Origin of the sequence: Flagellimonas sp. (genome assembly GCF_965233845.1) — a bacterium.
GTDB lineage: Bacteria > Bacteroidota > Bacteroidia > Flavobacteriales > Flavobacteriaceae > Flagellimonas.
The window spans coordinates 2,253,261-2,310,302 of the sequence record NZ_OZ247584.1; the positions used below are offsets into that span (position 1 = coordinate 2,253,261).

Here is a 57,042-nt window from a genome sequence, read left to right on the forward strand (position 1 = left end):
GGCATTCCCAATGCGTACAGGTTTTCCTGAAGGGTGTGTTTTAGCTTGGGGATGGCCTTGTTTCTGGCCTCTGTGATTTTTGCCGCCCAAGTGTCCGCTTTCTTTGCTACCAGCTGTAGTTCTTGTTCTTTTTCCAAGATATTGGACTCAATATTTTCTACAGCATCCACTTTCGCGCTTAAATCCTTCTTGATGGCAAGTAGTTCTGCAACAGAATTTACCTGATGCTTTTTTTGAAGGTCATATAATAGCTGAAGCTGACCGTTTACGGCCTCCAAACGCTCAGGATTGGCCTCTACCCCGTCCTTCAATACTTCCAATTCTCCTGCCACATCGTCCATTTCAATAAAAATGGATTGCACCCGTTCATTTAGCTTGGTATAGGTATCACCAAAATCCGCTAAATGTTGAAAGCTGCGTTTTAAATCGGCCATTCTCCCCAATAACCCCAATTGCTCGTCATTAAGCAGTTGATGTCCTTGGGACAATTGCTCCATAATTTGCTCCACATTGTTCAACTGCTCATATTCCATCTCCAATGCCTCTTGGATTCCTTCTTTAAGCGATGCGGCTTCCAATTCTTTCAACAAAAAACTGTTATAATCGTGTTCTTTATTGGAGTTGGCTTGAAATTTCTGGAGTTCCCTTAATTCCTTGGATACCTTTCTATACATCTCCAAGTGGGTTCTATAGTTATGCAGGTTATCCTGGTTTCCTGCTAGGGCGTCCACTACCTTAAGTTGAAAATCATTTTCGGTCAAGCGTAGGGTTTGATGCTGTGAATGAACATCCACCAAACGTTCCCCCAATCCTTTAAGGATATCCAAAGTAACTGGCGAATCATTTACAAAGGCGCGGGATTTTCCGCTGGGTAAAATTTCTCGGCGTAAAATGGTATCGTGTTCGTAATCCAAGTCATGGGACCGGAAAAAATCTTCCAAGCTGTATTTGGATATGTCAAACTCAGCTTCAATAATACACTTTTGCGCTTGGTTTTTTAAGGAGGTTAAATCCGCCCGCTTTCCCAAAACCAAAGAAAGTCCACCCAATAAGATGGATTTTCCAGCTCCAGTCTCGCCTGTAATGGTAGTAAATCCAGCTGCGAACTGCACGTTCACATCATCAATCAATGCATAGTTCTGAATGGAAAGATTTGTTAGCAACTTAGCGGATTTTCCCCGTAAAGATATAGCTCTTTGGAGAAATGGACTAGTAATTTATTTCGTTCCAGGTATTGGAATAAAATGGTGCCACCCGATTCAAGGTTTCCTTGAGTTTTACAATGTCCACCTTGGGGCCATCGGAGAAGATATTTCTAATTTCCTCGGACTTGGCATCAAAAAAAGTTTGGATCAAAAAAGCATTGGGTCGGCGTTTGATCAAAGTCTCAAACAAACGCATGCTTCCAGCAATTACCTGTTTGCCAGTGCTATTGTTGTCACCCAAAATATCCATCCCCTTTCTATGGTAGTTGTACATGGCAATCCGATACTCCCTAAAGGAGTTGCTCATTAAATTGTCCACCAATTCAAATCTGGAACGTTCCCCAGTTTCTTGGTTCCAGCCTGAAAAATTGGAACCCTGTGCCTGGGTGACAATATTCTGCGCCTTACGGAACATTTCATCACCTCCTTCCAAAGAAAAGGTATCCGCATCCAGGCCTAAAATCACATACACATAATAGGTGATAACGCCTACCAAGTTGGAATCAAAGACATTCTCGTTGTATACCAAAGGCTGAAATTCCTGGTATTGGAAGTTGAAAGCATCATCCTTATAATTGAAGATGGGACTTTCATAGGAGGTGTTGAACACAGGGCGGGAAGATTGAATCTGGATGTTGGCTTCAAACCGGTCCGATTCATACTGCGAGACCGTAATGAACATCCTGGCATTGACGCGTTCATTCTCCCGATACACACGATTGGTCCACTTGTTTTTGTTCACAAAATCGTTGAGCGAACGTTCCAACGTCCTAAATATCTGCTGGTTGGTCTGACTCACCTGGTCAGAGTTGACCGTTACCGTACAATTCAGTTCTTGCGCAAACGAGATTTGTGCAATGAAAAACAAAAAAACGAGTATAATGATCCTATGCATGGATTCTGGAGATAATTTCTTCCCAAATGTCCGAAGCAACTTCGGACTTTGTCTTCAATCCAAACGTTTTAATCCCGGAATTCTTATCGATAAAGGTAATTTTGTTGGTGCCACCTCCAAAACCAGCGCCATCGTCCTTAAGCGAGTTCAATACAATAGCGTCCAAATTTTTGCGCATCAACTTGCCTTTGGCATTTTCAAGCTCGTTTTCCGTTTCCAGGGCAAAGCCCACCAAAAACTGTTTGTCCTTGCGCTCGCCAAGTGATAAAAGGATGTCTGGGTTTCGTTCCAATTCAATTTGAAGGTCTCCATCCTTCTTTTTCATTTTTTCTTGTGCCACATGTTTGGGTCTGTAGTCCGCCACAGCTGCTGCTGCAATGGCTACATCCACATCCCCAAAATGTTTATGACAGGTATCGTACATTTCCTGGGCCGAAGTAATTCGAATCAACTGAATGGAATCATGATCCGCTGTCAAGCTGGTAGGGCCAGCCACCAAAATAACTTTTGCTCCCAAATTAGCTGCCTTTTTAGCCAATTCAAAACCCATGGTTCCCGAGGAACGATTACCCAAAAATCGAACAGGATCCAAGGGTTCATGAGTAGGGCCAGCCGTGATCAAAACTTTCTTGCCATTGAGGGGCAAGTCCTGTGATAATTCGTTTTGGATAAACGCAAGAATATTTTCCGGCTCTGCCATGCGTCCTTCCCCATGCAGTCCACTGGCTAATTCTCCAGATTCGGCTGGAATCATTTTGTTTCCGAAGGAAGTCAGTTTCTCCAAAGAGGTTGCCGTAGACGGGTGTTTGTACATGTCTAAATCCATGGCAGGTGCAAAAAAGACCGGACACTTGGCTGAAAGATAGGTCGCCAACAACAGGTTGTCACAAATGCCCTGGGACATTTTGGACAGTGTATTGGCGGTGGCCGGGGCAATAATCATAAAATCTGCCCACAGGCCCAGTTCCACATGATTGTTCCATGATAAACTTCCGTCCTCCTCGTTCACAAAATCCAACAGCACCGGATTTTTGGACAAGGTGGACAAAGTAAGGGGAGAAACAAAAGAGCCGGCACTCTTGGTCATTACAACTTTGACCTTGGCACCAGCTTTTATCAGTAACCTAACAAGAAATGTGGTCTTGTATGCGGCAATTCCCCCGGTAACGCCCAAAAGAATATTTTTACCGCTAAGCATTTCTTAGGCGTCTTTCTCTGTGTTTCTGTAGTAGATTTTGTCTTCCAACCACTCCATTACTGCCAAAGCATGGGGCTTTGGAAGCTTTTCGTAAAACTTGGAAACTTCTATCTGCTCCTTGTTTTCAAAAACTTCTTCCAAGCTATCGCTGTAGGTGGCGAATTCTTCCAACTTTTCCAACAATTCCTTCTTTATTTCAGAATTGATTTGGATGGCTCGCTTGGACGCAATGGAAATGGCTTCATAAATGTTGTCCGTTTTCTCATCAAATTCGTTCCTGTTGTGGGTCACGGTAGAAACGGGAGCTTTGGTGTTTTTCAAATCTTGCATTTACGGATAGTTTAAAATGTTATTTGGAGCTAGTGTATACACTCAACTCTTTCTGTATTTTTTCGGACAGATCGTCCGCTTTCTTTTTAAATTGGGTCTCAGGAAAATACCTGAACAAATTGTTATACGCAGACAATGCATCTTCCAGACGTTCCTGCTTTTTGTTCTCTGTACTGTTAACCGCCAAATTGGTAGCCGCCTCTATTCTATAATAGAGTGCTTCTTCCCTATAAATGGAACCAGGGTTATCGGAAATAAAATTATCCAGGGCAGTAATGGCCGAAATCAAGATGGGGTAGTTGAATTTCCCCAACTTGTTGAACTGCTTGGCTATCTCTATTTGCTTTCTTTCCTTTTTGGAGGTCAACTCCTTGGCCATGGCATTCGCCTCTTCAAAAAATTCCGATTCTGGATAGGTGTTGATAAAGGTCTGTAGTTTGGCCAAGGCCTTGTCAGTATCCGTTTGATCCAACGAATAGGCTGGAGACAATTCATAATAACTCTTTGCCCCTAAAAAGGAAGCTTCCTGAATCTTATCACTTCTCGGATATGATTTTATAAATCGCTCAAACTGGTATCCAGATAGGTAATAATCCTTGGTTTTGAAATAGGAGTCCGCAAAAAAGAACATTACCCGCTCTCCTTGTGGTTTGCCAACATAACGGGGCGCAATCTGCTCAAACAATCTTTTTGCCCTTTTATAATCTCCTTCGTCATAGTATTTCTGGGCCAAATCATATTTAGCCTTTACATCCTCATTTTTAAGCACTTTCTGGTACTCACTACAGGATGAAAACAAAATTGCGGCAAAGAGTAAAGGAAGAATCGACCTCATTTTCAAAAACATTTTGCAAAATTAGTGATAATCAATGGATTTAAAAAATAGAAATCCACTTCCAAAAATAAGTGTCCGAGCAGCTTCCTGCTAAGGTTTTGGCTAAGTTTTAACGCAGCTTATGCATGCACCTTGTTGTGCGACTTCAGATAGGTGGCAATTTTGTTTTTTAAGCCCAGGGAAGCCTCAACCAATGGCAAACGCACAACAGCAGAACAAAGCCCCAGAGACTCAAATATACTCTTGATTCCAGCTGGATTGCCTTCTTCAAAAATAAGCTGCATGGCGGGCAAAAGAGCATGGTGCAATTCATAGGCCTCATCTGATTTACCTTGCAGCCCTTGTTCAATCATTTTAGAGAAACCTGCCGGTAACCCTTGGCCCAAAACAGAAATTACTCCAGAGCCTCCGGCCAAAACAGTGGGCAAAGCTGTGAAATCGTCCCCGGAAATAACCAAAAAGTCGTCTGGTTTTTCCTTTATGATCTGATCGATCTGAACCATATCACCACAGGCTTCCTTGATGGCCACAATATTTGGAACATCCTTTGCCAACCTTACCGTGGTTTCCGGTAACATATTGCTCCCTGTCCTTGCAGGCACATTGTACATTACTATGGGTATTGGAGATGCTTCACCAATGGCCTTAAAATGCTGGTAAATCCCTTCTTGGGTTGGCCTATTGTAGTAGGGTGATACAGATAATATGGCCGTGAATTCCGAAAGATCCAAAGTTCTGAGGTCCTCTACAACTGCAGCGGTGTTGTTTCCGCCAACGCCCAAAACCAATGGCAACCTTCCTGCATTGGCACGAACGACCACATCAGCGACCAACTGCTTTTCAGATTTGGACAATGTAGCCGATTCCGCCGTGGTTCCCAAGGCCACCAAATAGTCAATACCTCCCTGAATACAATGCTCAACGATGCGTTCCAAGGCAGCGGCATCCACTGAAAAATCTTCTTTGAACGGGGTAACCAACGCGACTCCCGTGCCCAATAATTGCTCCATTACAATTCTTTTAAAACCTTTAAATATTTCTTTAATTCACTTTTGAACAAGTCAAAATCGTTTAAGGACGTATTTAAAATCAAATCGTTGATCTTGGGGTCTAAGGTTCCAAATCCAACCTTGAGTCGGGCTTGGGTTTTCACGGAGAGGAGTTTCATCATTAAATTATCCTCTTGGTAGTAATTGAGCAAAAGATCGTATTCCCTGCCCAAAAACTCCAGCACATACCCATTTTCAATTTCGCCTTTCCAACCTAGATCCTTATCGGAAAAAATTTGAATGGCATAGGGTGAGTTTTTATCGTACTCCCTTTTATAACCTATAATCTTAATGGCATTCGGTCTAAGCTCGTACTCGTCTATCAACTCATAAAACACCTCCGCATTTCCAAAATTGTCCACATCCACAATGCAGCCAATACTACTTATGCCTTTGCTCCGCTCCACAATGGTAGCAGGCTTCTGCATTTCATCCTGCAGGTATTTTTGTCCCGATTTAACTTTAAATTTATCCTGGAGCCCTTTTAAAAACATTATTTTTATGCATTTTTACAAAGGTAATTAATCTACCTTGACTCCTTAAAACAAAGATACGCCAGTGAGTGTTTTAAAAATCAAACAAATTGTTTTATTCTTAACAATTTGTATTTTGGTTTCCTGTGATCAGGGAAAACCACAGCTCTCAAAAATTGATGGAAAACAAGTACCCATAGATAGCATTCTTGCTCCTGTAGATTCCATTGCATCTTTTGTAACCCCTTACAGAACTAGAATCAATGAGGTTTTGGACAGTACCTTGGCCTTTGCTCCTGAAGACATTAACTTGGATGATGGTCCCCGAAATACCTCCATGGGCAATTTTATGGCGGATGTACTTTTGGAGGAGACCGCTCCCCTATTCCAAAAACAAACGGGAAAAGAATTGGACTTTGTCATCATGAACCGTGGCGGTATCCGTTCTATAATTTCGGCAGGGAACGTAAGCGCCAGACATGCTTTTGAAGTCATGCCCTTTGAGAATTATATCTCCGTAGTGGAACTGGATGGCACAGCTATGCGAAAACTGATCAGCTTTTTGATCAATTCTTCCCGAATACATGCCATTGCGGGTATGCAAATTATTTTGGATAAAACAGGGCATTTGGAATCCGTGAACATTAACGGAAGCCCTTTTGACGAAAACAAAAACTACCATGTGGCCACCTCGGACTATTTGGTGCAAGGCGGCCCCAGTATTGGTTTTTTCAGTGATATGGTTTCTGTGCACGATACGGGTTATTTGGTTAGAAACGCCATTATTGACCATTTGAAAAAGATAGATACCGTTACCGCCCAAGTGGATGACCGATTTATTCAATTAAACTAGATGAAAAGACGAGATTTTCTAAGTCAGACGGCAGCTGCCTCCACCTTGGTTGGACTAGGAGGGTTTGGCCTTAATTCCTGTTCGGCGTTGGGCAGAAAACACATCACCATTTTGCACACCAATGATGTGCACAGCCATATTGACCCTTTTCCCAGTACCGATAGCCGGTATGCCAATTTGGGGGGCGTCGCCCGTAGGGCCACTTTGGTGGAACAAATCCGAAATGAAAATGCCAATACGCTCCTTTTTGATGCTGGCGATATCTTCCAGGGCACCCCTTACTTTAATTTCTATGGAGGAGAGCTGGAATTTAAGTTGATGAGCAAGCTCAAATACGATGCCGCCACCATTGGCAACCACGATTTTGACAATGGAGTGGATGGGCTGCTAGCGCAGATCCCGAACGGTACATTTGATCTGCTCTCTGCCAACTACGATTTTTCCAATACGGTATTGGACGGTTTTGTGAAGCCCAACAACATATACCAACTGGATGGTATTAAAATTGGAGTCTACGGTCTGGGCATAGCATTGGACGGACTGGTAACCAAACGCTTGTACAAGGAAACGGTTTATTTAGATCCTTATGAAATTGCTATTGACCAGGAACGGAAGCTTAAAGAAGAGGAAAACTGCGATTTGATCATCTGCCTTTCCCATTTGGGATACGATTATGAAAATCCCCAACGACCCTCCGACATTAGGCTTGCACAAAACACCCGCCACACTAATTTGATCATTGGCGGGCATACCCATACTTTTTTAGATAAACCAGAGATACGTACCAATTTAAACGGAGATTCCGTTTTGGTAAACCAAGTAGGGGCTTACGGGCTTAATTTGGGCCGTGTTGATTTCTATTTTGATTCCGATAAGAATGTTTCTGGGAATGGGGTGAGTATCTCTGTTTAATATCCATCTAGCTTTTTGTCAGTTCGAGTGCCCCGAATGAAATTCGGGATGTATCGAGAACAACACACCCCTGCCCCTCTCCAGAGGGGAACATGGTGCTCCCTTCTTGAGAAGGGAAGGGTTTCAGTATGCTGAAATCAGGGATGTGTCAAAAATTAGGGTTTTGTTCTTCTTAGCATATCTTACTTTCTTGTTTACCCAACCACTAGATACAACCTTGCGGTAGCAAGGTACCGTTTTCGTCAGTTCGAGTGTCCCGAATAAAATTCGGGGCGTATCGAGAACAACACACCCCCGCCCCTCTCCAGAGGGGAACATGGTGCTCCCTTCTTGAGAAGGGAAGGGTTTCAGTATGCTGAAATCAGGGATGTGTCAAAAATTAGGGTTTTGTTCTTCTTCGCTTATCTTCCTTTTCTTGTTACCCAACCACTAGATATAACCTATGTGGTAGTAAGAGGTCAAAACAAAAACACCGGGAATGGGTACCCCCTATATATTTTGCGGCTAACTCCTTAATCTATTCCAAACACGAAGAGTCATCGTTAAATTGCCATTCTTTGTTGTCTATCAAAAAGTTCCTCGCTACAGTGCCCTCATCACAGTGAACCCTTCCGTTTGCTCCAAGCCAGATATTGCTAGGCACGGTGGCCAAGTCAGCCCATCCTATCAACGTTGCATTGTAGTTATCCGAATCCATTCCACAATTGTTTAACATATCATATAAATTTGTGGCGCTGGTAATGTCCCAATTTCCAAGGCTTTGATCAAAAGCGTGGGCGTCCCCAAACATAGCTGCCATGTTCTTAACTTTAAGTACTTCCCATTCACTAATATCACCATTAAATGAAGTAGCCCATCTGAACATAAAATACATTGTGGTTACTTCGCTCACATTCCAATTACTTATATCCCCATTAAATGAGGTAGCTCCAAAGAACATATTCCCCATGTTGGTAATGCCACTTACATCCCAATTGCTTAAATCCCCGTTGAAGGAAGAACATCCATAGAACATGGCCCAAAGGCTGGTTACTTGGGAGAGATCAGGAGCGTCCGTTGCATTGTATTCCATATTGGTGCAACCTTCAAACGCATTCTCAAAACTTTTCCATTGAATGTCTCCCCATTGTTGAATGCTCGTTAGCTTGGTTTGAGCGAAATGGTTATCCATTATTATTTTTGGAAAGGACTCTGCCCTAATTTTTACGGTGTAGGTGTCTGCTATATCATAATAGTGAAATGGCGACGTGTTTACATCAAACTCCTCAATGGTACCATCACCCCAATCTACAATATAACTATAGGTTCCGTTCCCGTCCGTTCCAAATCCAATGTTCTCGTCATTCAAAGTAGTTTTCCAAGTAGTAATAAAGGAACGAGTATCATTCACATTAATGGTAATTGTGGCATCAACGGTGTTTTCTTCATCTGAAACGCTTATAATGATTTCATGGGAATCATTTTCCCAGGCGTCCAATCCTGCTCCATCGGCAAGACTCAAAGTGCCATCTTCGGCAATCTCAAAAAGATCATCGCTGTTAGTTATAATTGCATAGGTAAGGGTTTCACTATCCTCATCGGTGGCGATCACGGTAGCTATTGAAAAATCATCAGCTACATCCTCATCAACGGAGAACTCTTGATCTTCCATAACCGGAGGTTCGTTTACGGTAGATTCCCCCTCAGTAACGATAATGGTAACCGTGATGCTGTCCGTGGCTTCACTGTCAGAGACGGTCAAGGTTACACTATATGGGCTGTCATCGGCGTCCAGTGACTGGCCATCTGCCAAGCTCAACTGACCGCTCTCTGCATCTATCTCAAAAACACTGCTGTTGGTTGAATAGACAAGCACATCCTCCTCGTCCGCATCCGTGGCGGTGTAGGTGCCAATGACATAGGTGTCGGAAATGGCCTCCGAGACGGTAACGCTTTGGTTATCCCCATAATCTGGGGCGTTGTTTTCATTTGGGGTTGGGGTGGGATCATCGTCCTTACCGCAGCTAAGTACACAAAGGCCAAAAAGAGCCATAAAAATTAGGTTCCGCAATTTCATTTTTTGGGTTTTTATAGTTTACCCAACAAACTTGAAGAATCAATATCTTTTAATTAGGTATCAATTGACGGAGACCCATTTTCAATTGACGGATGGGGGTTTTGGGTTGATGGATTTTTCCATGATTTGCGAAAAGGGAAGAACAACACACCCCCGCCCCTCCCGAGAGGGGAACAATGTGCTCCCTTCTTGAGAAGGGAAGGGTTTCTGTATGCTGAAATAAGGGATGTGTCAAAAATTTGGGCTTTGTTCTTCTTCACATTTCTTCTTTTCTTGTTTACCCCAACCGGACATATAGATTTCTATTTTGATTCCGACAAGAATGTTTCTGGGAATGGGGCAAGCATCTCGGTTTAAGATACCATTTATGTCAGTTCGAGTGTCCCGAATAAAATTCGGGATGTATCGAGAACAACACACCCCTGCCCCTCTCTAGAGGGGTACAATGTGCTCCCTTCTTGAGAAGGGAAGATTTCAGTAAGCTGAAATCAGGGATGTGTTAGAAATTAGGGCTTTGTTCTGCTTCGCTTATCTTCCTTTTCTTGACTCCGAGACCACTAGATACAACCTAGCGGTAGCAAGGGGAAAATCTTCAATCGTAACCTGCGATTTCGTCAGTTCGAGTGTCCCGAATGAAATTCGGGATGTATCGAGAACAACACACCCCTGCCCCGCTCCAAAGGGGAACAATGTGCTCCCTTCTTGAGAAGGGAACGGTTTCAGCATGCTGAAATCAGGGATGAGTCAAAAATTTGGGCTTTGTTCTTCTTCGCTTATCTTCCTTTTCTTGATTCCGAGACCACTAGATACAATCTAGCGGTAGCATGGGATCACTAGATGGATACTCGAATTGACGGTTTTGTCTTAAAAGTCTAGTGAGTAGCATGTTCCACCAGCTCCTGCAGCTCTTCCTCCAAACTATGTTTAGGGAATGGTCTGCCAGCTTGTCGGTACCAATAGCCCGCATTCCATTCGTCCCCTTCCTTGCGGTGCAGATAGGCGTGAATCCAACTGCCCATAGCTGTATGCAAATCTTGGGCTATGTCATGAGAGGCTTCCCAATCCCCCTTGGCATCGTACCAAAGTGACTGCAGGGGTAAAGACCAACCCTTGGGTGGGTTAGTCCCAACTAAAGTTTGCAAAAAATCGTGATAATCCATATCCGCTATGCCAATTTGGACATAAACTCCTGCTCGGAAATGATGGGCACTCCCAAGTTCTCTGCCTTGGTCTTTTTGCTGGGCCCCATATTGGCGCCAGCCACCAAAAAACTGGTTTTGGAAGAAATGGAAGATGCTACTTTCCCCCCATTGTCCTCAATCAGTTTTTTAAGCTCGGGTCGACCAATGGACTCAAACACTCCTGAAACCACAAAGGTCTGTCCTTTTAATTTTTCGGATTGATTTTCGAGTTGCTCTTCGGATAGTGAGAATTGTAATCCGTAGGATTTTAGTCGGTCCACAATTCCTACATTATCGGGATTTCCAAAGAACTGAACCACACTTTCGGCTATGCGTCCACCAATTTCATCCACAGCTATAAGCTCTTCTTCAGAAGCAGCTATCAAAGCATCAATATTTTTATAGGCCTTGGCCAATTTTTTGGCCACGGTCTCCCCAACATATCTGATTCCCAAGGCAAACAATACTCTTTCAAATGGAATACTTTTGGAAGCCCCTACCCCATTCACCAAGTTTTCCGCAGATTTTTCGGCCATACGCTCCAGCGGCATTATTTGTTCCTTGGTCAAGACATATAGGTCGGCATAATTGGCTATCAAGCCCTCCTTAAAGAGGAGTTCCACAGTCTCACCCCCCAAACCTTCAATATCCATGGCCTTGCGGGAAATAAAATGCTGGATTCTTCCTGTAATTTGCGGAGGACAACCTGTATCATTGGGACAAAAATGTTGTGCTTCCCCTTCCTTGCGGATCAAGGGAGTATTGCACTCCGGACAATTTTGAATATACTGGGTTGGAACCAAACCTGCAGGCCGTTGGGCTAGGTCTACCGCAATAATTTTCGGAATGATCTCCCCTCCCTTTTCCACAAATACGGTATCCCCTTCGCGAATGTCCAATTTTTCTATCTGATCTGCATTGTGCAAGGATGCCCTCTTTACCGTGGTTCCGGCCAACAAGACAGGTTTCAGATTGGCCACAGGGGTTATGGCACCTGTGCGGCCCACCTGATAGGTGATTTTATGGAGTACGGTAGATACCTGTTCCGCCTTGAACTTATAGGCCATGGCCCAACGCGGAGCTTTGGCGGTATAGCCCAATTCATCTTGATGACGCAGATTATTTACTTTGATGACCACCCCGTCTGTTTCGTAGGGTAAATCATGCCGTTTTTCATCCCAGTGCTCCACAAACTGCATCACCTCATCCGTGGTTTTGCACAATTTGGCAACCGTAGGTACCTTAAACCCCCATTCCCGGGCTTTTTCAAGCACTTCAAATTGGGTTGTTATGTCCAGATTGTTCCCAACAATACTATACAACAAACACTCCAGCGGACGCTGGGCCACCAAAGCGCTGTCCTGAAGTTTAAGGCTTCCCGAGGCTGTATTTCTAGGATTCATATAGGGCTCTTCCCCTGCTGCTATGCGTTCCTTATTCATCTCGGCGAAACCCTCAAGGGTAAGGATAATCTCCCCGCGGATGTCAAATTTGGGAGGATAGTCTCCTTTAAGCTGCAAGGGAACGGATTTGATGGTCTTGATATTGGTGGTGACATCATCACCCTGAAATCCATCACCCCGGGTAACTGCCCGTACCAATCGTCCCTCTTCATAAGTCAGGCTGATGGAGGCTCCGTCATATTTTAATTCACAAGTGAACTCCACGTCCACATCCCCCAAAATGCGTTGGATGCGTTTTTCCCAATCTTCCAAATCTTCCTTGGAATAGGAATTGTCCAGGGAATACATGCGATGTTCATGCTGAATAGTCTCAAAATTCTTGGTAACCTCCCCTCCTACCCTGAGCGTTGGGGATGTAGGGTCATGGAACTCTGGATGGGCCTCTTCCAGTTTTTGAAGCTCCTTGAGTTTAATGTCAAACTCGTAATCTGAAATCGTGGGTTTGTCCAACACATAATAATTGTAGTTGTGCCCACGGAGTTCTTGCCTAAGTGCCGTTATTTTTTCTTGGATGCTCATTTACGTTTGTTCTTTTTCGATCCATTTGGGAGTAATCAATGGTGTATAGTTCCTCATTTGCTCCAGAAGTCTTTCCGCACTGGAATCCACCAACAACATCTCCCTGTTTTCCTGTTTTAAAAACCCTTGGGTGACCATGGTGTCCAAAAATTGCAGCATGGAATCAAAAAAACCATCACAATTTAGCAACCCTATAGGTTTTTGGTGCAATCCCAACTGTCCCCAAGTAATGATTTCAAAAAGTTCTTCCAAGGTACCATATCCTCCTGGGAGTGCCATAAACCCATCAGCAAGTTCGTGCATTCTCAATTTTCTTTGGTGCATGGTTTCCACCACGATCAATTCCGAAATACTGGGATGAAACACCTCCTTGCGCTTTAGAAAATCTGGTATTACCCCGATTACTTTACCATTTTTGCCCAAAGCCCCGTCAGCTACCTGCCCCATCAGCCCAACTTTAGCGCCACCATAGACCAATTGGATTTGTTGCGAAGCCAAAACTTCTCCCAACCCGAAGGCAGCTTCAACCATCCTAGGGTCATTACCCTCACTACTTCCACAAAAAACCGCAACACTATCCATGTTAATTTAGTTGGCCTTTAAGCATTCTGTCATTTCCAAAAATGTCCTTTCGGAGTTCAATTTCCAAAAAATTATGCGCTTCTAAAAGGGCTTGGGTCTCCTTGCCCAAATATTGGTTGATTTCAAAATAGAGCTTTCCCTTTTTGCCCAGATGCGAAATAGCAAATTGCGTAATGGTCTTATAAAAAAGCAAAGGGTCTTCATCCTGTACAAACAAGGCCACATGTGGTTCGTACTTTTTCACATTATTCTTTATTTCTACTTTTTCCAACTCCCTTACATAGGGCGGATTGGATACAATCACATCAAATTCAAGTTCAAGTTTAAAATCAGGGTTAAGGATATCTTGATGAACGAAAGTAACATCAACGCCATTCAATTTAGCGTTTTCCTTGGCTACCCCAATTGCTTTTTCAGACACATCCAAAGCATAAACATTAGCATCAGGAAACTTTTTGGCCAATGCAATGGCAATACATCCGCTTCCGGTACCGATGTCCAATATCCTTAGGTCTCGACTGCGCTCGACCTGACAATCCGATATTACCCACTCCACCAACTCTTCGGTCTCCGGTCTGGGAATTAATACATGTTCATTGGCTTTGAAATCCAAATCCATGAAATGGGCAGTTCCCAAAATATACTGCAAGGGTTCCTCCAATCTCAGTTTACTTAAGGCCTCAAACAATGGCGTTTCCTCCTCTTTGGTCAACACCAAATCGGGTTGAAGAACCAAAGTAAATCGTTCCAAGTGCAAATAATGCTCTATGCATAGATGAAAAAAGGAGTCCACTTCCTCAGCAGCATATATTGGATCCAATTCTTTATGGAAAATGTCTTTGATTTCTTTCAGCAGCACCCTATATTTCTTTAAGCATCCATACCGGACAGGAGTAATGGCCCGTATTGCCCATTGGGGCATCAATATATTGGAACCCGTTCTTTTGATAGAGTTTCTGGGCGGCTTTCATGTAGGGCATGGTTTCCAAATAGCAGGCTTCAAAACCAAATTCCTTTGCCTTTGCCAAGCAAGCGTCAATCATCCTGGCGCCCAAGCCTTTACCCCTAGCTTCTTCCAGAAAGTACATTTTCTGCAGCTCGCAAACATTGCCATCAAAGTTTTCCAATTGGGCCACTCCGGCGCATCCAATAATGCGGCCTCCCTCTTCAGCAACAAAATAGGTGGCCTGTGGAACGTCATAAGCTCCATACATATCATCCAATGCCTTATCGGCATAGGCGGTACCCACTTTGGGCACTCCCAAATCCACCAAAACTTGGCGAACTACGCTTGCCACTGCGGCATTGTCCTTTGGTTGGATTTCGCGAATTATGACCTCGCCCATATTGTGTTTTATTATTCTATTTTTGTCCGGTGAATATACACGAAAAATACCTGTTGCGATGCATGGAATTGGGCAAAAAAGGTCTAGGAACCACTGCCCCCAATCCTATGGTAGGAAGTGTACTTGTTTACAACCACAAAATCATTGGGGAAGGTTACACGAGTCCTTATGGTGGCCCACATGCGGAAGTCAATGCCATTAATGCTGTCCGGGACAAGGAACTACTAAAGCAATCCACAATTTATGTTACTTTGGAACCCTGCTCGCACTTTGGAAAAACCCCGCCCTGTGCTGATTTAATTATTGAATCGGAAATACCAAAGGTGGTCATTGGTTTACAAGACCCCCATGACAAAGTTGCGGGCAAAGGAATTAAAAAAATGCGGGATGCAGGATGTGAAGTAACTGTTGGGGTTTTGGAAGCTGAATGCAGGGAACATCACAAACGGTTTTTGACCTATCAGGAGAAAAAAAGACCCTATATCATTTTAAAATGGGCCGAAACTGAGGATAGGTTTATTGCGCCAGATAAAGTCAAGAGAAAAACCAATCCCGAACCCGTTTGGATCAGCAATACCTACTCCAAACAGTTGGTCCATCAATGGAGAAGTGAAGAACAGGCCATTTTGGTAGGTACGCAAACCGTTTTGGAAGACAATCCGAAACTAAATGTGCGGACATGGGAAGGCAAAAATCCGATTCGGGTAATCTTGGACAAATCTTTGAAGATCCCGTCACATTTTCACGTGTTGGACCAAAGCGTGCAAACCTTATTGTTGACAGCCGAGCAGGACAGCTCCAGATACCTGGGCGGAATTACCTATGAGCTACTGGATTTCACCAAACCTGTGGCAAATCAAATTTGTACTCTGCTACATAAACATTCCATTTCAAGCTTACTGGTTGAAGGAGGAACAAGAACGCTTCAAACCTTCATTGATGAGGGGCTTTGGGATGAGGCCCGGATTTTTAAAGGTGCCTCCAGATTTGATTCTGGAACTTTGGCGCCTGTCATATCCGGGAAACTTGTCCACTCAGAAAAAATGATTTCCGACACCCTTTCAATACTACAGCATGATTAAAAACATTATTCTAGATTTTGGAGACATTTTTATCGATTTGGATAAACCCGCCACGGCAAGGGCCATGGCAAAATATGGTTATAAGGAACTTACTCCGGATTTGGAAAACCTATTCAACTCCTATGAAAAAGGAGAGATGGATTCCCCCTCCTTTCTGAAGCATGTGGCTTCCCATTTCCCTACCGCCCCTGAAGACTACGTTATTAATGCATGGAACTCCATCTTAAAGGATTTTCCGGATAGCCGACTGGATTTTGTAGAAAACCTGGCCAAGCAAAACCAATATCGTTTGTTTCTTTTGAGCAATACCAACGACCTGCACATCGAGTTTGTAAGAGAACGGCTGGGAAAGGAAAAGTTTGATCGGTTTGAAGCCGCTTTTGAAGTTTTCTATCTCTCCTATGAAATGGGCATGCGCAAACCGGATGCGGAAATTTTCGAATTTGTGCTGCAAGCGAATAATCTTATCCCAGAGGAAACGCTGTTCGTGGATGATACCAAGGAAAATACAGATACTGCGGCCTCTTTGGGTATCCAGGTTTGGAATTTGCAAGTAGGCTCAGAAGATATCACCCAACTAAAACAACACCTTTAATGTTAGATCTACTGTTTAGCATTCTTTGTACTACTACCATATTTATAGTATTCAAATTATTCGATACACATAAGGTACAGACTCCCTATGCCATTGTAGTCAATTATGTGGTGGCTTGTACTGTAGGTCTCTTTCTTTACGATGGAACAATCAAGGTTTCTGCCATAACGCAATCGTCCTGGTTTGTGGGAGCAATGGGTATGGGCGTCTTTTTTATCCTCATTTTTAATCTGATGGCGAGGGCATCCCAGGTAGCAGGGGTCACAGTGGCATCCGTAGCCACTAAAATGTCCTTGGTCATTCCCGTTGTTATTGGAATGATTCTATACAATGAAAAGCTCTCCCTTTTACAAGGCCTTGGAATCTTATTGGCACTTGCTGCGGTTTATTTTACCTCTATTAAGGAAAACTCGCTGGTAATTTCCAAGAAAGCCTTGGTCCTGCCCCTGTTGGTTTTCTTAGGGTCTGGAATCATAGATGCCAGCATGAAATATTTTGAGGAACGACATTTGGATTCTAAGGAGGTCGCCATTTTTTCAGCCATGGTCTTTGGATTTGCCGCACTTTCTGGCTTTATCTTTATTGGGTATAGAGCTACAAAAGAGAAGATCAGTGTCAATTTCAGAAATGTATTGGGCGGAATCGTACTCGGCGTACCCAATTATTTTTCCATTTTCTTTTTGCTTAGAGCGTTACAGAACGAGAATTTTAGCTCCGCCGCCATTTTTACCATTAACAATGTGGCTGTGGTCATGCTCTGCACCTTGCTCGGCATTTTAATGTTCCAGGAACGATTGACTAGCAAAAACTGGGGTGGTATAGCCTTGGCCGTTCTAAGTATTGTTTTAGTAGCCCTGTTCTGATGGAAGTGGACAGTTACAGAACCCTAGAGAACCCTACACCTGAAATACTATATAAGGATAGGAAAAGTAAATTCTTTGGATATGCCTTTCCGATTTCCACAGAAGAAGAAGTCAAACCCATTGTGGAAGCTTTGAGAAAAAAGTATCCTACGGCCAACCATGTATGTTATGCTTGGCAACTTGGCGCCAGTCAGGTTGCCTACAGGGCCAATGATGACGGAGAGCCCAACAACTCGGCCGGAATGCCCATTTATGGGCAAATTCAATCTTTTGGGGTCACTAATGTGCTGGTTGCTATAGTCCGAATTTTTGGGGGAACCAAACTGGGGGTTGGCGGCCTAATTCAGGCCTATCGTACTGCAGCACAAATGACTCTTGAAAATGCAACGATTATTGAAAAGATTGTGAAACAGCATTTCCAGCTAAGGTTCGACTACCCGCAAATGGATGTGGTCATGAGAACTATAAAACAACGAAATCTGGAAATCATTTCCCAAAAAATGGAAATGGATTGCGCCTTGGTGGTTGCCGTCCGAAAAAAAGAAGCTGAGGATGTTCTTGGAACCTTTCAGCAACTGCATCAAATCAAAGTTGAAATACTGGATTAGGCTTTCAATTTTTCCATAATGAAGTCTGGACATTTTATGGGCCTGTTTTTGCTTTGATCCATGAACGCCAATACCGTGCTGGCCTCGGCCAGCAACTCGCGTTTTTCATTGTATATGGCGTATTCAAATTCAATTCGGACCATGGGCAGTTGCTTTAGCCGGGTTTCCACGGTAAGCATATCATCATAGAGTGCAGATTTTTTATAGTTAATCTGTAGGGAAATTACAGGAAGGATGAGTCCATTTTCCTCCATGGCCCTATAAGAGACGCCCATGGCCCTCAACCACTCTATTCTGCCCATCTCCAAATAGGGAACATAGCTTGCATGGTGAACAATACCCATCTGGTCCGTTTCTGCATAACGAACGCGAAAAGAAAATGAATTTATCCGCATATTTTAACTGAAAAATTATATATTTAGAGGCTCGGTTTACATTAAGGAAACATGCGAAAAAAAAACAAATTATTCAATGGCAAAATCATTTTTTTTTTCAAAGTTTTGTTCACATATTTGTCGCATCCAACGAGCATCCTGAAACCCTTTGATGCTTTGACCTAGAGCTTTAAAGCTAACCATTAAACTAAGGAAAAACTTTTATGAGTGTTACTGCAAATTCCGTGTGGAACAATTGTTTGGCTTTTATCCAGGATAATATCCAACCGCAGGCATTCAAAACATGGTTTGAACCTATTAAGCCTATCAAGTTAACAGATAGTGCCCTGAGCATTCAAGTTCCCAGTAAATTTTTCTATGAGTGGTTGGAAGAGCATTATGTAAAGCTTTTGAAAGTTGCCTTGACCAAGGAACTCGGAAACAATGCCAAACTTATCTACATTATTAAAATGGAAAATAAGTACGGTAACAAGGAACCGTTTACCGAGCAAATACCAAGCTCAAACCGAACTGCTGTGGGACCTCAGGAATTGGATGTGCCCATTACCTCCAAAAGTCCCGAGCTGAAGAATCCATTTGTGATTCCCGGTATTCGAAATATCAAGATTGAGTCGCAACTCAATCCCAATTACAATTTTGAAAATTTTCTGGAAGGAGATTCCAATCGCTTGGCCCGATCAGCGGGTATGGCGGTGGCCAACAAACCTGGTGGAACTTCCTTTAACCCCCTATTGGTTTTTGGTGGGGTTGGATTGGGAAAGACCCACTTGGCGCATGCCATTGGAGTTGAGATCAAGGATAAATATCCAGAAAAGACCGTACTCTATATTTCCGCTGAAAAGTTTACACAACAGTATATTGAATCCGTAAAAAAGAACACCCGAAACGATTTCATCCATTTTTATCAGCTAATAGATGTGCTGATTATTGATGACGTACAGTTCCTTTCTGGAAAATCCGGTACACAGGATGTGTTCTTCCATATTTTCAATCACCTGCACCAAAATGGCAAGCAGGTCATCTTAACATCGGACAAGGCTCCTGTAGACATGCAGGACATTGAACAGCGTTTGTTATCCCGATTCAAGTGGGGACTTTCTGCCGAACTGCAAAGTCCGGATTACGAGACCCGGGTATCCATTCTAAAGAACAAGCTGTACAGGGACGGGGTTGAAATGCCGGAGGATATCATAGATCATGTGGCCAAGAACATCAAAACCAACATTCGGGAATTGGAAGGAGCCATTATTTCGTTGATTGCACAGTCCTCCTTCAACAAACGGGAAGTGACTTTAGAGTTGGCCCAACAAGTAGTTGAGAAGTTTGTCAAGAACACCAAGCGGGAAGTTTCCATCGATTACATCCAAAAAGTGGTGTCAGATTATTTTGAAATGGATGTGGCCACCCTTCAATCCAAAACCAGGAAGCGCCATATTGTACAAGCCAGGCAATTGGCCATGTTCTTTGCCAAAAAGTTTACCAAGGCCTCATTGGCCAGCATTGGCTCCCAAATAGGAAAGCGAGATCATGCCACCGTGTTACATGCGTGCAAGACAGTAGATAATCTGGCCGAAACCGATAAGCAGTTCAGAAAGTATATTGAAGATCTGAACAAGAAATTTTCCTAATCCTTTTAATTTAATGAAAACTAAGGTTTTGATGGTCTGCTTGGGCAACATTTGCAGGTCACCATTGGCCGAAGGTGTATTGCGTTCCAAAATTGACGAAGGTGCAATATTTGTCGACTCTGCCGGGACCGCCGGATATCATGTGGGCAATGCCCCCGACAAGCGATCCATAGCTGTGGCACTAAAGCACGGAATTGATATCAGTCATCAAAAGTGTCGCAAATTTTCTGCAAATGATTTTCAGGAGTTCGATGTAATTTATGTCATGGATTTAAGTAATTTTTCCAACGTTTTACGACTTGCCAATAGCAGGGAAGATGAAAAGAAAGTAAAGTTGCTCTTGGACGAAGTGGATTTAGGTTTCAATGAAGTACCTGATCCATACTATGGTGGCCCTGATGGATTTGAAAACGTATATCAAATGGTTGATATGGCTTGTGAGGTCATCGCCCAAAAATTAAGTTGATCGGATGGAAGAAAGCAAACCTGGTCTGGTTTTAGGTAAAGTCTATTTGATTCCCACCACCTTGGGAGACAATGCCCCTTTGGAGGTTCTGCCCATTTCCATCAAACGCACCATCGAAAATATTAACCACTATGTGGTAGAAAATGAAAAGACGGCCAGGCACTTTATTAAGAAAGTAAGTCCTAGCAAACCGCAACCTAGTTTGCATATAGAAACACTGAATAAATACACGGATCCTGCTGTAATTCCATCGTATTTGGACCCCTGTATCAGTGGTCACAACATTGGAATTTTGTCCGAGGCGGGTTGCCCTGGTATTGCCGATCCAGGCGCTTCGGTAATCAAAGTGGCCCATGAAAGACGCATTCAGGTGGTTCCTTTGGTGGGGCCTTCTTCCATTTTAATGGCCATGATGAGCAGTGGAATGAACGGCCAGAACTTTGCCTTTAATGGATATTTGCCCATTGATGCCCCTGAAAGGAAATCCAAACTAAAACAATTGGAACGCTTGTCCAGGGATAGCGGGCAATCGCAAATCTTTATGGAGACTCCGTACCGAAACAGCAAATTGCTGCTGGAGCTTACCAAAACCCTGCAAAAGCAAACCAGACTCTGTATAGCTACAGACATTACATTGCCCACCGAATTTATACAGACCAAAAGCGTCCATGAATGGAGTGAAATGAAAATAGACCTGAACAAACGACCCACTATCTTTATTATTCAGGCATAAAAAAAGCCCAAGGACAAACCTTGGGCCATATTACTTACTTAAAAAACTTAACTAAATTTTCGCATTTCTTTTTTGCTCAATGGAACAGATGTCAAATCCTGAGAATTTTCTCATGTAATACGAAATGTTACTTCCATAAGCATCTGCAACATCGTTCTTTCCATAGGATCTCAGGTATTTTTTTACATTTCCGGCTCCAGCCAAATGGGCTGCTGCCAAAATACCGGATTCGGTGATAACCGTACCTCGGATTCGTTTCCCGTTGTACAGTTTTATGTACCGTCTAAGTATCCATTTGTTCCTCGCAACATTTGTTTCAAAAACCTTTTCTTGCAATTGCGGGTCGTTCAGAAAACTTATGGAATCATAGACACCCAATAATTTAAGCGTCCCCACTCCAAACTGGTATTTTCCAAGATACCCCAAGGTATTGATAACGTCATATCTTCCTTGCGACTCCTTAAATGCCAAGGCTTCTTTAAAACCATTATAGGCATTCCCTAAAAAAGGTGGGGTCACTAGGTCGTCTTCCTGGATTTCCAAAGGCTCCTCGAGCACTACGGTCTCCACATTGATTCTTGTTTTCAACGAATCCGGAATCTTGTAGTCCACTTTTTTAGTAGTGGTATACGAGACAAAACTCGTTAAAATCACAACCATGGCAAGATGCAGTATAAAACCAATCCATCTTTTCATAATTCACATATTTAATGATTCAAAGCACATTTGCTATGAAATTAAATTTGGCCGGCAAATATAGGGGGAGACTTTATTTTAACAATAATAAAGCTCATAAGAATTTCTTAATTGTGGCCCAAATAACGTTAAAAGGCTGAAAATTAACGGTAAGCGGTACTATCTACGGACATTTTGCTGATTTAGCCAACGGATGTATTGCACCTTATTTCGGTTGTGTTGCGCAAGGGTTTCGGCAAACATATGATAGCCAAAATTGGATACATCAGCCACAAAATAGAGATAATCGTGTTTTTCAGGGTTCAAAACGGCTTCTATGGAAGTTATGTCCGGCATGGTGATCGGACCCGGGGGAACTCCAGCGTTTTTATAGGTGTTATAAGGAGAATCAATCTCCAAATCCCGATACAGGACTCTTTTTATAATGGTATCGTAATTCCCTGTCTCTTTTTTGATGGCAAAAATCACGGTTGGATCCGCTTGGAGCAAAATGCCCTTTTTAATTCGATTCAGGTAAACACCAGCTACTCTTGGACGCTCATCAGATTTTACGGTCTCTTTCTGTACTATAGCTGCCAAGGAAATGGCCTGGGTAGCTGTTAGATTTTGCTTTTTGGCCTTCTCCAATCGTTCTTCCGTCCAAAACCTTTTATATTCCTTATACATTCTATCCCGAAAACCATCACCACTGGTATTCCAAAAGAATTCATAGGTGTTGGGCAGGTACATGGCCAATTTGGTATCTTCATTAAAACCTGCTTCTCCCAAAAACTGGGCGTCATTAAATGCTTTCAACAAGGACAAGCTATCAGCTTCTATCTGTTCAGCAACCCTTCCAGCCAAAGCCTCCACAGATTCTTGATTATTAAATGATACTCTTACGGGAATGTTTTGGCTTCTAAGGGTATTGATCATGTCATTATTGCTCATCCCCTTTTTAATGACATATTTTCCTCCTTTGACGTTGGAAGAATACCCTTTTCGGTCTGCAACTGCCTCAAAACTGGACCAATCCTTCAACAAAGGTTCCAAACTTTTTCTAACATCCGATAAATTGGCATCAGAAGCAATGTATACGAAAGCCTCCTCATTGTTAAATTGGGTATTGGGACTGAAAATGGCACTATAAATTTGGTACGCAAAAAAACCACAAACAATCAGACCTAGGATGGCCGCGGCCCAGAGCACTCTTTTAAGATGCATTATTATTGATTTTTTGGAACATTAGTTCGTTCTTGAACCCTTTGTTGGTTCTTATCCACTCTTTTTTAACCCCAATTTGGTCAAATCCCAACTTCTGGAACAAATGGATACTAGGTTTGTTTTCCTCTAAAATATTGGCATAAAGCTGGTGAAGGTCCAGCGTGGTAAAAGCGTAATTGCAGAGGATTTCGATTGCTTCCGCACCCCAACCCTTATTCCGATCCCCAGGTTTGGCAATTACAATTCCCATTCCCGCTCGCTTGTTCTTGGGGTCAAAATCAAATAAATCAATCAAGCCTACACATTGGTCATCCGGTGTGCAGATGCATAAGCGCAATTGTTTTACCTCAAAAATGTCCCTATGGGCATTGTCCAGATATAGTCGGAGCACTTTTTTGGAATAGGGTTTCAGCGTACCACTGATTTCCCAGATGGAGGTGTCATTTTCCAGTTGGTACAGGAAATCCAAATCTTTGGGCTCCAAAGCTCTTAGATAAATATGTTTGCCGTCCAACTTCACCATGATACTTTGCCATTAAATACCATTTGGGCAGGTCCCTGGAGGTAGATGTCTGTATACGAACCATTTTGCTGGTCAAAACTTATGGTCAAATCTCCACCTGGTGTCTTGATATGCACTTCGTTGGATTCAGTTTTCCCAGTTTTGTGCATGGCAATGGCCACAGCAGTAACACCAGTACCACAGGAAAGTGTCTCGTCCTCCACCCCTCTCTCATACGTCCGAACCCCAAAGGTGTTCGCATCGGCTTGTTCCACAAAGTTGATATTGCTCCCAGCCTTGCCATAGAGTCCGTACCTCAGCTTGGCCCCTTCTTTGGTTACATTGAATTTTTCGAGCTCATGAACCAGTTGCACATGGTGGGGTGAACCGGTATCCAAAAAGCTATAGGCATCCTTTTGGCGAACTTCTTCCACATCGTGCATTTTTAAGGTGACTATATCTCCTTTTATGGTCGCCGTATGAAGTCCATCAATGGCCTTGAAGGTGGTCTGTTCCTCAATTATCCCTAGAAACTTGGCAAAAGCAACGGCACATCTACCTCCATTCCCGCACATGCTTTGACTCCCATCCGAGTTATAATAATTCATATAAAAATCGGACACATCGTCAGTTTCAAGCAAAATAAGGCCATCCGCACCCACACCAAATCTACGGTCGCACAATTGCGAAATGATTTTGGTATTATTTTTGGGAAAAATATCCTGGCGATTGTCAATTACAACAAAATCGTTCCCGGTTCCTTGGTATTTGTAAAAATCCAGTTGCATACTTCTCTGCAAAGGAACAAATATAGGGTATTCTTTAAGGATTTTTTTGTAGTTAAAAACGAGTTAAACCGACAAAGCCATTATAGGATTCATTTAATTTTGTTGAAGCTGAATGTTAAATTTTTACTGAATTATGAAAAGAATAGCCGGTTTATTCCTAGTAAGCCTCTTTGCAGGGGCCATTACCTTGGGAGCATACAAATTATTTTTTGAAGAAGACAATTATAAATGGGTGCAGGCAGATCAAAATGCGCCAATACTAAGTACCAGTACCCTATCCACCTCGGCCAAAGGTGCCGGTATTAATGAAGTGGATTTCACCGTAGCCGCAGAAAAGACGGTCAATGCCGTGGTACACGTGAAAAATTTGAGCACCCATAAAGGTTCCAATAGTTTATCTGATTTCTTTTACGGATTTGAGCGCCAACAGACCCCGCAAATAGGAACAGGTTCTGGAGTTATTATTTCCCCGGATGGTTTTATCGTTACCAATAATCATGTAATTGCCAATGCCAGTCAATTGGAAGTGACATTAAACAATAAGAAAACTTATGAAGCCGAGGTTATTGGTGCCGATTCCAATACCGATATTGCTTTGTTGAAGATTGATGTAGATCGCCCGCTGCCCTACTTGGCCTTCGGGGACTCGGACAATTCCCGTGTTGGGGAATGGGTGCTTGCCGTAGGTAATCCATTTAGTCTAACCTCTACAGTTACTGCAGGTATCGTCAGTGCCAAGGCCCGTTCCTTAGGAAGAAACCAGAGTTTTATTCAAACAGATGCCGCGGTAAATCCAGGAAATAGCGGAGGTGCCTTGGTAAACACCAATGGTGACCTTATTGGCATTAATACTGCTATTACCTCTCAAACAGGATCTTATGTGGGCTATGCCTTTGCCGTTCCAAGTAATATTGCAAAGAAAGTGGTAGAGGATATTATGGAGTTTGGAAATGTACAACGCGGTCTATTGGGAATTTCCGCGGCCAATGTAAACTCGCAAGCTGCAATTGAATTAGGCTTGGATGAAATTGAAGGGGTATATATCTCCCAAGTTTCTGAGGATTCCGGTGCCGAAGAAGCTGGTTTGCAAGAAGGTGATATCATTAAACAAGTTGACAATATTCTGGTTCGTAAATTCTCTGAACTAACCGGATATTTATCTTCTAAGAGACCCGGGGACACCGTTGATGTTGTAGTGGACAGGGATGGCAATAAATTGACCAAGAAGGTGACCTTGAAAAAGCAGCAAACCATCATTTTGCCAACAACTGGGTTTATGGTCAAGAATCTTTCCGATGAAGACAAAAAGACCTTTGGGGTCAAAAAAGGTGTCAAGATTATTGATGTGCCGGAAGGCTATGGAAGGTATGATTTGAAAAATAAGGTAATCATTGCAGTGGATGACAATGAGATCACCAACATAGATGATGCGCGTGAGCATTTTGGGGAAATCTCAAGATATGGGCGAACAAGCTTCACTATGATCAACGAAAAAGGAGAAAAAGAGCGATTAATTTTACAATAATCGCAATTCTTTGAAGACTTGAAAAAGCACCCTTTAAGGGTGCTTTTTTATTGTCAAAACCTTTTACGAAAACGTTTGAAATATATAATTTAGCCGCAAACTTAAAACTCTAGCAACTAAATCCTATGGGAGATATCAAGTCTTACGAAAAAGAGCTCGCATTTCAAGCCGATCGTAGAAAAGCTACCACCGAATTCATCAAGATCATCAGTGATCTTTGGTACGACAAGGCCATTGAAGTGGTGCTTTTCAAAAATCAAATCATAGACAAAAATGTGAGCGACATCATCAACCTGCACGAGTATGCAGGTGAATTTGTCCAAAAGCCCATTTCCATTTTTGATTCCGTGGAAATTCTTCGGGCCATTAACGATATCAACCTTCCCCCAGCCAAACTGGATATTGGAAAACTGACCTATGAATACCATTCCGAAGATAATACACACCTCAATGTAAAGGCCTTTGTACTGGAGAAACTCAAGGATGCGCAGGCTTCCAAGGAAATCAAGCCCAAAGATGTGGTACTTTATGGGTTTGGCCGCATTGGTAGATTGGTCGCAAGAGAGCTTATGGCAAAAACCGGAAGAGGTAGCCAATTAAGATTAAGAGCTGTTGTAGTACGAGGTGAATTGTCACACGAAATTTTGGAAAAACGTGCGGCCCTGTTGAAAACAGACTCTGTGCATGGACAATTTATGGGAACCGTGGATGTGGATGCAGTGAATGAGGCCCTGATTGTAAACGGAACCACGGTCAAGTTTATCAGTGCAGACAAACCAGAATCCATTGACTACACCAAACACGGAATCTTCAATGCATTGATCATAGACAATACAGGAGCTTTTAGGGATAAGGAAGCACTTTCCAGACATTTGGAAGCCAAAGGAGCCAGCCGAGTATTACTTACTGCCCCAGGAAAAGAGGTTCCGAACATTGTACATGGAGTGAACCATTCCGAGTTTAATCCTGAAAAAACCAAAATTTACTCTGCAGCATCCTGTACCACCAACGCCATCACTCCGGTCCTAAAGGTCATAGAGGATTCCCTCGGCATTAAAAAAGGACATTTGGAGACCATACACGCCTACACCAATGACCAGAACTTGGTGGATAATATGCACAAAAAGTATCGTAGGGGTCGTGCTGCCGCCCTAAACATGGTCATAACAGAAACCGGAGCTGGTGCTGCTGTTGCCAAAGCCTTACCTTCCTTAAAAGGCAAACTGACTTCCAACGCCATTCGTGTACCGGTACCCAATGGCTCCTTGGCCATTCTTCATCTCGAAGTCAAGAATAAGACCTCCAAGGAAAGCTTGAACACCATTTTGAAAAAGTACGCACTGGAAGGAGATTTGGTGGAACAGATCAAATATTCCCTGAGCAATGAACTGGTATCTTCTGATATTGTTGGTGCCTCTGCCCCATCCATCTATGATAGTCAGGCCACCCTGGTATCCGCAGATGGAAAAAGTGTGGTATTATATATATGGTATGATAACGAGTACGGATACTCCCATCAGGTGATCAGATTGGCAAAGTACATTGCCAAAGTTAGACGCTATACCTATTATTAAACATTTTTGGGGTTGGTAGGTGCTCCCATGGGCAATTTTCTTTTGAATTTTAGTTTATTGGTGTAATTTCGCCCTACCCTTAATCTATAATTAAAGAACATTGACCATGAGAAGATTACGATATTTATTCGCCCTAGCTTTACTAACCCCTTTATTGACCTTATCTGCGCAACAAAGCGATCAGAATGAAGAAGATCAATCCTTGGTGGGCCAATTCCAACGATTGGAGAAAAAATCCGGTAACTATAGGGCCAATGGTATTCGATATGAGGTAATTCGGCTTGTGGATTTGAATCGAATCAAAGAAAACATATTTGATTCCATAAACACCGCCAACAAGTCCATCAAAGACCTCTCTGCTACCATTACCAATAACAAATCGGAAATAGAAGACCTCAATGCTAGGCTGCAAGAAACTTCGAACAGTCTAAAAACGGTCACTTCAGAGAAAGATAGCATGTCCTTTTTTGGAGCACAGGTTAGCAAAGGCACATACAAACTTATTCTTTGGGGAATTATAGTTGGCTTGCTCCTTTTCTTGCTCCTGTTTATCTATAGGTTCAGGAATAGCAATGTTCTAACCAGTCAGGCCAAGGAGGCACTGGCCGATCTTGAAAAGGAATTTGAGGAACACAGACGTCGCGCATTGGAACGCGAGCAGAAAATTAGCCGACAACTTCAGGACGAACTGAACAAAAACAAAAAGTAACAAAGTCCACTTTTAAGGTTCTAAGGAATGATCAAACAAGCTACAGCCTTGGATGTTGACCTTATCGCTCCCCTATTTGATGCCTACCGCGTTTTTTATGGACAGGAATCGGATGTAGAGGCAGCAAAGAATTTTCTTTTGGAACGATTTAGAAAAGGGGAAAACGTTATTTTCCTTGCCTTGGAAAATGAAATCCCAGTGGGTTTTACCCAATTGTACGCTACCTTTTCTTCCGTTTCCATGCAGCAGTTTTACATTTTGAACGATTTGTTTGTAGCTCCGGAAGTAAGAAAAAAGGGCATAGGCGAACAACTCTTGAACCATGCCAAGGAATTTTGCCAGTTGAAAAATGGCAAAGGACTCGCTTTGGAAACAGCCACAGATAATCCAGCCCAAAAACTATATGAACGACTGGGTTGGGAAAAGGATGAGGGGTATCTGCATTACTTTTGGAAAAACCCACAATAGGGTATCCACAATACTTCTTTATTTTTGTGCCCATGCAGATAGATATTATAACGGTCTTACCGGAGTTAATGCAGAGTCCATTCAACGCCTCTATCCTTAATAGGGCCAAGGAAAAAGGCTTGGTGGAAGTTCATTTCCATAATCTTCGGGATTATACTACGGGAAATTACAAGCAGGTGGATGACTACCAATTTGGGGGTGGCGCTGGAATGGTACTCATGATTGAGCCGATTGACAAGTGTATCTCCCAACTCAAAGCCAAAAGGGAATACGATGAAGTCATTTATATGACACCCGATGGGGGTACTTTAAATCAGGGAATTGCCAATGAACTTTCCCTAAAACAAAACTTGATTATTTTATGCGGACATTATAAAGGTGTGGATCAGCGGGTCAGGGATATGTTTGTTACCCGTGAAATCTCCATAGGTGACTATGTATTGTCTGGAGGAGAATTGGCCGCTGCGGTACTTTGCGATGCCGTGATACGATTATTGCCCGGGGTACTGAATGATGAAACCTCTGCCTTGACCGATACCTTCCAAGATAATTTACTGGCACCCCCTGTGTATACCAGACCTTCCAACTATAAAGGACAAGAAGTTCCAGAAATATTGCTAAGCGGGGATTTTCCCAAGATAGAAAAATGGAGGGAGGAGCAAGCTTTGGAACGCACGACAAAAAAACGACCTGATTTATTGAAATAGTATGGACGATTCTTATACACTTTTTTTCGCTTTGGGCTCCATATTGGGTACCCTTGCCCAATTGGCCGTAATTGTAGGGTGCATTGTTCTGGTGACCAAACAAAAAAACGCTGGTACCTTGCTCATGCTTGTTGGAAGTATACTAACCTTGGTTTTTAACATCCTCAATTTCTCTGGAACCCTTTTTGCAGGGCATAGGGGTGCGGATTCCATTTTGTCCTGGACAAAGGTATTTGCCGTTATTGGGCCACTCCCCTACATCCTATTTGGTATTGGCCTGCTGGTTTATGCGATCGGGCATGTCCGAAAATCGGCGTAAGACGGGAATCAGTTGTAAAAAGCAAAAAAGCCCTTGTCAATTCTAAATATTGCATTACTTTTGCAATCGCAAAATCAACCTCTGACGAGACTCGTGAAAGTTGATCTTGTAAAACATTAAAAAAGCATATCATGGAATCCTTAATAAAATTTGTTGAAGACGAATTTGTTCCAAAAAAAGACTTTCCAAAATTTTCATCTGGTGACACCATTACGGTATACTACGAAATTAAGGAAGGCGAAAAAACACGTACCCAGTTCTTTAAAGGAGTAGTGATCCAAAGAAGGGGATCAGGAGCTACTGAGACCTTTACTATCAGAAAAATGTCAGGAACCGTGGGTGTGGAAAGAATTTTCCCAATCAACATGCCAGCACTTCAACGCATTGAGGTGAACAAAAAAGGTAAGGTTCGTAGATCTAGAATCTTCTATTTTAGAGGGCTTACCGGTAAAAAGGCACGCATCAAGGAAGTTCGGGGATAAACCCACTTTCCTTAGTAAAACATCAAGCACCCAATTTGGGTGCTTTTTTTATGAACAATTGTTAATAACCATAGTTCATACATTGTTGATTTTTAATCGCTTACAAAATTTGGATATCTGACAGTTTATTCTAATTTAGTCAAACAAATACGAAGGAGAGCAATCGAGCTCGTGTTTGATTTTAAAGTTGACGTTCTTTAAAAACTGATGTTTCCCTTTGAATTGGTAACACTACTGATCACTAAAGGAATTTCGAAGGAGGTAACGCCTCGGTGGAACCTAAATAGAAATGAGAAATCCTATGTGCGGGCGAGAGAGCAATTTTTCGTTTTGATAGGATTTAGGAAACCATTAGGACACTTTACAAGATGTTGTTTAGTTGCAAAATTAAAGGCATAGTGTTGAGTAAACGTCAAGGGAGCAACGGATGCAATCAATGGTTGCAATTTTGCGGCAACGCAGAACAAAATCTTTTAGCTCCTTTCAGAAAGCCATATCAATGTTTCGACATAGATATGGCTTTTGTTTTTACAATCCCTCCAAAATCACACTTTTCGTCAAATCGCTTAGTATACCAACAGCCATAAATTGTATATTTGCACCGCTCAAATAAAAACACCTAGATGGCTAAGATTTTTTATACGAAGACTGATGAAGCTCCAGCCTTGGCAACACAGTCATTTTTACCCATTGTAAAAGCCTTTACAAATACCGCAAACATTGAAATTGAAACCAAGGATATTTCCTTGGCCGGTCGGATTGCAGCCGTATTTCCGGAATTTTTGAACGAGGGTCAGCAGATTTCGGACGACTTGAAAATCTTGGGGGATTTGGCCAAAACCCCTGAAGCCAACATCATAAAATTGCCCAATATCAGTGCTTCCATTCCTCAATTAAAGGAAGCCATAGAAGAATTGCAACAAAAGGGATACAACTTACCTGACTACCCGGATGAACCTCAAAATGATGAGGAAAAAGCCATCAAAGACCGATACGATAAAGTAAAGGGAAGTGCTGTAAATCCAGTACTTCGTGAAGGTAACTCAGACAGGCGAGCCCCGAAAGCCATTAAAAACTACGCCAAGAAAAATCCACACACCATGGGAGCTTGGTCCGCAGACTCCAAGACCCATGTAGCCACCATGGATCATGGTGACTTCCGAAACAATGAAAAGTCGTTGACCTTGTCCAGTGCCGATGATGTTCGGATTGAGTTGGTCGATGCCAGTGGTAAGGCAACCGTCTTAAAGGAGAAAGTAGTTCTTCAAAAAGGCGAGGTTATAGATGCCACGGTGATGAGCAAAAAGGCATTGGTAGACTTCCTAACCAAGGAAATAGCCAATGCCAAGGAAGAAAACCTTTTACTCTCCCTTCATTTCAAGGCTACCATGATGAAGGTTTCCGACCCCATTATTTTTGGGCATGCTTTGGAAGCTTACTTCTCTAATTTGTTTACCGAATACAAGGACACTTTTGAGGAATTGGGCATAAATGCCAATAACGGTTTGGAAACCTTGTTGGACAAACTACAGGAACTTCCCGCTGCCAAACGCGAAGAAATTGAACAGGCCGTTGCCAAAAGTATAGCAAATGGACCTGATTTGGCCATGGTAAATTCGGATAAGGGAATTACCAACCTTCATGTCCCCAGTGACGTAATCATCGACGCTTCCATGCCCGCCATGATCAGAACTTCTGGGAAAATGTGGAACAAGGATGGCGAGCTACAAGACACCAAGGCCGTCATTCCAGACAGCAGCTACGCCGGTGTTTATCAGGCCACTATTGATTTTTGTAAAGAAAACGGAGCCTTTGACCCAACCACTATGGGTACCGTTCCCAATGTAGGCCTAATGGCTCAAAAAGCCGAGGAATACGGTTCCCATGACAAGACTTTTGAGATTCCGACCGCAGGAACCGTACGTGTTGTTAGTAATTCTGATAATAGTACACTTGTAGAGCATGCTGTGGAGGAAGGTGACATTTGGAGAATGTGTCAAGTAAAGGATGCCCCTGTACAGGATTGGGTAAAACTTGCCGTTTCCAGGGCAAGGGCCACTAGTACTCCTGCTGTATTTTGGCTGGACAAGGACAGAGCACATGATGCCGAATTGATCACCAAAGTAAACGAGTATCTCAAAGACCATGACACCAACGGTTTGGAAATCCACATCCTCTCCCCTGTTGAGGCTACAAAATTCACTTTGCAACGCGTAAAGGAGGGCAAGGATACCATTTCGGTCTCCGGAAATGTACTGCGTGATTATCTTACGGACCTGTTCCCAATTTTGGAGGTGGGCACTAGTGCCAAGATGTTATCCATAGTTCCCTTGATGAATGGTGGAGGTCTCTTTGAAACAGGTGCTGGAGGTTCCGCACCCAAACACGTGGAGCAGTTTTTGGAAGAAGGTCACCTGCGATGGGATTCCCTTGGGGAGTTCTTGGCTCTGGGGGTTTCCTTGGAATTCTACGGAGAGAAAAATCAAAACAAAAAGGCCTCAGTGCTGGCCGATACTTTGGACAAGGCCACAGAAAAGTTTTTGGACAACGATAAATCCCCTTCCCGAAAAGTAAATGAGCTTGATACCCGCGGAAGTCATTTTTACCTATGTCTCTATTGGGCTGAACAGTTGGCTGAGCAAAACGAAGACGCAGAACTTAAGGCTATTTTTGGAGGTATTTTGGCGGAGCTCAACAGCAATGAGGCAAAAATCGCCCAAGAGTTGATTGATGCCCAAGGTGCAAGTGTCGATGTTGGAGGGTACTATCTTCCAGATGCGGATTTGGCATCAAAGGCCATGAGACCAAGCGAAACCTTGAATACAATTCTTGCTAGACTAAGCTAATACTGCTTTTTTGGTTTAAAAAGTCTATCGCATCCTAGCTGATATTTAAAAAAAGACTATTTTGGGCCTTAGTCCCAAATCGTTTCAGTTTGAAAAACAGAATATTTCTTCTTCTGGTTTTTCTTCTAAATATCGGTTGTGAGGATGTCATAGAACTAGACCTACCCACCCACAAACCTCAATTGGTGATTGATGCACTCATTGGTTATAACGATACCAATGGGCAATCTGTAACCTCTGGTGAAGTCAAATTGACCCTCACTACTTCATTTTTTGAAGAAATAGTACCTGCCGAAAATGCCACGGTTTCCATTATTGATATGGCAACTATACAATCTTATACACTAATTGAAAATGAACCTGGAATTTTTGACTCCGGATTTCCAGAATTGCAATTCAACCGGGAATATATGCTCCGAATTACTTTTAATGGAGAGATTTATACGGCAACCGAACAGCTGGTTAAGTCAACCGTCATTGAAAAGTTGGAACAGGATGATGGTTTTTTGTTTGATGAAAACGAGACGGAGGTAAAAGTAACATTCACAGACCTTCCTGGAGAAAGAAATCATTATTTGTTTGCTTTTGGTTGGAACAATTATCTTGTGGTCGAAGATGAGTTTTTTCAAGATGAACAGCTCACGTTCTCCTATTTTTATGATAAACTGAAACCAGGAAAGTTGATTTCCGTAACCCTTTTCGGTGTGGACCAGGAATTTGCCAATTATGCTAAACAATTGCTGGAACAATCTGGGCAAGACATGGGAAGTGGTGGGCCATTTGCAGTACCCCCTTCTGCGGTAAGAGGCAATATAATCAATCACACCAATCCAGAAAATTTTGCTCTTGGGTATTTCGCCCTGGGTGAATTTGACACCCAACTGTTAACCATTCAATAGTGGTAGTAATACTTTTTTATAAATCAACCATATTCTATAAATTGTAGTAAAATCTCTTGTATGCTTCAACGATTACTGGTTTCCTTGCTGCTCATCTCCTTACATTCCGGTTGGGCTCAAGTTCAAAAGACGTACACACTTAGTGGTACAGTTTCAGAAGAAAAAAGTAACGAAACCTTAATCGGGGTCACTATAGCCTTCCCAAGTTTAAATACAGGGGTTGCCACCAACGAGTATGGCTTTTTTTCCATAACCTTACCCGAGGGTGAGTATGAGGTGGTTGTCAGCTATTTGGGATACCAGGATATTAGAGAGACTATAAGTCTACGCTCCAACATTAAAAGGGATTTTAATCTTGCTGAAGCTGTGGAAGAGTTGGATGAAGTGGTGGTAACGGACAATGCAGGGCGCTTGGATATCCGGAAACCCCAAATGAGTGTCAATACTTTGGCCGTACAAACCATAAAGCAAATACCAGTTGTCCTAGGTGAGGCAGATGTCATTAAATCTTTGGTGCTGCTTCCAGGGGTCACTAATGCTGGAGAAGCTTCGTCCGGATTTAATGTTCGTGGGGGTGCTGCCGATCAGAATTTAATCTTATTGGATGAAGCCACAATTTTTAATTCTTCCCACCTCTTTGGGTTCTTTTCGGTTTTTAATCCAGATGCCATTAAAGACGTAAAATTGTTCAAAGGAGGAATTCCCGCCAGGTACGGTGGTAGGGTGTCATCGGTATTGGAAATTTTTCAGAAAGAAGGTAACAGTAAAGAACTTAAGGTGAATGGAGGTATTGGTGCGGTAGCCAGTAGATTGTTGGTAGAAGGCCCCATCATAGAAGACCGAACGGCCTTTTTGGCTGGAGGAAGAGCTTCCTATGCGCATTTGTTCCTTCCTTTGTTTGATGTGGACAACAAAGCCTATTTCTATGACTTGAATACCAAATTCAACCATAAAATCAATGAGCGGAACAGCATCTTCCTATCCGGATATTTTGGCAGGGATTTGTTTAGCATCAGCGATAGTTTTGTAAACACCTACGGGAATGCCGTGGGGAATTTTAGATGGAACCACCTGTTCTCTGATAAATTGTTTTCCAATTTGTCCCTGATTTATTCGGATTATTTCTATGGTCTGGAACTGGATTTTGTGGGATTTGAATGGGATTCAGGTATTCAGAATTTCAACCTAAAGTATGACCTCAAAAACTATGTCAGCGATAAAATTCAGGTGAATTATGGGATCCACAATACCTATTACGTGTTCAATCCAGGAAAGATAAAGCCCAACAGCCCCGATTCTGGGATTTTAGAGGAACAGTTGACAAAAAAATACGCTAATGAAAATGCAATTTATCTGGATATAGAAAATAAAATATCGGACAGGCTAAGTATGGAATACGGGCTTAGGGTAAGTCAGTTCAACAGGTTGGGTCAAGATGAATTCTATCAATATGAAAACAATCAGCCCGTTGTTTTTGATCCCTTTACCTTAACCTATCAGGAGGCCATTCCCAGAGACACCCTGCGGCCCGGGAGAGGAGGAACCTTGAAAAAATTCGGGAAATTGGAACCCCGGATTTCCATGTCCTATAATTTTAATGGACAAAGCTCTATCAAGGCCAGTTACACCAAGCTAGCCCAATATTTGCATTTGCTTTCCAACACCAGCTCTCCCACTCCCTTGGATGTTTGGACGCCTAGTGGCCCCTTTATTGAACCGCAGTTTTTGGATCAATATGCGGTGGGCTATTTTAGGAACATTGATGGTGGAGCATATTCCCTTGAGGTAGAGGCTTATTACAAAGACATCCAAAATAGAATTGATTACATAGACGGTGCCAATCTCATAGCCAACAATGCCATAGAACAAGTTATCCTCAATGGGGAGGCGCGGGCCTATGGCTTGGAGTTGTTGCTGCGCAAGAATGAAGGTCGATTGAAGGGTTGGTTGGCTTACACCCTTTCCAGGTCGGAACAACGAACCCCTGGCCGTGAACCCACTTTTGATAACGGTAGGTCCAATATGGAGACGGGGATTAACTTAGGCCAATGGTACAGTACACCTTATGACAAGACACACGATCTTGCCCTTTACGGTAGCTTTGATTTGAACGAACGCTGGAATTTCAATGCCAATTTTATCTATCAAACAGGACAACCCACCAACTATCCTATTGGGCAATTTGAGTTCCAAGGTTTGGTTATCCCCTATTATGGTTTAAGAAATGAGGAAAGGCTGCCGGATTACCACCGATTGGATTTATCGGTCACTTTAAAACCTAGGCCTGCAGTAAATAAGAAACTAAAATCCGAATGGGTGTTCAGTGTTTACAATGTATACAATAGATTGAATGCGGCCTCCATCAACTTTAGGCAGAACCAGGATACCGGTAGAAACGAGGCTATTCGAACCTCTATTTTTGGAATTGTTCCAGCTATAACCTATAATTTTAAGTTTTAAAACAGCTTATGAAAAAGATATCCCCATACCTGTTTTTTCTCTTCTTGCTGTTTTCATGTGAAGATGTAATTGAAGTGGATGTTCCCGCGGAAGAACCCAGATTAATTGTTGAGGCCCTAATCAGGTTAGATCCCAATGATTCTTTCCATATGCCAGTGGTCAAAGTATCATTGACGAGTTCCTTTTTTGGAAGTATTCCGCTAACAGGGCTTAGAGATATAACTATTATAAATCTTAGCCTTCCCACTGCGGGTGGTGGAAACTTCATTGTCCTGGAAGAAACGGCGCCAGGCTCAGGAGAGTACCAAGACCCGGACCCAGTGCCCACCCGATTTTTTGAAGGTGGGGAACTTTTACTGCAGTTGGAACATGAGGGGCGTCGTTATTTTGCTCGAACGTTTTATGTGCTTTCCGCACCCATGGAAGACCTGCAACAGGGGGATGAGACCCTCTTTGATGATGATGACATTGAACTCGAGGTCACCATCACAGATGATGGCACAGCGGACAACTTCTACGTGATGGACTACGGTGAAGGAGAATTTTTGGCATTGGAGGATAAGTTCTTTAACGGGCAACAATTTAGTTTCTCCTTTTTTCCGGAACGAACATTGAATCCTGGCGACGAAGTAACTGTAAGTATCATGGGGGCCGACCGTGATTTTTTCAACTATATGGACCTATTGGTGGAACAAACTACGGACAATCAAGGTGTTTTTGAAACTCCAGTGGCCACGGCAAGGGGAAATATCTTTGATGTCACGGACCTGGACAATATTGACCTGTTTGACAATGTACAACAACCTGATGTATTTCCTTTAGGTTATTTTGCGGTAGTTCAGGAATACAAACGCACCATTACCATAGAATGATTTTTGTTTAATATCGAATTCAATGAGGAGCATCGCATTTTACATTTTAATTCTTGCCATGCTTTCTTGTGAGGAGGTAATAGACGTGGAGGTTCCTTCAGAAGAACCCAGATTAATCGTTGACGCCTTGGTTCGGGTGGATCCCACTTCCAATATTGTGGACATTGAGGTGGAGGTCGGACTAACCGACGCTTTTTTTGGTGAAATTCCCGTGACAAATTTAAAGCAGATTACTCTGGCGGGTGGGGTTCTTGTTGACTATGACAATCCCGGCTCCGGGATTTACAAAGGCACGCGTTCAGCGGAAAGTCTTAAAGCATCGGAAGAACTTTTGTTACAACTTGAATGGGAAGACAAACTCTACTATGGATCAACAACCTACGCGAGTTCAGTGCCTATTGACGACCTGCGTATCGGTACCAACACCTTATTTGATGATGAGGAAACCGAAATAATCATCACCATTACCGATGATCCCAATAGAAATGATTTCTATGTGGTTGATTTGGGATTTGGAAACTTCGTTACTTTGGAAGACCAATTTTTTCAGGGACAACAATTTAGTTTTTCATATTTCTATGATGAAAAATTCGAGCCTGGACAGGAAATCACGGTAAGTGTTCTGGGTGCTGATCAGGCATTTTACAACTACATGAATTTGCTTATTGAACAGACCGAGGAAGATTTAGGGGTTTTTGAAACCCCAACATCTACTTTGCGTGGAAACATATTTGATGTGACCGAATTGGACAACATTGATTTTTTTGATAACGTAAATATTCCCAACGAATTTCTTTTGGGTTATTTTGCCGTTGTTGAGGAATATAAGCAGAGCATCACCATACCGTAATCATAACAAAGTATACAGTAACACTATTACGCCAAGCCCTACCAAACCCTGAAACAGCGTGGCCAAAGTGTGTCCTCGCAAAGCCGTCTTCACGTTCATGTTCGAAAATTGGGAAACCACCCAAAAATAGCTGTCGTTCACATGGGAAACAGTCATGGCTCCTGCTCCAACGGCCAATACGGCCAACGCTTTATCGGTTATGGACAGTAATCCAAAAGTGTCCAACAAAGGTGCTATGATGGCAGAAGTGGTGATAATGGCAACAGTTGAAGAGCCTTGAGCTGTTTTCAGAACAGCGGCTATCGCAAATGAAATCAATAAACCACCTAATCCAGAACTTTGGGTCAGGTTGAATATTTCAGCCATGTTCAAGGTGCGCAGAATAGCTCCAAATGCTCCTCCGGCACCAGTTATCAAAACTATGGCCCCTGCCTGTCGAAAAGCTTCTGGAACCCACTGTTTTTGTTGCTCGGCTGGAATTTTCCGTGCCATCATAAAGGCCAATAAAACACCAATCAGCAAAGCGATAATGGGACTTCCAAGAAAATCAAAAACAAAGAAAAGGGTGGACTTCCCCAAGGGAAAAGTGGGGTAATTGGCAACTGATTTTAATGCAATCAGAACTATAGGAACTACCAACGGCAAAAATGCGTTGAGGGGTTTTATATTGGATACCTTTTCCTCCATTAAATTGCCTTCTTCCTCCCCTACTTCTTCTTTTAATTTTCTCCCCATAAATCGAGCCCAGAAATACCCCATCAGGGAAACAGGTATGGAAACTACAAGACCCAACAACAGTACGGTGCCCAAATCGGCATCCAAAATGGCGGCTGCAGCCAAAGGTCCTGGCGTTGGTGGTACAAACACATGGGCTGCGTAAAGACCTGTTGCCAGGGCCACTGCAAAGACCATAATAGGAATCCCGGATTTTTTGCTGAGAGCCTTGTTCAAAGAAGATAATATGATAAAACCTGAATCGCAGAAAACTGGTATGGAAACAAGGTATCCAGCCAGGTTAATGGCCAATGGCGATTTTTTCAGTCCAATTAGTTTTAAGATTGAATTAGCCAAAACCTTGGTACCTCCAGTTTTTTCAAGATAAATGCCAATAACGGTTCCAAACGCTATGACCAGACCAATTCCTGATAAGGTTTTCCCAAATCCATTGCCCATCGTTTCCATAATATTTTGAGGAGAGAGTCCCAAGAGAAAACCAGAAACCACCGCTGCCAAGGTCAGGGAAAAAACGGGGTGCATTTTAAACTTGATGGTCGCCACAATGATAAAAACGACCACTAGGGCCAAAACAAGGATTTCCATGATTATTTTTTAGAAAATGTCCTTTAAATATAGGCTAAACTTGCTACTTTAGTTCCCATGCATACCGATAAAAAATTATTGGCAAAAGGTCTCAAATTCATAGGCTATACGGTAGCCGTTATGTTTTTGGCCCCATTTACTATTTATCAAGCTTTTAAAAATGAGGGGCATCCTGCCTATTGGCCTGTGTTGATTGTAGGTTTGATATTGGCCGTGGTTGCCATTGGCCTAGGGTTTTACACCATCAAAATCTTTATGGAAGCTTTGTTCGGAAAAAAAGCAAAGGATTAATCCTTTGTGGTCTTGCTATTTTTCCACTTGTTGCTCAATTGGGCATAATCGTAATCCAAAACCGATTTCTGTCGTTCCAATCGCTTGGAGGCAAAAGCGCGTTGTAGAATATCCTCAATGAGGTAGTCTTCATGGATAAGCTCTGGATGGAATTCTTCCTTAATGCTAATTTTAAAAGCCTTTGCAGTAGTATTGTACCAAAATGCCCGCCACCCGTTCCGAAGTTCCTTCACCAGATCAAAAGCGGTTTTCCCAGTTTGACGATAAATGAGTTTAACCAAAATCTGGCCTTCTGTGCGGGTCAACTTTTTGAGCTCCGCGGAAAACTCGCCCTCAATATACTTTTGGACTTTTTTGGTGTACTTCTTTCGATGTCTTTTCTTTTTGATGTTGGCCAGGCTATCGTTCAACTCCACCAAACGTTCTGCTGCCAATTTTGCATAGGGATACACCTTTAAGGTCTTTCTTCTCAAGATATAATACCGAAGCTTTTCCTTTCGGTTGGCAAATTCCAGCCTTCCAAAAAGATATACCTCGTCCAGTGCTATGGAACTATGTAAAATGGAGTCCCCTTCAAACCGAACATAGTAATCAGTGAGGGAATCCTTTTCGGTTTCTTGGGTAAAACCTAAGGCGCATAGCAGCAGAAAAACGATACTTGTGTAGAAACGCATCATTCTAAAATAAGACAAAAGTCCTGCCAAAATTAAGGATAAAGCAAGGAAATGGCTATTAAATAAAAGTGAATATTATTAAGTTTGTGGACTAAACTACATACATGGCATCATCAAAAATTATCACTGCTAAATCGCTTAAATTCTTCGAGAAATACCTAAATAATGCCTCCCCAACGGGTTATGAATGGGAAGGTCAAAAAATATGGATGGACTACCTAAAGCCCTACGTGGACGAATTTATTACGGACACCTATGGCACGGCGGTAGCGGTAATCAATCCAGATGCCAAGTACAAGGTAGTGATCGAGGGACATTCCGATGAAATTTCGTGGTACGTGAACTATATCACGGATAACGGATTGCTCTATGTCATCAGAAATGGAGGGAGCGATCACCAAATTGCGCCCTCGAAATGGGTGAACATCCATACCAAAAAGGGGATTGTGAAAGGCGTGTTTGGCTGGCCCGCCATCCATACCCGTAACCGGGCCAAGGAAGAACCGCCCAAGTTAGATAACATTTGCATTGATATAGGGGCCAAAGACAAAGAGGAGGTTGAAAAAATGGGTGTTCATGTGGGCTGCGTCATCACCTATCCAGATGAATTCCAAGTGCTGAACAAAAACAAATTTGTTTGTCGCGCCATTGATAATCGCGCTGGAGGTTTTATGATTGCTGAGGTGGCACGCTTACTCCATGAAAATAAAGTGAAGCTTCCATTTGGTTTGTACATCACCAACTCGGTACAGGAAGAAATTGGACTACGTGGTGCGGAAATGATCACCCAAACCATTAAACCCGATGTGGCCATTGTAACGGATGTATGTCACGACACCACTACTCCCATGATTGACAAAAAGAAGGAAGGAGAAACCGCTATTGGTTCTGGCCCCGTGATTTCCTATGCACCAGCCGTACAGAATAAACTAAGGGAGCGCATCATAGAAACAGCGGAAGCCAAAAAAATTCCATTCCAACGATTGGCTTCTTCCCGATATACGGGAACCGATACAGATGCATTTGCCTACAGTAATGGCGGTGTGGCCTCTGCCCTAATTTCATTGCCGCTTAGGTATATGCATACCACCGTGGAAATGGTGCACAAAGATGATGTTGAAAACGTCATCAGACTTATTTACGAGACACTCCTTAACATTAAAGAAGGAGAGACCTTTAGTTACTTTGACTAAAAATATGTCAGTTCGAGCGCAGTCGAGAACTATTTTGTAGTTAGCCGTTCTAAGACCTCTCGACTGCGCTCGAGGTGACAATAATGACTGTTGATAGTGGACGAATTGATAGACATTCTGGATGAAAACGGGAACCTGACCGGGCGGACCTGTTTAAAGTCCGAAGCACATCTGAAGGGGTACTTCCACCCCACTGTTCATGTTTGGTTCTACACTGCAGACGGAAAAGTACTGTTTCAAAAAAGGGCAGCAAATAAAGATACCTTCCCTGGACTTTGGGATGTTTCGGTAGCCGGCCATATTGGGGCTGGGGAAGATGTGACTGAGGCAGCAGTTCGGGAAGTCGAGGAGGAAATCGGTCTGTTGGTAAAAGTTGGTGACTTGGAGAAAATAGGTTATTTCCCATCCGTCCATCAACACAGCAAAACCTTATTGGACAAAGAATTTCACCATACCTTTATTTGCAAATTGGAAGTGTCCTTGTCCCAACTCGTCAAACAAGAAAGCGAGGTTGACGCTTTGGATTTGATGGATTTGGAAACGTTTAAGTCCAAAGTTGAACACAAGCAACTAGACGGTTTTGTTCCCAATGATAGCAGCTATTACCTAAAGGTAATTGAAGAAATTTCCAATAGACTATAAGCGTTCGATAAATTCCCCTGGGTTATCCAAAGCGTAGGTTTCCTGCGTGCCTTGAGCCATATCTTTGACCACAAACTGTCCCTGTTCCAGTTCTTGGGCACCAATCAAAACCACATAAGGAATGTTCCGGTTATTGGCATATTTCATCTGCTTTTGCATTTTGGCATTCGTTGGGTACACTTCGGCCTTGATACCTTTGGCTCTCATCCCATTCACCAATGTAAGGGCCGCCATGCTTTCTAGCTCTCCAAAGTTTACACAGAGTACATCAACCCATTTGCTTACACTACTTGGAAACAGATTCAATTCTTCCAAGACCAAATAAATACGGTCCAATCCGAAGGAAATACCTACCCCGCTAATGTCCTTTAACCCAAAGATTCCCGTAAGGTCATCATAACGTCCGCCTCCACCAATTGAGCCCATTTTTACACCTTTGGGAGCGCTGACTTCAAAAATGGCACCGGTATAGTAGTTCAGTCCACGTGCCAAGGTTACATCCAGTTGAAGTTGGGCAGATTGCAACCCAAGCGTTTCCACATTTCTTATGATTTCATCCAGTTCCGCAACTCCTGCCATACCTATTTCAGATTCCACCAGTAATGATTTCAATTGTTCCAATTGCTCCACACTGGAACCGGACATAGCGAACAAGGGGCTCGCTTTTTCAATGGCGCTTTCGGAAATTCCTTTGGCCAGCATTTCTTTTTTTACGCCCTCCTCTCCTATCTTGTCCAATTTGTCCAAGGCTACGGTGAAATCGATAAGCAGCTGCTGGGCACCAATGACTTCCGCTATTCCAGATAGCACCTTTCTATTATTGATTTTGATGGTGGTTCCTTTCAATCCCAAATCCGTAAACACGGCATCGTACAACTGCACAAACTCTACTTCCTGAAGCAAGGATTTTGCCCCTACTACATCGGCATCGCATTGGTAAAACTCCCTAAAACGGCCCTTTTGGGGTCTATCTGCACGCCAAACCAGTTGAATTTGGTATCGTTTAAAGGGGAAATCGATTTCATTTTGATGCATGACCACATAGCGGGCAAAGGGTACGGTTAAATCGTAGCGCAGTGCCTTTTCTGAAATTTTTGGAGTTAGGGAAGCTGAATTTTTAGAGCTATAGGTAACATCGTCCACCTTGGAGATAAAGTCGCCAGAATTCAGAATCTTGAAGATAAGCCTGTCCCCTTCATCCCCATATTTGCCCATTAAAGTGTCATAATTCTCAAAAGATGGAGTTTCAATAGGTTGGAATCCATAGACCTCAAAATGTTTTTTGATGGTTTGGAGGATATAGCTGCGCTTGGCAACTTCTGTTGGTGAAAAATCGCGCGTTCCCTTGGGAATGGATGGTTTTTGGGCCATTCAAATGGTATCAAAATTAGGGAGCTCCTTCATGCTTGATTCGAAGATCAAGAGCGGTGCGTAGAATATGTTTGGCAAATATCGATTTATTTAAGGATTTATCAAACCCTGTGGGCTGGCACGAATTGCATCAAAAAACATCGGGCACCGCGCATCCGACATCAAACAAATCACAAGATCGTCTTTGAGAGCTTGACACGAATTAGGCGAATTTACCCGAAAACTGCTGTTTTAGAACCCCAGCATTCAACATTAAAAATTCAGAATTGCACTACATGCAAAGAACATCGGGCATCGCGCATCCGACTTCCTTCAAATTATAAGACCATTTGCCTTGGGCTTACACGAATTGCACGAATTTACTCGAAATGCTTCTGGGCAAAACGATTACCTTAGAATTTGCATTCGTCAACTCAAAAAGGGCATTCATCAATTGACGATCCATAAAAATTCCTTCTTGTGGTATGTTAAGGAACTAAAAGTGAATATCATGAGACTACATAGAATTTGGCTTTTGTTTCATACCGCAGTTACTCTTTTGTTGTTTTCCTGTTATGGTGAAGATGGGGCCGTAGGCCCAGCAGGTGAGCAAGGAGAAAACGGTTACCATTGTTGGGACTTGAACTTGAATGGCAAAAACGACCCAGATGAAGATGTCAACCAAGATGATGAATGGAACGGGTTGGACTGTTTGGGGCAGGATGGACTAAACGGTATTAACGGTATCAATTGTTGGGATCTGGATGGGGATTGGTTCAATGACGAAGATGAGGATATTAACAACGATGGTCAGTGGAATGCGTTGGATTGCCAAGGGGAAGATGGGAATGCTAACGTTCAAAAGTATGTTTTTAATTTTGATGAGGCCTACTACTATTCCAATGTTGCAAGGTTTCTAGTTCCAGGATTAAGCCAAGAGATTTTACAAAACCATGTTTTAGTATTCTTTTTAGAGCATATTCAAGATGAACATAGTTCGTATTTTCTTGCAATCCCTGGGGGACTGAACGAAATAGATAGAAGTTATGATGTAATTGCAGAGCCTGGGTTTGTATATATAGTGGTTTCCAATTTTGACGGAACCGATACCGATCCAGGTTGGACTGATAGTTGGGACTTTCTCCATGTGACTCTTATTAAAATATCAGCTTTACAGGATAAGGACCACCTACTAGGAATTAAAGCCAACCTTAAGGAGGCTGATATTAATATTGATGAATTTGATGCTCTTGCACCATACTTTGCCGAATAATTGTTTTTAACTCAAAGTATGTTTACCAAATTGGGTTCGACGCGAATTGCACCAATTAACACGAATGCAATTGGCAGAGCCAAAGTATTCAACACTAAAAATTAAAAAGTGAACAGCGTGTCTGGAACTTTTGGCATCCCGTATCTAACATCAGGCAAGATTACCACCCCTTTATTACTTGGGCCAACACAGATTTCACCAATTAACTCGAATGCAATTGGCAGAGCCAAAGCATTCAACTTTTAAAATTTAGGATTGAACATCGAGCATCCGGCATCAAACGCCATGTCGTCGACTTTATCTACAAAGACCTCTCGACTGCGCTCGAGGTGACTTTTTGTTACTCCATGATCTGCTCAAACCATTTATAAAGGTCTCCTTTGGTAATGGCTGCTCCTTGTTGGATCAAATCAAACTTATCTTTGTTCTTGTCTTCGGAATAGGCCTTGGACGCGGTTAGGTACTCCACAAAATCGGATTGGAAATTACGCTTGAACCAACCAAATCCTTCCTCTGTCCGTAAATCGATTTCGGGATTGAGCACCTTTACCGAGAAGAGCTTCATCTCTTTGTCCGTTAAATGGAACAGGTGCATGTGCATTTCCGAAATGTTCTCAAGGTACTCCACTTTGGACAGCACCCCTTCCCAAACCAAATCACTAAAAACATCTATTTCCTCCTCGGCAACTTGGGGTTTTTCTTCCTTGATGCTTGCCCACTCTTCTGCTGTTATGGACTGGGTAGCCAAAAAGTTGATAAACTCAGGATGCAACTCTTCCAGTTGTTGTTGCGTCAATCTTGCGTACTTCATTGAATCAGATTCCTTTAATTCGGCAAAAGTAAAAAAGGCCACGCAGTTGCGCAGCCTTTTAACTTATAAATTATGTTCTTTTAGTTGAAGATGTACCGTACTCCAAACTGGGCTTGCCATCTGGACAAGAGGCTAGTATCCGAACTAAAGGTTTCCGTTAAACTCTCATCAAAACTATAAGTTGGATTATTGTTGTCATCAATGGTTACACCCAACACCTGCTGGTTGGTCGGGATTTCAACAACGCCCCACTCAGAACTGATCAAGTTGCCAACATTCAACACATCCAAACTCAACTGGATGGTATTCTTACTGGCAATCTTAATATCCTGCAGAATTTTCAAGTCCCAACGTCCTCTCCAAGGTGCCAAAGCTCCGTAGCGCTCTGCATAAGAGCCTCGGTTTTCACTTAAATAGTCATCTTGTTGAATAAAGGCCTCAAAGGCAGCTGCATCACCCGCTTCCGCAAAATTCATTTGGTTAACTTCCGCAGAGGTTGGGATATATAACAAATCATTGATACTTGATCCATCCCTATTGATGTCCCCTCCATAGATATAATTGAAACGGCCTCCCTGGGCGTATTCAAAAAATGTGGAAACGGTCGTTCCTGTTTTAAAGGCCTTGGAAATTACCCCTACAAAACGGTGGGTATCCCCATATCTTGAATAGGACAACACATCTGCATTGGCATCATTGACTATGGCGTTGGCCGCAAAGGCATCACTGGTAATCTCAGCTTCAATGGAATTCACATCCTTTGAATTCAAGTAGCTATACGCCAAGCTGGCATAAAGCCCATTGTCCCATGTTTTTTGTCCCTTGAACACCGCATTCCAAATTCTTCCTTCATCGGAATTGGAAAACACATAGGCGTTGTTGATCAAATCCGATGCGGCATACACAGCTCTGTTATCCACTCCTTGTAAGGTCTCCGAAGGAGAAGTCAACCCCCAGTTTTGTACGTGAGGTCCGTTGATATCTTTTGAATAGGAGAAATCAGCTGTCAAAATCCAGCCATTGTTCAAACGCTTATCCGCACCCAAACTGGTTCTAAAGACTTGTGGCCATTGGAAATCGGGGTCTACAGCGGTAAGGAAAAATACATTGGGGTTGGCTATCTGGTTGCCCAACCACACAAATGGGAAGCGGCCAGTAAAAATCCCAGAACCACCCCTGATTTGTAGGTTACCATCATTGTTCACATCCCAATTGAATCCAACACGGGGTGAAATCAGCCAATCATTGGTAGGTAAATTGGTGTTATCTATCAATACCGTTTCCCCATTATTGGGATTCACATAAGGAATATCTGCAACCACAGCTGGTGCTCGTTCTATAACATCCCAGGCCTTATCCGCAGAGTCAAAGTAAAGTGGTCTATCTACTCTTAGACCGTAAGTGAGCTTGAAATTTTCAGTGGCATTCCACTCATCCTGTGCATAAAAAGCCATTTGACCCACATTAGTTTCCGCCAAGGCCCAACCCCCAGCATTTCCTTCTCCAGCGGCATTTAAGGCATTGTTGGCAGCTATGGCAGCATTGAACTGACCTTGGTAAACATTGACCAAAGCAGCTTCACCAGCAGCATCCAGGCCTCTAAAGTCGGCTATGGACCCTGTTGGGAAGAACACTCCCTGCGCACCATAAACCCCTAGGTTAAAGGAGTTGTCAAATTGGAACTTCTCAAAAGAGAACCCAACGGTGAAGGTATGATCTCCCTTAAAAAAGTTGAGATTGTTTGTTAACTGAAAAACCTTCTGGTCCAATCTATTGTTGATGGAGAACGGCTCATGTCCCGCAATGATGTAGTTTGATGCCCCATTTTCATCCAGCAATGTAATGGTAGGTGCTGGGGTCGACTTCGGATTCCTGAAATCGTCAAAATGGGTATAGCCTACTTGCAACTTGTTAATGGCTTCATCAGAAAGGGTTGAGTTCAATTCAATTTGAACCGATTGAATTCTGTTGTTGATTTCATATCCGGCATTTTCAAACTGCAAAGTGGACAGGTTTGGTCCTCTAAAGCCCAAAGCAGTTGGGTGGGCCGGCTTTTCCTTGGAAGCATCCAAGAAATTGTAGATGATGGCCAATCGGTTATTGTCGTTTATGTTCCAATCCAATTTGAAGATTCCCTTGGTCGATTCCTGGTCAAAATTGAAACCTTCAAACCTTCCTGGGTTATAGAATTGTCCGTCACCAATAGAAACTTGGCTTAGAATATTGGATACCAACTCAAAATCTGAGGCCAAAACCCTGGATTCGTTGATACCTCCCCTACCTCTATTGGGAACAAAACCGTTGGATCCCAAATCCGTGCGGTCGTCCTTTTCAAAGTTGGCAAAGAAGAACAACTTATTCTTAACGATTGGACCTCCAATACTAATACCGTACTGGGATTGGCTCAAGTCAGCTTTAAAAACGTCATCCCCAGCTACTTTTCCTCCAGTTAAGCTTTCATTTCTGTAAAACCCATAAACCGTTCCATAGAATTCATTGGTACCACTTTTGGTTACCGCATTTACGGAAGCCCCTGTAAATCCGGATTGGGTTACGTCGTAGGGCGCAGTGGTTACCTGAATTTGGTCAATGGCGTCAATGGAGATAGGATTTGCATCGGTTTGTCCTCCAGGTTGTGCGGCGTCCAATCCAAAAGGGTTATTGAAAATGGCCCCATCCAATGAGAAATTGTTGAATTGGTCGTTTCTCCCTCCAAAGGAACCGGCACTTGCGGTGGGTTCCAAACGCGTAAAGTCATTGGTTGACCTTGAAATGGTGGGCAATCGGGTCAATTCCCGCCTACCAACACTGGTTTCTGCCCCGGTACGGTCGCTGCCAAAGGTCCCGGTTTGATCGGAAACAACTACAACCTCCTCCAACGCTTGGCTATCCGAAGCGAGGGCAACGTTGTGGTTGTAAGTTTTACCCAACGATAGGAAAATATCGTTTTGCACGTTGGTTTTAAATCCAACATAAGAAATGGTTACCTCGTAAGGTCCCCCAACCCTTAAGTTAAGAAGGTTATACCTTCCTTCCTCATTGGTAATGGCTCCGTAGCGTGTACCAGTAGGTGTGTGCACGGCTACCACATTCGCCCCTAAAAGAGGTGCGTTCTGATCATCAACAACAGATCCCCTGATGTTGGATGTGGTGACTTGTGAAAAAGCCGAGGTGGATACCATTAGTAACAGTATCCCCAACAGTAAATTTTTCTTCATAAATGAGTTAGTTTTTCGAGTACCTACAAACATAGACAAAAAAAAGAGCTATGCACGCATAGCTCTTCATAATTTATTAACTGAAATTTAAGGGTGTCCTTACTTGGCTTCAGCAATAACTTCAAAGGGAAAATCAACGATTACCTCTCTGTGCAATCTGATTTGGGCATTGTAAGGCCCAACTCTTTTGATGGTTCCTCCTTTGATATTAATAAACTTTCTTTCGATTTGATGACCTGCTTTGTCCAAAGCAGCAGCCAAATCGATATTGCTGACAGAACCAAACAATTTGTCTCCTGCACCCACTTTGGCCGGGATACGGATTTCCAATTGCTTTAGCGCTTCGGCCAATTTAGTGGCCTCGTCAACAATCTTCTTTTCTTTATGGGCTCTTTGCCTAAGGTTTTCTTCCAAAACTTTTTTGGCGGAAGGGGTAGCCAAAGCGGCCAAACCTTGAGGTATAAGGTAATTTCTTCCGTAACCGTTCTTTACCGTAACGATATCGTCCTTAAAACCCAAATCCTGTATATCTTCTTTTAGAATAAGTTCCATTCTTCAGTATTTTTTATTTCAACATATCGCCAACATACGGCATTAAGGCTAGGTGACGGGCTCTTTTAACGGCCTGTGCCACTTTTCTTTGGTATTTCAAAGAAGTTCCGGTTAGTCTTCTAGGAAGCAATTTACCTTGCTCATTTACCAATTTCATCAAGAAATCCGGGTCTTTGTAATCAATGTACTTGATACCTGATTTTTTGAACCTACAGTATTTCTTTTGCTTGTTGGTCTCAATGTTCAATGGGGTCAAATACCTGATTTCCCCATCTTTCTTTGATTTTGCTTGTTGTTCAATAGATGCCATAACCCTATGCGTTAGCTTTTAATTTGGTTCTTCTTTTTTCTGCCCAAGCAATAGCATGCTTGTCCAATTTAACGGTCAAAAAACGCATAACACGTTCATCTCTTCTGAATTCCGTTTCGTAAGGTTCTATAACCTCTCCTGGAACGGTAAATTCGAACAAGTGGTAAAAGCCACTTTTTTTGTGCTGAATGGGATAGGCCAATTTCTTAAGTCCCCAGTTTTCCTTGGAGACCATTTTGCCACCATTCTTAATCAAGAAATCCTCAAATTTCTTGACTGTTTCCTCTATCTGGGCTTCAGATAGAACGGGATTCAAAATGAAAACAGTTTCGTAATGGTTCATACATTATTATTTTAAAGGAGCGCAAAATTAGTAATAAATACTAACCTCCGCAAGAAAAGGTAAATTTCTTCGTTTAAGAGTCAAGAGTTATTAACAATAATGAACCAACTAAACCTTCGTAACGTATATGGTAATGTACACAACAAAATAGACCATGTTTACATCTTTTGTTGCAGTTAAACATCCTTTTTGTGTAATTTGCCGATGATTTAAAACCCTACAAATCACCCCATTCTATGAAATTAAAAAGTATAATTGTAGACGACTCCTCCATGCAGCGGATGGCCGTTGCAAAATTGGTCAACAATCACCCACATCTTGCCCTTGTAGCCGAGTATAGCAATGCTATTGAAGCCAAAAATGGGTTAAAGAACCACGACATTGATCTTATCTTTTTAGATGTCGAGATGCCAATCATCAGCGGGTTTGACCTTTTAGAGGCCCTAGAGAACCCACCACAGGTTATTTTGATTACCGGAAAACCTGATTATGCCCTTAAAGCATTCGATTATGATGTAACCGATTATCTTCACAAACCCATTACCCTAGCCCGATTTGAATCCTCCGTAAAAAGAGCGGTTGCCAAATATGAGCAAATGAACCGAGTTGATGAGGATGAAGAGCACATCTTTGTAAAAAGTAACCTTAAAAAGCGTAAGGTTATACTAAACGATATTAAATGGATAGAAGCCTTGGGTGATTACATCAAATTGGTAACGGATGAAGCCAATATCGTAATCCTATCCACCATGAAGGCTTTTGAAAAGCAACTTCCTGCGGAAAAGTTCCTTCGTATCCATAAGTCTTATATTGTCAATCTAGAAAAGATTGAAAAGTTCAACAGTAAAAATGTAGAGGTTGGGGGCAGACAGATTCCGTTGAGCAGAAACAAAAAGACAGAACTGGCCGAGGCGCTGGCCAACGTATAGAAAAGTTATATGTGGTCCACATTGTAGACCAGTCTCACACTTTTATACTTAGAAATAGCATTAAAAGACTTTTCAATTCTTTTAATGCTATTTTTTATTTGCACCACGGAGAGATTTCTGGGCATCTTCACCAAAATATTCTTTAAATAATCCCGTCTAATTCTAGCCACAGGAGGATACTCAGGGCCCAGCACCTGTTGCCCCAATACATTTCGCAACGATTGTGCAAACCATTCCGAGGCGTCGTTGAGCTTATTGTAATCCTTGTCTTTTAAGGTCAACTTAATAATGCGCACCAAAGGCGGATATTTAAACTGTTCCCGCTCATAGTATTGTTCGGCAAACATTTTATCATAATCATTGGTGGTCACTTGCTGTAAAATTTGGTGGTATGGATTGTATGTCTGTATTAAAACCTTACCGCGCTTTTGAGTTCTTCCTGCCCTACCTGCTACCTGGGTCAACAATTGAAAGCTTCGTTCATGCGCCCTGTAATCGGGGAAGTTTAACAAAGTGTCCGCATTCATGATACCCACCAAGCTCACATTCCTAAAGTCCAATCCCTTGGTCACCATCTGGGTCCCGACCAAAATGTCCATTTCCTGTTGCTCAAAAGCTGTTATGATTTTTTCGTAGGCGTACTTGCCCCTTGTGGTATCCAAATCCATTCTACCCACCGAGGCTTCAGGAAACAATTCTTTCAGCTCCTGTTGGATCTGCTCCGTCCCAAATCCCTTTTTATCCAAGGTATGACTCCCACAGGCCAAACATGCTTGTTGCAAGGCCATGTGATACCCGCAGTAATGGCAACGGAGTTGGTTCCGGTGTTGGTGGTAAGTTAAACTCACATCGCAATTGGGGCACTGGGCCGCGTGTCCACAAGTAGTGCACTCCACGATGGGCGCAAATCCTCTTCGGTTCTGGAACAGAATTACCTGCTCCCCTTCCTCCAAGGCTTCCGTTATGGCATTGAACAGGCTTTCTGAGAAATGGCCCTTCATCCGTTTTTTACGGGTGGCCTCCTTGATGTCCACCAAATTAATATCCGGCATTAACACATTTCCGTAGCGGTAAGCAATAGCGGCATAACCGTACTTGCCTTTTTTTGCATTGGCCATGCTTTCAATACTGGGAGTAGCAGACCCCAACACACAATGGGCCTTATGATAAGCAGCCAAGACCATGGCGGCATCCCGGGCATGATATCTAGGAGCCGGATCAAATTGCTTAAAAGAACTTTCATGTTCTTCATCCACAACTACCAAACCCAAATTGGAATAGGGCAAAAACAGGGACGAGCGCGCACCAATGACTATTTGTGCCTTCTCGGCATGCTTCAGCACGTTGTTCCACACCTCTACTCTTTCGTGGATGCTGTATTTGGAATGATATACTGAAACCTTAGATCCAAAATAATGGCGTAGTCTGTTTATGAGCTGGGAGGTCAATGCGATCTCTGGAAGTAAATACAAAACCTGTTTGCCTTGATTCAAGGCATCTTGGATCAATTTGAAATAAACCTCGGTTTTTCCTGCAGAAGTAACCCCATGCAATAATACAGGTTTGTTTTCCGAAAAACCCGATTTGATGGCTTCAAGGGCTTCTTGTTGATGCGGGTTAAGCATTATCGCATCCACCGTAGAAGATTCCTGCTGCTGTTGCACCCGATCCGTTTGGATATGGAATTCTTCCAGTATGGATTTATCAATCAAGGCTTTGATCACAGCCTTGGAAGCTCCACTCTCCCGTTCCAAATCGGTTACTTTAATGGGCTTTTTGTTCACCGCTTGCAATTGGAACAGTATAAGTACCACTTGACTTTGTTTGGGAGCCCTGCTCAATTCCTGTAGCAGTTGCTCCAGCTTGTCCTCAGCTTGATATTCCTCGCCCAACTTCACATATCGTACAAGCTTGGGTCTGTACTGTTCATACAGTTCTTCCTTTTGTAGCACCACCCCTTTTTGCACCAACCTATTGACGAGGGGCAGAACGTTCTTTTTATCCACAATACCACTAACCTCCCCAATTTTTAAGGCTGATTGATGCTGCAGGGCTTCAAAAATGAGAAATTCATCATCCTTTAGCTCCATTTCGTCCACCTCTGCCTCCTTATTGGGTAAAATCAGTGTTTCACTTTCCAATAAAAAAGCACTGGGCAAGGCACTTCGCAAAACTTCTCCCAAAGTGCACATGTAATACTTGGCAATCCATTCCCAATGCCGAAGTTGGTAGGTGTTTACCAAGGGAACTTCATCCAAAATCTGATAGATCTCCTTGGCTTCATAGGCCTGTGGTTCATTTTGGTGGGTGTTGTAAGCCAATGCGGTGTAAATCTTGGATTTCCCGAAGGGAACAGCCACCCGCATACCCGGTTTCAGAAAAGCAGCCTCTTCCGAAGCGATTTTGTAGGTAAAAAGTCTTTCCAAGGGAATTGGAAGCACAACATCCAAAAAATACTGCATACCCTTATTCGTCCGTTATTCTATGCCAGGTTTGGGTGCGGTAGAAAAATGCCAGATAACCCCTGACCTTTAGTTTGTTTTTATCTTCTGGGTCCAACCATACCTTTCCCCTATATGTAGATCCACTTTCTGGATCCAATAGACCTTCTCCCCTAAATTCCCCTTTGGAATTTGGCTTGAAGTTTCGCATGATATGCATCCCCTTAACGGGTTTATCCTTTAAATCCCCTTTACATTTAATGCACAAGGCATTCTCTCTTCCCTTTTCCAAGGTTTGAAGGATCTTGGCCTGAAGCAATCCATTCTTTTCATACACCTCCACAATGCCCTTGGCCACTCCCGTTTGGTCATCCACGGTGCGCCATTTACCAAAAACACTTTGTGCTTGCGCCATGGCACCTACCATTAGACAAAACATCACAAGAACGGCCCTATTCCTTTTGTTGTAATTCATGCTTTTTCTTCAAAGAATTCAGGGTAGCATTCAATTCAAATCCCAATAACAGGATGTTCGAGTTCAACCAAATAAAAACCATTAAAATCAAGAGACCTCCCAACGCTCCATACAACTCGTTGTAGCGGGCAAATTTTTCAACATAAACCCCAAACAAATAGGATGTTAGCACAAACAACAGCGTGGTCATCAACGCACCTGCAGAAAAAAATCGGGCCTTTCTTCCTTCGGCAGTACCAAAATAATAGAGAATTGCGGTAGTGAGATAAGACAAAATCATAAAAAACAGGATTTTGGATATCTGAATGCCCACTGTGTCGCCCTTCTCCACATCATAACCCAAGGTTTTACCCAAATATTCACTGGTGTACTCCACAATGTAGAACTCAAAATAGACAAACGCAACGGCTCCAACAATCAGAAGTATGGACAGAATCAATCCCACCATTAGCGCATAGGCATACTGGCGAAAAAAATTGCGGGTCAGCTCTACGTGATAAGAGTTCTCAAAACCACCGAAAATGGAATTGACCCCGTTGGCCACCAAAAAAATGGACAGTAGAAATGCCGAGGATAGCAAGCCTCCCCTTTTCTGATCTTTGATCTGTTGATAGATGTCACCAAAATAATCACTGGTGGCGGAGGGTAAAAAGGATTCCAGGAAAATGAGAAATTGAGCATCAAAATTCTCGTTTCCTACACTGGCATATGGAATAATAAAGGGCAACAAAGTCACCAAAAAAATCAGCAGCGGGAAAAGCGCCATAAAAAGGCTAAAGGCAATGGAACTGGCTCTGGCCGACAGGGTACCCTTAACAATCCCCATGAGGTACATTTCAGTCAAATCATAAAATGACAAGCCCTCGAACGCCCTTAGCTTGATACTTTTGAGCAATCTCACCAACCAGTTTACCACTGGAATCTTCTCTAACCGTTCTTCTATAGCCAATGACATTAAACTGCTTTTAAACTCAAATCCAAATTGTGCACGGAATGGGTCAATGCCCCAGAGGAGATATAATCCACCCCACATTCCGCATATTTGCGAATGGTCTGCTCATTGATACCTCCGGAGGATTCTGTCAGGCATTGATCTCCAATCATAGCCACCGCTTTTCGGGTGTCCGAATAATCAAAGTTGTCCAAGAGTATTCTATATACTCCTTTGGACTGCAAAATTTCTTCCACTTCCCCAAGGTTTCTGGCCTCTACGATAATTTTTAGTTCTCGCTTGGATTCCTTCAAATATTGCTGTGTTTTTTCGATGGCTTTTGTAATTCCACCAGCAAAATCAATATGGTTGTCCTTGAGCATGATCATGTCATACAACGCAAACCTATGGTTCTCACCTCCGCCAATCTTTACCGCCCATTTTTCCAACGCCCTGATTCCTGGGGTGGTTTTTCGGGTATCCAATATCTTAGTCTGCGTTCCTTCCAGTAACGTTACAAAAAAGTTGGTTTTTGTAGCTATGGCACTCATGCGCTGCATGGCATTAAGCACTAAACGCTCCGCCTTTAAAATGCTTTGGGAACTTCCCGAAACATAGAAGGCAATGTCTCCATATTTTACCGGCATCCCATCCGGAATCAGGACTTCTGTTTTCATCCCTGGGTCTACGTATTGAAACACTTGTTTAGCAAACTCTACCCCGGCCAAAATGCCCTCATCCTTTACCAAAAGTTTGGCTTTGCCCTGGGCAGAACCTGGAATACAAGCCAGTGAACTATGGTCACCATCTCCCACATCTTCCCTAATGGCATTGGCAATAATTAAAGCTACTTCCTTCTCAAATTGATCTTGGGTAATCATGCATACGGGGTTTCAACGAAAATAGTAAAAACATTACTCACAATTCTTTTAAAAAAATGGAATTCTTGTAGTGGGCTTAATACGGTTTATTGATCAAGGTATTACTGGTTTTGTTAGGAGCATAACTCCCTCAAAATAGGTCGATTATGTAATTCATCGAGTATTTAGGCAGTTAGTAAGAATAAGAGTAAGGTTTTAAATGGTGAAAATGGATTATTTCTAACTTTAATAGGATGTCGAATCAAACCTAAACCAAGATGGATATTGTCAATGATGTTGTAGCAAAGAGCCGTTCTGTAGAAGAAGTAAGTTCTATAAATGCTCAGGAATTCAGGAAGAATTACTTCACAAAAAGAAGACCTGTTCTTTTAAAAGGTTTTGCCAAAAATTGGGGAGCCAAAAAAAAATGGAATCTCGATTTTCTAATGAATTTGGAAGGTGATAACCAAGTACTTCTTTTAGCTGCAAATTTTATTCAAGACGACAATCGATATAGACAAGGGTCTTTCAAGGATTATCTACAAGCTTTAAAAAGCTCGGAAAACAACAAGGAGGTAATGAAGGATTATTTGACCACCGTGGATATCTTTAAATTTTTTCCCCATTTAACCGAGGACATAGATTTTTCGTTGTTTGAAAAAAATACCGTTTCCAATTATGTTACGGGTTGGATAGGGCCTAAAGGAACCATATCAGGGTTTCATTTTGATACTGCCAATAATATGTATGCCCAAATTATGGGCAGAAAGATGTTCATTATTTCGTCTCCCAAATTTAATAGGAACATGTACCCGAGCAGCAAGCATATTGCAGATGCAGTGGCAAGTCAGATAGACCTCAATAACTTTGACCCAAAGAGATTTCCGAAATTTGAAGATGCAGCACTTCAAGTTGCCATCCTGGAGCCAGGGGATGTCCTGTTTGTTCCACAAAAGTGGTGGCATTATGTGCAGTCTCTTGATACGTCTATCAGCATCAGTAACTTTGGGTATACAAAAAGTGAGAAGTATACTTTACTCCTAAAAGAACGGATTAAACACTCCTTACATAAAAGAGGTTATTACAAGCCTAAAAATTGCTTTTGCTGCGAAGCTTAGGGAGAAACGATAGATTCCATAAAAGCATAATCCACTCTTTACCATGGATTGAAACAAGGTTTTGATCCAAGATTCCCATTATATCCAAGATCATTGTCCTGTTTTGTCCCTAAAAAATTAATTTTGGGCATGCAAATCACTTTG

The 57,042-nt window shown here is 42.6% G+C and carries 58 protein-coding genes (2 of these 58 running past the window's edge); 28 read left to right on the forward strand and 30 right to left on the reverse strand.

Going from position 1 to position 57,042, the window contains the following annotated elements:
• The 7 genes from recN to ACO6S0_RS09885 all read right to left on the reverse strand — a co-directional run.
• Positions 1 to 1,163: the 5' portion of a DNA repair protein RecN gene (gene recN / locus ACO6S0_RS09855; protein WP_422348218.1), read on the reverse strand. It extends 490 nt beyond the left edge of the window; 1,163 of the gene's 1,653 nt are visible here — the first part of the coding sequence; its start codon is at positions 1,161 to 1,163; the stop codon falls past the left edge of the window.
• Between the two features lie 46 nt (positions 1,164 to 1,209).
• Positions 1,210 to 2,100 (reverse strand): DUF4835 family protein, encoded by an 891-nt coding sequence (locus tag ACO6S0_RS09860; protein ID WP_422348219.1) that lies wholly within the window; start codon positions 2,098 to 2,100, stop codon positions 1,210 to 1,212.
• On the reverse strand, positions 2,093 to 3,298 hold the full coding sequence (coaBC, locus tag ACO6S0_RS09865) for a bifunctional phosphopantothenoylcysteine decarboxylase/phosphopantothenate--cysteine ligase CoaBC (protein WP_422348220.1): 1,206 nt from the start codon (positions 3,296 to 3,298) through the stop codon (positions 2,093 to 2,095). Before coaBC ends, ACO6S0_RS09860 begins: the two co-directional genes overlap by 8 nt.
• 3 nt (positions 3,299 to 3,301) lie before the next feature.
• Entirely contained in the window at positions 3,302 to 3,628 is a 327-nt protein-coding gene (locus tag ACO6S0_RS09870; RefSeq protein ID WP_097046104.1) for a DNA-directed RNA polymerase subunit omega, read from the reverse strand.
• A 19-nt stretch (positions 3,629 to 3,647) separates the two neighbouring features.
• Complete coding sequence (locus tag ACO6S0_RS09875; RefSeq protein ID WP_422348221.1) at positions 3,648 to 4,475, reverse strand: outer membrane protein assembly factor BamD; 828 nt, start codon at positions 4,473 to 4,475, stop codon at positions 3,648 to 3,650.
• A 107-nt stretch (positions 4,476 to 4,582) separates the two neighbouring features.
• Complete coding sequence (gene dapA / locus ACO6S0_RS09880; protein ID WP_422348222.1) at positions 4,583 to 5,473, reverse strand: 4-hydroxy-tetrahydrodipicolinate synthase; 891 nt, start codon at positions 5,471 to 5,473, stop codon at positions 4,583 to 4,585.
• The gene (locus ACO6S0_RS09885) at positions 5,473 to 6,006 is read right to left on the reverse strand and encodes a DUF6913 domain-containing protein (RefSeq protein ID WP_422348223.1); all 534 of its coding nucleotides are present in this window, start codon (positions 6,004 to 6,006) and stop codon (positions 5,473 to 5,475) included. Before ACO6S0_RS09885 ends, dapA begins: the two co-directional genes overlap by 1 nt.
• Before the next feature lie 64 nt (positions 6,007 to 6,070).
• Between ACO6S0_RS09885 and ACO6S0_RS09890 the strand changes: the two genes are divergently transcribed.
• Both ACO6S0_RS09890 and ACO6S0_RS09895 read left to right on the forward strand, forming a co-directional pair.
• Positions 6,071 to 6,838 carry a 5'-nucleotidase C-terminal domain-containing protein gene (locus tag ACO6S0_RS09890; protein ID WP_422348224.1) on the forward strand — a complete coding sequence of 256 codons (768 nt, stop codon included), beginning with the start codon at positions 6,071 to 6,073 and terminating at the stop codon, positions 6,836 to 6,838.
• Positions 6,839 to 7,750, forward strand: coding sequence for a metallophosphatase (locus ACO6S0_RS09895; protein WP_422348225.1), 912 nt, complete (start codon positions 6,839 to 6,841; stop codon positions 7,748 to 7,750).
• 517 nt (positions 7,751 to 8,267) lie between these two features.
• On the opposite strand, the gene ACO6S0_RS09900 is transcribed toward ACO6S0_RS09895, so the two are convergent.
• From ACO6S0_RS09900 to ACO6S0_RS09925, 6 genes are all read right to left on the reverse strand, one after another.
• Positions 8,268 to 9,806: a BspA family leucine-rich repeat surface protein gene (locus ACO6S0_RS09900; protein WP_422348226.1), complete on the reverse strand. Its 1,539-nt coding sequence runs from the start codon at positions 9,804 to 9,806 to the stop codon at positions 8,268 to 8,270.
• An 872-nt stretch (positions 9,807 to 10,678) separates the two neighbouring features.
• Complete coding sequence (locus ACO6S0_RS09905) at positions 10,679 to 10,966, reverse strand: hypothetical protein (RefSeq protein WP_422348227.1); 288 nt, start codon at positions 10,964 to 10,966, stop codon at positions 10,679 to 10,681.
• 5 nt (positions 10,967 to 10,971) lie between these two features.
• Positions 10,972 to 12,969 (reverse strand): NAD-dependent DNA ligase LigA, encoded by a 1,998-nt coding sequence (gene ligA, locus ACO6S0_RS09910; RefSeq protein ID WP_422348228.1) that lies wholly within the window; start codon positions 12,967 to 12,969, stop codon positions 10,972 to 10,974.
• Positions 12,970 to 13,551, reverse strand: a complete 582-nt coding sequence (locus tag ACO6S0_RS09915; protein ID WP_422348229.1) for a TIGR00730 family Rossman fold protein — start codon at positions 13,549 to 13,551, stop codon at positions 12,970 to 12,972.
• Between the two features lies 1 nt (position 13,552).
• Positions 13,553 to 14,473: a peptide chain release factor N(5)-glutamine methyltransferase gene (gene prmC, locus ACO6S0_RS09920; RefSeq protein ID WP_422348230.1), complete on the reverse strand. Its 921-nt coding sequence runs from the start codon at positions 14,471 to 14,473 to the stop codon at positions 13,553 to 13,555.
• Positions 14,412 to 14,897 (reverse strand): GNAT family N-acetyltransferase, encoded by a 486-nt coding sequence (locus tag ACO6S0_RS09925; protein ID WP_422348231.1) that lies wholly within the window; start codon positions 14,895 to 14,897, stop codon positions 14,412 to 14,414. Before ACO6S0_RS09925 ends, prmC begins: the two co-directional genes overlap by 62 nt.
• Positions 14,898 to 14,926: 29 nt before the next feature.
• Here ACO6S0_RS09925 and ribD point away from each other — a divergent pair, with 29 nt between their 5' ends.
• Genes ribD through ACO6S0_RS09945 form a run of 4 tightly spaced genes read left to right on the forward strand, consistent with a single transcriptional unit; the run spans position 14,927 to position 18,045 of the window.
• Positions 14,927 to 15,979 (forward strand): bifunctional diaminohydroxyphosphoribosylaminopyrimidine deaminase/5-amino-6-(5-phosphoribosylamino)uracil reductase RibD, encoded by a 1,053-nt coding sequence (gene ribD / locus ACO6S0_RS09930; protein ID WP_422348232.1) that lies wholly within the window; start codon positions 14,927 to 14,929, stop codon positions 15,977 to 15,979.
• Complete coding sequence (locus ACO6S0_RS09935; RefSeq protein WP_422348233.1) at positions 15,972 to 16,574, forward strand: HAD family hydrolase; 603 nt, start codon at positions 15,972 to 15,974, stop codon at positions 16,572 to 16,574. Before ribD ends, ACO6S0_RS09935 begins: the two co-directional genes overlap by 8 nt.
• Positions 16,574 to 17,437 carry an EamA family transporter gene (locus ACO6S0_RS09940; protein WP_422348234.1) on the forward strand — a complete coding sequence of 288 codons (864 nt, stop codon included), beginning with the start codon at positions 16,574 to 16,576 and terminating at the stop codon, positions 17,435 to 17,437. The genes ACO6S0_RS09935 and ACO6S0_RS09940 overlap by 1 nt, the downstream gene beginning before the upstream one ends.
• Positions 17,437 to 18,045 carry an IMPACT family protein gene (locus ACO6S0_RS09945; RefSeq protein ID WP_422348235.1) on the forward strand — a complete coding sequence of 203 codons (609 nt, stop codon included), beginning with the start codon at positions 17,437 to 17,439 and terminating at the stop codon, positions 18,043 to 18,045. Before ACO6S0_RS09940 ends, ACO6S0_RS09945 begins: the two co-directional genes overlap by 1 nt.
• Here the strand turns inward: ACO6S0_RS09945 and ACO6S0_RS09950 are convergent.
• Positions 18,042 to 18,440: an acyl-CoA thioesterase gene (locus tag ACO6S0_RS09950; protein WP_422348236.1), complete on the reverse strand. Its 399-nt coding sequence runs from the start codon at positions 18,438 to 18,440 to the stop codon at positions 18,042 to 18,044. The two genes, ACO6S0_RS09945 and ACO6S0_RS09950, sit on opposite strands and share 4 nt — an antisense overlap.
• Before the next feature lie 203 nt (positions 18,441 to 18,643).
• On the opposite strand from ACO6S0_RS09950, the gene dnaA reads away from it, so the two are divergent.
• Genes dnaA through ACO6S0_RS09965 form a run of 3 tightly spaced genes read left to right on the forward strand, consistent with a single transcriptional unit; the run spans position 18,644 to position 21,267 of the window.
• Complete coding sequence (gene dnaA / locus ACO6S0_RS09955; protein ID WP_420399998.1) at positions 18,644 to 20,068, forward strand: chromosomal replication initiator protein DnaA; 1,425 nt, start codon at positions 18,644 to 18,646, stop codon at positions 20,066 to 20,068.
• 13 nt (positions 20,069 to 20,081) lie between these two features.
• Positions 20,082 to 20,534, forward strand: a complete 453-nt coding sequence (locus ACO6S0_RS09960) for a low molecular weight protein-tyrosine-phosphatase (protein WP_422348237.1) — start codon at positions 20,082 to 20,084, stop codon at positions 20,532 to 20,534.
• 4 nt (positions 20,535 to 20,538) lie between these two features.
• Positions 20,539 to 21,267 carry an SAM-dependent methyltransferase gene (locus ACO6S0_RS09965; protein ID WP_422348238.1) on the forward strand — a complete coding sequence of 243 codons (729 nt, stop codon included), beginning with the start codon at positions 20,539 to 20,541 and terminating at the stop codon, positions 21,265 to 21,267.
• Positions 21,268 to 21,318: 51 nt separating this feature from the next.
• Here the strand turns inward: ACO6S0_RS09965 and ACO6S0_RS09970 are convergent, their stop codons facing one another.
• The 4 genes from ACO6S0_RS09970 to dapF form a co-directional block, all read right to left on the reverse strand.
• The gene (locus ACO6S0_RS09970) at positions 21,319 to 21,963 is read right to left on the reverse strand and encodes a hypothetical protein (RefSeq protein WP_422348239.1); all 645 of its coding nucleotides are present in this window, start codon (positions 21,961 to 21,963) and stop codon (positions 21,319 to 21,321) included.
• 159 nt (positions 21,964 to 22,122) lie between these two features.
• Entirely contained in the window at positions 22,123 to 23,166 is a 1,044-nt protein-coding gene (gene mltG, locus ACO6S0_RS09975) for an endolytic transglycosylase MltG (RefSeq protein WP_422348240.1), read from the reverse strand.
• Positions 23,156 to 23,689: a GNAT family N-acetyltransferase gene (locus tag ACO6S0_RS09980; RefSeq protein WP_422348241.1), complete on the reverse strand. Its 534-nt coding sequence runs from the start codon at positions 23,687 to 23,689 to the stop codon at positions 23,156 to 23,158. The genes mltG and ACO6S0_RS09980 overlap by 11 nt, the downstream gene beginning before the upstream one ends.
• On the reverse strand, positions 23,683 to 24,456 hold the full coding sequence (gene dapF, locus ACO6S0_RS09985) for a diaminopimelate epimerase (protein ID WP_422351815.1): 774 nt from the start codon (positions 24,454 to 24,456) through the stop codon (positions 23,683 to 23,685). The genes ACO6S0_RS09980 and dapF overlap by 7 nt, the downstream gene beginning before the upstream one ends.
• 133 nt (positions 24,457 to 24,589) lie before the next feature.
• Between dapF and ACO6S0_RS09990 the strand changes: the two genes are divergently transcribed.
• The 12 genes from ACO6S0_RS09990 (at position 24,590) to ACO6S0_RS10045 (ending at position 38,167) form a co-directional block, all read left to right on the forward strand.
• Positions 24,590 to 25,981, forward strand: coding sequence for a trypsin-like peptidase domain-containing protein (locus ACO6S0_RS09990; RefSeq protein ID WP_422348242.1), 1,392 nt, complete (start codon positions 24,590 to 24,592; stop codon positions 25,979 to 25,981).
• 125 nt (positions 25,982 to 26,106) lie between these two features.
• Positions 26,107 to 27,555, forward strand: coding sequence for a glyceraldehyde-3-phosphate dehydrogenase (locus ACO6S0_RS09995; protein WP_422348243.1), 1,449 nt, complete (start codon positions 26,107 to 26,109; stop codon positions 27,553 to 27,555).
• Positions 27,556 to 27,661: 106 nt separating this feature from the next.
• Positions 27,662 to 28,264 carry a tRNA (guanine-N1)-methyltransferase gene (locus ACO6S0_RS10000; protein WP_422348244.1) on the forward strand — a complete coding sequence of 201 codons (603 nt, stop codon included), beginning with the start codon at positions 27,662 to 27,664 and terminating at the stop codon, positions 28,262 to 28,264.
• 27 nt (positions 28,265 to 28,291) lie between these two features.
• Entirely contained in the window at positions 28,292 to 28,732 is a 441-nt protein-coding gene (locus tag ACO6S0_RS10005) for a GNAT family N-acetyltransferase (RefSeq protein WP_422348245.1), read from the forward strand.
• A 32-nt stretch (positions 28,733 to 28,764) separates the two neighbouring features.
• Positions 28,765 to 29,439, forward strand: coding sequence for a tRNA (guanosine(37)-N1)-methyltransferase TrmD (trmD, locus tag ACO6S0_RS10010; RefSeq protein ID WP_422348246.1), 675 nt, complete (start codon positions 28,765 to 28,767; stop codon positions 29,437 to 29,439).
• Position 29,440: 1 nt separating this feature from the next.
• On the forward strand, positions 29,441 to 29,758 hold the full coding sequence (locus ACO6S0_RS10015; protein WP_422348247.1) for a hypothetical protein: 318 nt from the start codon (positions 29,441 to 29,443) through the stop codon (positions 29,756 to 29,758).
• Between the two features lie 131 nt (positions 29,759 to 29,889).
• The gene (gene rplS, locus ACO6S0_RS10020; RefSeq protein ID WP_422348248.1) at positions 29,890 to 30,240 is read left to right on the forward strand and encodes a 50S ribosomal protein L19; all 351 of its coding nucleotides are present in this window, start codon (positions 29,890 to 29,892) and stop codon (positions 30,238 to 30,240) included.
• A gap of 623 nt (positions 30,241 to 30,863) precedes the next feature.
• Complete coding sequence (locus ACO6S0_RS10025; RefSeq protein ID WP_422348249.1) at positions 30,864 to 33,086, forward strand: NADP-dependent isocitrate dehydrogenase; 2,223 nt, start codon at positions 30,864 to 30,866, stop codon at positions 33,084 to 33,086.
• An 89-nt stretch (positions 33,087 to 33,175) separates the two neighbouring features.
• Positions 33,176 to 33,985: a DUF4249 family protein gene (locus tag ACO6S0_RS10030; protein ID WP_422348250.1), complete on the forward strand. Its 810-nt coding sequence runs from the start codon at positions 33,176 to 33,178 to the stop codon at positions 33,983 to 33,985.
• Positions 33,986 to 34,045: 60 nt separating this feature from the next.
• Positions 34,046 to 36,445 (forward strand): TonB-dependent receptor, encoded by a 2,400-nt coding sequence (locus tag ACO6S0_RS10035; RefSeq protein ID WP_422348251.1) that lies wholly within the window; start codon positions 34,046 to 34,048, stop codon positions 36,443 to 36,445.
• 8 nt (positions 36,446 to 36,453) lie between these two features.
• Positions 36,454 to 37,317 (forward strand): DUF4249 family protein, encoded by an 864-nt coding sequence (locus tag ACO6S0_RS10040; protein ID WP_422348252.1) that lies wholly within the window; start codon positions 36,454 to 36,456, stop codon positions 37,315 to 37,317.
• A 22-nt stretch (positions 37,318 to 37,339) separates the two neighbouring features.
• A complete protein-coding gene (locus ACO6S0_RS10045; protein ID WP_422348253.1) occupies positions 37,340 to 38,167 on the forward strand; it encodes a DUF4249 family protein in 828 nt (275 codons plus the stop codon).
• Here the strand turns inward: ACO6S0_RS10045 and ACO6S0_RS10050 are convergent, their stop codons facing one another.
• The gene (locus tag ACO6S0_RS10050; protein ID WP_422348254.1) at positions 38,168 to 39,487 is read right to left on the reverse strand and encodes a GntP family permease; all 1,320 of its coding nucleotides are present in this window, start codon (positions 39,485 to 39,487) and stop codon (positions 38,168 to 38,170) included.
• Between the two features lie 57 nt (positions 39,488 to 39,544).
• Here ACO6S0_RS10050 and ACO6S0_RS10055 point away from each other — a divergent pair, with 57 nt between their 5' ends.
• A complete protein-coding gene (locus ACO6S0_RS10055; protein ID WP_422348255.1) occupies positions 39,545 to 39,778 on the forward strand; it encodes a DUF6095 family protein in 234 nt (77 codons plus the stop codon).
• Here ACO6S0_RS10055 and ACO6S0_RS10060 read toward each other — a convergent pair.
• Positions 39,775 to 40,452 (reverse strand): DUF4294 domain-containing protein, encoded by a 678-nt coding sequence (locus ACO6S0_RS10060; protein ID WP_422351816.1) that lies wholly within the window; start codon positions 40,450 to 40,452, stop codon positions 39,775 to 39,777. The genes ACO6S0_RS10055 and ACO6S0_RS10060 overlap by 4 nt on opposite strands.
• A 104-nt stretch (positions 40,453 to 40,556) precedes the next feature.
• Between ACO6S0_RS10060 and ACO6S0_RS10065 the strand changes: the two genes are divergently transcribed.
• Positions 40,557 to 41,645 (forward strand): M42 family metallopeptidase, encoded by a 1,089-nt coding sequence (locus ACO6S0_RS10065; protein WP_420400017.1) that lies wholly within the window; start codon positions 40,557 to 40,559, stop codon positions 41,643 to 41,645.
• Positions 41,646 to 41,741: 96 nt separating this feature from the next.
• Positions 41,742 to 42,287 (forward strand): NUDIX hydrolase, encoded by a 546-nt coding sequence (locus ACO6S0_RS10070; protein WP_422348256.1) that lies wholly within the window; start codon positions 41,742 to 41,744, stop codon positions 42,285 to 42,287.
• Here ACO6S0_RS10070 and hisS read toward each other — a convergent pair.
• Positions 42,282 to 43,658: a histidine--tRNA ligase gene (gene hisS, locus ACO6S0_RS10075; RefSeq protein WP_422348257.1), complete on the reverse strand. Its 1,377-nt coding sequence runs from the start codon at positions 43,656 to 43,658 to the stop codon at positions 42,282 to 42,284. The genes ACO6S0_RS10070 and hisS overlap by 6 nt on opposite strands.
• A 490-nt stretch (positions 43,659 to 44,148) precedes the next feature.
• Between hisS and ACO6S0_RS10080 the strand changes: the two genes are divergently transcribed.
• Positions 44,149 to 44,910 carry a hypothetical protein gene (locus ACO6S0_RS10080; RefSeq protein WP_422348258.1) on the forward strand — a complete coding sequence of 254 codons (762 nt, stop codon included), beginning with the start codon at positions 44,149 to 44,151 and terminating at the stop codon, positions 44,908 to 44,910.
• Positions 44,911 to 45,250: 340 nt separating this feature from the next.
• Here ACO6S0_RS10080 and ACO6S0_RS10085 read toward each other — a convergent pair whose 3' ends face one another.
• From ACO6S0_RS10085 to rpsF, 5 genes are all read right to left on the reverse strand, one after another.
• Positions 45,251 to 45,721 carry a DUF6495 family protein gene (locus ACO6S0_RS10085; protein WP_422348259.1) on the reverse strand — a complete coding sequence of 157 codons (471 nt, stop codon included), beginning with the start codon at positions 45,719 to 45,721 and terminating at the stop codon, positions 45,251 to 45,253.
• Positions 45,722 to 45,801: 80 nt separating this feature from the next.
• Entirely contained in the window at positions 45,802 to 48,939 is a 3,138-nt protein-coding gene (locus ACO6S0_RS10090) for a TonB-dependent receptor (RefSeq protein ID WP_422348260.1), read from the reverse strand.
• A gap of 99 nt (positions 48,940 to 49,038) precedes the next feature.
• The gene (rplI, locus tag ACO6S0_RS10095) at positions 49,039 to 49,491 is read right to left on the reverse strand and encodes a 50S ribosomal protein L9 (RefSeq protein ID WP_422348261.1); all 453 of its coding nucleotides are present in this window, start codon (positions 49,489 to 49,491) and stop codon (positions 49,039 to 49,041) included.
• Between the two features lie 13 nt (positions 49,492 to 49,504).
• Entirely contained in the window at positions 49,505 to 49,801 is a 297-nt protein-coding gene (rpsR, locus tag ACO6S0_RS10100; protein ID WP_055392375.1) for a 30S ribosomal protein S18, read from the reverse strand.
• A gap of 4 nt (positions 49,802 to 49,805) precedes the next feature.
• The gene (rpsF, locus tag ACO6S0_RS10105) at positions 49,806 to 50,144 is read right to left on the reverse strand and encodes a 30S ribosomal protein S6 (RefSeq protein ID WP_422348262.1); all 339 of its coding nucleotides are present in this window, start codon (positions 50,142 to 50,144) and stop codon (positions 49,806 to 49,808) included.
• A 236-nt stretch (positions 50,145 to 50,380) separates the two neighbouring features.
• Between rpsF and ACO6S0_RS10110 the strand changes: the two genes are divergently transcribed.
• Positions 50,381 to 51,073, forward strand: coding sequence for a LytR/AlgR family response regulator transcription factor (locus ACO6S0_RS10110; protein ID WP_073176311.1), 693 nt, complete (start codon positions 50,381 to 50,383; stop codon positions 51,071 to 51,073).
• 5 nt (positions 51,074 to 51,078) lie between these two features.
• On the opposite strand, the gene priA is transcribed toward ACO6S0_RS10110, so the two are convergent.
• Genes priA through nadC form a run of 4 tightly spaced genes read right to left on the reverse strand, consistent with a single transcriptional unit; the run spans position 51,079 to position 55,801 of the window.
• A complete protein-coding gene (gene priA / locus ACO6S0_RS10115; RefSeq protein WP_422348263.1) occupies positions 51,079 to 53,535 on the reverse strand; it encodes a replication restart helicase PriA in 2,457 nt (818 codons plus the stop codon).
• A gap of 4 nt (positions 53,536 to 53,539) precedes the next feature.
• Entirely contained in the window at positions 53,540 to 53,989 is a 450-nt protein-coding gene (locus ACO6S0_RS10120) for a DUF2147 domain-containing protein (protein ID WP_422348264.1), read from the reverse strand.
• Entirely contained in the window at positions 53,967 to 54,944 is a 978-nt protein-coding gene (locus ACO6S0_RS10125) for a YihY/virulence factor BrkB family protein (protein ID WP_422348265.1), read from the reverse strand. Before ACO6S0_RS10125 ends, ACO6S0_RS10120 begins: the two co-directional genes overlap by 23 nt.
• Entirely contained in the window at positions 54,944 to 55,801 is an 858-nt protein-coding gene (gene nadC / locus ACO6S0_RS10130; protein ID WP_422348266.1) for a carboxylating nicotinate-nucleotide diphosphorylase, read from the reverse strand. The genes ACO6S0_RS10125 and nadC overlap by 1 nt, the downstream gene beginning before the upstream one ends.
• 257 nt (positions 55,802 to 56,058) lie before the next feature.
• Here nadC and ACO6S0_RS10135 point away from each other — a divergent pair, with 257 nt between their 5' ends.
• Positions 56,059 to 56,898 carry a cupin-like domain-containing protein gene (locus tag ACO6S0_RS10135; RefSeq protein ID WP_422348267.1) on the forward strand — a complete coding sequence of 280 codons (840 nt, stop codon included), beginning with the start codon at positions 56,059 to 56,061 and terminating at the stop codon, positions 56,896 to 56,898.
• A 129-nt stretch (positions 56,899 to 57,027) separates the two neighbouring features.
• A protein-coding gene (gene rlmH / locus ACO6S0_RS10140; protein WP_422348268.1) for a 23S rRNA (pseudouridine(1915)-N(3))-methyltransferase RlmH crosses the window boundary here: on the forward strand, positions 57,028 to 57,042 show its 5' end (the start). Its footprint extends 459 nt past the window's final position; only the first 15 of its 474 coding nucleotides appear in the window; the start codon lies at positions 57,028 to 57,030; its stop codon lies off the right edge, out of view.

Bases quoted from the DNA above. Each gene is read 5' to 3' on its own strand.
- ACO6S0_RS10000 (WP_422348244.1), top strand. From the start codon at position 27,662: ATGAGAAGATTACGATATTTATTCGCCCTAGCTTTACTAACCCCTTTA.
- ACO6S0_RS09945 (WP_422348235.1), top strand. From the start codon at position 17,437: ATGGAAGTGGACAGTTACAGAACCCTAGAGAACCCTACACCTGAAATA.
- ACO6S0_RS10045 (WP_422348253.1), top strand. From the start codon at position 37,340: ATGAGGAGCATCGCATTTTACATTTTAATTCTTGCCATGCTTTCTTGT.
- ACO6S0_RS10090 (WP_422348260.1), bottom strand. From the start codon at position 48,939: ATGAAGAAAAATTTACTGTTGGGGATACTGTTACTAATGGTATCCACC.
- ACO6S0_RS09980 (WP_422348241.1), bottom strand. From the start codon at position 23,689: ATGGTGAAGTTGGACGGCAAACATATTTATCTAAGAGCTTTGGAGCCC.
- ACO6S0_RS10135 (WP_422348267.1), top strand. From the start codon at position 56,059: ATGGATATTGTCAATGATGTTGTAGCAAAGAGCCGTTCTGTAGAAGAA.
- ACO6S0_RS10035 (WP_422348251.1), top strand. From the start codon at position 34,046: ATGCTTCAACGATTACTGGTTTCCTTGCTGCTCATCTCCTTACATTCC.
- dapA (WP_422348222.1), bottom strand. From the start codon at position 5,473: ATGGAGCAATTATTGGGCACGGGAGTCGCGTTGGTTACCCCGTTCAAA.
- ACO6S0_RS09950 (WP_422348236.1), bottom strand. From the start codon at position 18,440: ATGCGGATAAATTCATTTTCTTTTCGCGTTCGTTATGCAGAAACGGAC.
- ACO6S0_RS09915 (WP_422348229.1), bottom strand. From the start codon at position 13,551: ATGGATAGTGTTGCGGTTTTTTGTGGAAGTAGTGAGGGTAATGACCCT.
- ACO6S0_RS10080 (WP_422348258.1), top strand. From the start codon at position 44,149: ATGAGACTACATAGAATTTGGCTTTTGTTTCATACCGCAGTTACTCTT.
- ACO6S0_RS10125 (WP_422348265.1), bottom strand. From the start codon at position 54,944: ATGTCATTGGCTATAGAAGAACGGTTAGAGAAGATTCCAGTGGTAAAC.
- ACO6S0_RS09990 (WP_422348242.1), top strand. From the start codon at position 24,590: ATGAAAAGAATAGCCGGTTTATTCCTAGTAAGCCTCTTTGCAGGGGCC.
- ACO6S0_RS10110 (WP_073176311.1), top strand. From the start codon at position 50,381: ATGAAATTAAAAAGTATAATTGTAGACGACTCCTCCATGCAGCGGATG.
- trmD (WP_422348246.1), top strand. From the start codon at position 28,765: ATGCAGATAGATATTATAACGGTCTTACCGGAGTTAATGCAGAGTCCA.
- ACO6S0_RS10065 (WP_420400017.1), top strand. From the start codon at position 40,557: ATGGCATCATCAAAAATTATCACTGCTAAATCGCTTAAATTCTTCGAG.
- ACO6S0_RS09935 (WP_422348233.1), top strand. From the start codon at position 15,972: ATGATTAAAAACATTATTCTAGATTTTGGAGACATTTTTATCGATTTG.
- ACO6S0_RS10005 (WP_422348245.1), top strand. From the start codon at position 28,292: ATGATCAAACAAGCTACAGCCTTGGATGTTGACCTTATCGCTCCCCTA.
- ACO6S0_RS09995 (WP_422348243.1), top strand. From the start codon at position 26,107: ATGGGAGATATCAAGTCTTACGAAAAAGAGCTCGCATTTCAAGCCGAT.
- ACO6S0_RS09970 (WP_422348239.1), bottom strand. From the start codon at position 21,963: ATGAAAAGATGGATTGGTTTTATACTGCATCTTGCCATGGTTGTGATT.
- ligA (WP_422348228.1), bottom strand. From the start codon at position 12,969: ATGAGCATCCAAGAAAAAATAACGGCACTTAGGCAAGAACTCCGTGGG.
- ACO6S0_RS09875 (WP_422348221.1), bottom strand. From the start codon at position 4,475: ATGTTTTTGAAAATGAGGTCGATTCTTCCTTTACTCTTTGCCGCAATT.
- ACO6S0_RS09900 (WP_422348226.1), bottom strand. From the start codon at position 9,806: ATGAAATTGCGGAACCTAATTTTTATGGCTCTTTTTGGCCTTTGTGTA.
- ACO6S0_RS10040 (WP_422348252.1), top strand. From the start codon at position 36,454: ATGAAAAAGATATCCCCATACCTGTTTTTTCTCTTCTTGCTGTTTTCA.
- ACO6S0_RS10015 (WP_422348247.1), top strand. From the start codon at position 29,441: ATGGACGATTCTTATACACTTTTTTTCGCTTTGGGCTCCATATTGGGT.
- mltG (WP_422348240.1), bottom strand. From the start codon at position 23,166: ATGCATCTTAAAAGAGTGCTCTGGGCCGCGGCCATCCTAGGTCTGATT.
- prmC (WP_422348230.1), bottom strand. From the start codon at position 14,473: ATGCCCCAATGGGCAATACGGGCCATTACTCCTGTCCGGTATGGATGC.
- ACO6S0_RS09965 (WP_422348238.1), top strand. From the start codon at position 20,539: ATGGAAGAAAGCAAACCTGGTCTGGTTTTAGGTAAAGTCTATTTGATT.
- rpsR (WP_055392375.1), bottom strand. From the start codon at position 49,801: ATGGCATCTATTGAACAACAAGCAAAATCAAAGAAAGATGGGGAAATC.
- ACO6S0_RS10025 (WP_422348249.1), top strand. From the start codon at position 30,864: ATGGCTAAGATTTTTTATACGAAGACTGATGAAGCTCCAGCCTTGGCA.
- ACO6S0_RS09895 (WP_422348225.1), top strand. From the start codon at position 6,839: ATGAAAAGACGAGATTTTCTAAGTCAGACGGCAGCTGCCTCCACCTTG.
- ACO6S0_RS09960 (WP_422348237.1), top strand. From the start codon at position 20,082: ATGAAAACTAAGGTTTTGATGGTCTGCTTGGGCAACATTTGCAGGTCA.
- ACO6S0_RS10085 (WP_422348259.1), bottom strand. From the start codon at position 45,721: ATGAAGTACGCAAGATTGACGCAACAACAACTGGAAGAGTTGCATCCT.
- dapF (WP_422351815.1), bottom strand. From the start codon at position 24,456: ATGCAACTGGATTTTTACAAATACCAAGGAACCGGGAACGATTTTGTT.
- ACO6S0_RS09940 (WP_422348234.1), top strand. From the start codon at position 16,574: ATGTTAGATCTACTGTTTAGCATTCTTTGTACTACTACCATATTTATA.
- ACO6S0_RS09870 (WP_097046104.1), bottom strand. From the start codon at position 3,628: ATGCAAGATTTGAAAAACACCAAAGCTCCCGTTTCTACCGTGACCCAC.
- ACO6S0_RS10055 (WP_422348255.1), top strand. From the start codon at position 39,545: ATGCATACCGATAAAAAATTATTGGCAAAAGGTCTCAAATTCATAGGC.
- rplI (WP_422348261.1), bottom strand. From the start codon at position 49,491: ATGGAACTTATTCTAAAAGAAGATATACAGGATTTGGGTTTTAAGGAC.
- ACO6S0_RS10120 (WP_422348264.1), bottom strand. From the start codon at position 53,989: ATGAATTACAACAAAAGGAATAGGGCCGTTCTTGTGATGTTTTGTCTA.
- ACO6S0_RS09905 (WP_422348227.1), bottom strand. From the start codon at position 10,966: ATGGATTATCACGATTTTTTGCAAACTTTAGTTGGGACTAACCCACCC.
- ACO6S0_RS09860 (WP_422348219.1), bottom strand. From the start codon at position 2,100: ATGCATAGGATCATTATACTCGTTTTTTTGTTTTTCATTGCACAAATC.
- coaBC (WP_422348220.1), bottom strand. From the start codon at position 3,298: ATGCTTAGCGGTAAAAATATTCTTTTGGGCGTTACCGGGGGAATTGCC.
- hisS (WP_422348257.1), bottom strand. From the start codon at position 43,658: ATGGCCCAAAAACCATCCATTCCCAAGGGAACGCGCGATTTTTCACCA.
- dnaA (WP_420399998.1), top strand. From the start codon at position 18,644: ATGAGTGTTACTGCAAATTCCGTGTGGAACAATTGTTTGGCTTTTATC.
- rpsF (WP_422348262.1), bottom strand. From the start codon at position 50,144: ATGAACCATTACGAAACTGTTTTCATTTTGAATCCCGTTCTATCTGAA.
- ACO6S0_RS10050 (WP_422348254.1), bottom strand. From the start codon at position 39,487: ATGGAAATCCTTGTTTTGGCCCTAGTGGTCGTTTTTATCATTGTGGCG.
- ACO6S0_RS09925 (WP_422348231.1), bottom strand. From the start codon at position 14,897: ATGGGCGAGGTCATAATTCGCGAAATCCAACCAAAGGACAATGCCGCA.
- priA (WP_422348263.1), bottom strand. From the start codon at position 53,535: ATGCAGTATTTTTTGGATGTTGTGCTTCCAATTCCCTTGGAAAGACTT.
- nadC (WP_422348266.1), bottom strand. From the start codon at position 55,801: ATGATTACCCAAGATCAATTTGAGAAGGAAGTAGCTTTAATTATTGCC.
- rplS (WP_422348248.1), top strand. From the start codon at position 29,890: ATGGAATCCTTAATAAAATTTGTTGAAGACGAATTTGTTCCAAAAAAA.
- ACO6S0_RS09885 (WP_422348223.1), bottom strand. From the start codon at position 6,006: ATGTTTTTAAAAGGGCTCCAGGATAAATTTAAAGTTAAATCGGGACAA.
- ACO6S0_RS10060 (WP_422351816.1), bottom strand. From the start codon at position 40,452: ATGCGTTTCTACACAAGTATCGTTTTTCTGCTGCTATGCGCCTTAGGT.